The organism is Bacillus sp. Brlt_9, assembly GCF_051948935.1.
Classification (GTDB): Bacteria; Bacillota; Bacilli; order Bacillales; family Bacillaceae_G; genus Bacillus_A.
On record NZ_JAYJLO010000010.1, the window covers coordinates 115,344 to 172,177 of the forward strand.

Annotated in this window: 58 protein-coding genes and 1 pseudogene (1 of these 59 only partly in view); 18 read left to right on the forward strand and 41 right to left on the reverse strand. The window is 32.9% G+C overall.

The features are described from left to right. Positions 1–129 carry the end of a cupin domain-containing protein gene (locus tag VF726_RS26815; RefSeq protein WP_440173248.1) on the forward strand. The gene continues 504 nt to the left of window position 1, outside the view, so 129 of the gene's 633 nt are visible here — the last part of the coding sequence; the start codon falls outside the window, past its left edge; its stop codon occupies positions 127–129. A gap of 621 nt (positions 130–750) precedes the next feature. Here the strand turns inward: VF726_RS26815 and VF726_RS26820 are convergent. Further along, positions 751–2,031, reverse strand: a complete 1,281-nt coding sequence (locus tag VF726_RS26820) for an exosporium glycoprotein BclB-related protein (protein WP_440173249.1) — start codon at positions 2,029–2,031, stop codon at positions 751–753. A 463-nt stretch (positions 2,032–2,494) separates the two neighbouring features. Here VF726_RS26820 and VF726_RS26825 point away from each other — a divergent pair, with 463 nt between their 5' ends. Then, positions 2,495–2,785 (forward strand): DUF4183 domain-containing protein, encoded by a 291-nt coding sequence (locus VF726_RS26825; RefSeq protein ID WP_262743567.1) that lies wholly within the window; start codon positions 2,495–2,497, stop codon positions 2,783–2,785. 65 nt (positions 2,786–2,850) lie between these two features. Here the strand turns inward: VF726_RS26825 and VF726_RS26830 are convergent, their stop codons facing one another. Further along, positions 2,851–3,960, reverse strand: coding sequence for a DUF4183 domain-containing protein (locus VF726_RS26830; RefSeq protein ID WP_440173250.1), 1,110 nt, complete (start codon positions 3,958–3,960; stop codon positions 2,851–2,853). Between the two features lie 742 nt (positions 3,961–4,702). Next, entirely contained in the window at positions 4,703–5,317 is a 615-nt protein-coding gene (locus VF726_RS26835) for a helix-turn-helix domain-containing protein (RefSeq protein ID WP_440173251.1), read from the reverse strand. A gap of 59 nt (positions 5,318–5,376) precedes the next feature. Here VF726_RS26835 and VF726_RS26840 point away from each other — a divergent pair, with 59 nt between their 5' ends. Beyond that, entirely contained in the window at positions 5,377–5,961 is a 585-nt protein-coding gene (locus tag VF726_RS26840) for a LysE family transporter (protein ID WP_440173253.1), read from the forward strand. Positions 5,962–6,277: 316 nt separating this feature from the next. On the opposite strand, the gene VF726_RS26845 is transcribed toward VF726_RS26840, so the two are convergent. Beyond that, positions 6,278–7,015, reverse strand: a complete 738-nt coding sequence (locus VF726_RS26845; protein ID WP_440173255.1) for an N-acetylmuramoyl-L-alanine amidase — start codon at positions 7,013–7,015, stop codon at positions 6,278–6,280. A gap of 225 nt (positions 7,016–7,240) precedes the next feature. Between VF726_RS26845 and VF726_RS26850 the strand changes: the two genes are divergently transcribed. From VF726_RS26850 to VF726_RS26860, 3 genes and pseudogenes are all read left to right on the forward strand, one after another. Continuing rightward, the gene (locus VF726_RS26850; RefSeq protein ID WP_440173256.1) at positions 7,241–7,501 is read left to right on the forward strand and encodes a hypothetical protein; all 261 of its coding nucleotides are present in this window, start codon (positions 7,241–7,243) and stop codon (positions 7,499–7,501) included. Between the two features lie 381 nt (positions 7,502–7,882). Beyond that, positions 7,883–8,072, forward strand: a pseudogene (locus VF726_RS26855) (hypothetical protein). Positions 8,073–8,549: 477 nt separating this feature from the next. Then, positions 8,550–9,335: a sulfotransferase family 2 domain-containing protein gene (locus tag VF726_RS26860; protein WP_440173257.1), complete on the forward strand. Its 786-nt coding sequence runs from the start codon at positions 8,550–8,552 to the stop codon at positions 9,333–9,335. Positions 9,336–10,044: 709 nt separating this feature from the next. On the opposite strand, the gene VF726_RS26865 is transcribed toward VF726_RS26860, so the two are convergent. The 5 genes from VF726_RS26865 to VF726_RS26885 all read right to left on the reverse strand — a co-directional run bounded on the left by VF726_RS26865 (position 10,045) and on the right by VF726_RS26885 (position 16,272). Then, on the reverse strand, positions 10,045–11,841 hold the full coding sequence (locus VF726_RS26865; protein ID WP_440173258.1) for an ABC transporter ATP-binding protein: 1,797 nt from the start codon (positions 11,839–11,841) through the stop codon (positions 10,045–10,047). Beyond that, positions 11,834–13,588, reverse strand: coding sequence for an ABC transporter ATP-binding protein (locus tag VF726_RS26870; RefSeq protein WP_440173259.1), 1,755 nt, complete (start codon positions 13,586–13,588; stop codon positions 11,834–11,836). Before VF726_RS26870 ends, VF726_RS26865 begins: the two co-directional genes overlap by 8 nt. Positions 13,589–13,810: 222 nt before the next feature. After that, complete coding sequence (locus VF726_RS26875) at positions 13,811–14,407, reverse strand: DUF1349 domain-containing protein (RefSeq protein WP_440173261.1); 597 nt, start codon at positions 14,405–14,407, stop codon at positions 13,811–13,813. Between the two features lie 33 nt (positions 14,408–14,440). Then, on the reverse strand, positions 14,441–15,325 hold the full coding sequence (locus tag VF726_RS26880; RefSeq protein WP_440173262.1) for a GNAT family N-acetyltransferase: 885 nt from the start codon (positions 15,323–15,325) through the stop codon (positions 14,441–14,443). 260 nt (positions 15,326–15,585) lie between these two features. Further along, complete coding sequence (locus tag VF726_RS26885; protein WP_440173263.1) at positions 15,586–16,272, reverse strand: MOSC domain-containing protein; 687 nt, start codon at positions 16,270–16,272, stop codon at positions 15,586–15,588. A 157-nt stretch (positions 16,273–16,429) separates the two neighbouring features. Between VF726_RS26885 and VF726_RS26890 the strand changes: the two genes are divergently transcribed. Beyond that, positions 16,430–17,332, forward strand: a complete 903-nt coding sequence (locus tag VF726_RS26890; protein ID WP_440173265.1) for a LysR family transcriptional regulator — start codon at positions 16,430–16,432, stop codon at positions 17,330–17,332. Positions 17,333–17,424: 92 nt separating this feature from the next. Here VF726_RS26890 and VF726_RS26895 read toward each other — a convergent pair whose 3' ends face one another. The 3 genes from VF726_RS26895 to VF726_RS26905 all read right to left on the reverse strand — a co-directional run bounded on the left by VF726_RS26895 (position 17,425) and on the right by VF726_RS26905 (position 20,074). After that, positions 17,425–17,688: a hypothetical protein gene (locus VF726_RS26895; protein ID WP_440173266.1), complete on the reverse strand. Its 264-nt coding sequence runs from the start codon at positions 17,686–17,688 to the stop codon at positions 17,425–17,427. A 52-nt stretch (positions 17,689–17,740) separates the two neighbouring features. Then, the gene (locus VF726_RS26900) at positions 17,741–18,865 is read right to left on the reverse strand and encodes a C45 family autoproteolytic acyltransferase/hydolase (RefSeq protein ID WP_440173267.1); all 1,125 of its coding nucleotides are present in this window, start codon (positions 18,863–18,865) and stop codon (positions 17,741–17,743) included. A 165-nt stretch (positions 18,866–19,030) separates the two neighbouring features. Then, the gene (locus tag VF726_RS26905) at positions 19,031–20,074 is read right to left on the reverse strand and encodes an aspartate-semialdehyde dehydrogenase (RefSeq protein ID WP_440173268.1); all 1,044 of its coding nucleotides are present in this window, start codon (positions 20,072–20,074) and stop codon (positions 19,031–19,033) included. A gap of 129 nt (positions 20,075–20,203) precedes the next feature. Between VF726_RS26905 and VF726_RS26910 the strand changes: the two genes are divergently transcribed. Beyond that, the gene (locus tag VF726_RS26910) at positions 20,204–21,070 is read left to right on the forward strand and encodes a LysR family transcriptional regulator (RefSeq protein ID WP_440173269.1); all 867 of its coding nucleotides are present in this window, start codon (positions 20,204–20,206) and stop codon (positions 21,068–21,070) included. Positions 21,071–21,129: 59 nt separating this feature from the next. Here the strand turns inward: VF726_RS26910 and VF726_RS26915 are convergent, their stop codons facing one another. Continuing rightward, positions 21,130–21,735, reverse strand: a complete 606-nt coding sequence (locus tag VF726_RS26915; protein WP_440173270.1) for a PRK06770 family protein — start codon at positions 21,733–21,735, stop codon at positions 21,130–21,132. A 205-nt stretch (positions 21,736–21,940) separates the two neighbouring features. Here VF726_RS26915 and VF726_RS26920 point away from each other — a divergent pair, with 205 nt between their 5' ends. Continuing rightward, the gene (locus tag VF726_RS26920; protein ID WP_440173272.1) at positions 21,941–22,702 is read left to right on the forward strand and encodes an arginase family protein; all 762 of its coding nucleotides are present in this window, start codon (positions 21,941–21,943) and stop codon (positions 22,700–22,702) included. A gap of 38 nt (positions 22,703–22,740) precedes the next feature. On the opposite strand, the gene VF726_RS26925 is transcribed toward VF726_RS26920, so the two are convergent. Beyond that, entirely contained in the window at positions 22,741–23,391 is a 651-nt protein-coding gene (locus VF726_RS26925) for a chloramphenicol acetyltransferase (RefSeq protein WP_440173273.1), read from the reverse strand. A gap of 4 nt (positions 23,392–23,395) precedes the next feature. Continuing rightward, a complete protein-coding gene (locus VF726_RS26930) occupies positions 23,396–24,286 on the reverse strand; it encodes a CPBP family intramembrane glutamic endopeptidase (protein ID WP_440173274.1) in 891 nt (296 codons plus the stop codon). Positions 24,287–24,656: 370 nt separating this feature from the next. On the opposite strand from VF726_RS26930, the gene cspD reads away from it, so the two are divergent. Both cspD and VF726_RS26940 read left to right on the forward strand, forming a co-directional pair. Beyond that, a complete protein-coding gene (gene cspD / locus VF726_RS26935) occupies positions 24,657–24,860 on the forward strand; it encodes a cold-shock protein CspD (RefSeq protein WP_000176368.1) in 204 nt (67 codons plus the stop codon). 86 nt (positions 24,861–24,946) lie between these two features. Continuing rightward, positions 24,947–25,132: a cold-shock protein gene (locus VF726_RS26940; RefSeq protein ID WP_000286198.1), complete on the forward strand. Its 186-nt coding sequence runs from the start codon at positions 24,947–24,949 to the stop codon at positions 25,130–25,132. 38 nt (positions 25,133–25,170) lie between these two features. Here the strand turns inward: VF726_RS26940 and VF726_RS26945 are convergent, their stop codons facing one another. Beyond that, complete coding sequence (locus VF726_RS26945; RefSeq protein ID WP_166705298.1) at positions 25,171–25,722, reverse strand: GNAT family N-acetyltransferase; 552 nt, start codon at positions 25,720–25,722, stop codon at positions 25,171–25,173. 373 nt (positions 25,723–26,095) lie between these two features. Between VF726_RS26945 and VF726_RS26950 the strand changes: the two genes are divergently transcribed. Beyond that, positions 26,096–26,644: a hypothetical protein gene (locus VF726_RS26950; RefSeq protein ID WP_440173275.1), complete on the forward strand. Its 549-nt coding sequence runs from the start codon at positions 26,096–26,098 to the stop codon at positions 26,642–26,644. 51 nt (positions 26,645–26,695) lie between these two features. Here VF726_RS26950 and VF726_RS26955 read toward each other — a convergent pair whose 3' ends face one another. From VF726_RS26955 to VF726_RS26975, 5 genes are all read right to left on the reverse strand, one after another. After that, positions 26,696–28,096: a protoporphyrinogen oxidase gene (locus VF726_RS26955; protein WP_440173276.1), complete on the reverse strand. Its 1,401-nt coding sequence runs from the start codon at positions 28,094–28,096 to the stop codon at positions 26,696–26,698. A gap of 60 nt (positions 28,097–28,156) precedes the next feature. Further along, positions 28,157–28,885 (reverse strand): alpha/beta fold hydrolase, encoded by a 729-nt coding sequence (locus VF726_RS26960; RefSeq protein ID WP_440173277.1) that lies wholly within the window; start codon positions 28,883–28,885, stop codon positions 28,157–28,159. Positions 28,886–28,999: 114 nt separating this feature from the next. Continuing rightward, entirely contained in the window at positions 29,000–29,149 is a 150-nt protein-coding gene (locus VF726_RS26965; protein ID WP_072191050.1) for an aspartyl-phosphate phosphatase Spo0E family protein, read from the reverse strand. 166 nt (positions 29,150–29,315) lie between these two features. Then, the gene (locus tag VF726_RS26970) at positions 29,316–30,263 is read right to left on the reverse strand and encodes a hypothetical protein (RefSeq protein ID WP_440173278.1); all 948 of its coding nucleotides are present in this window, start codon (positions 30,261–30,263) and stop codon (positions 29,316–29,318) included. Positions 30,264–30,288: 25 nt separating this feature from the next. Further along, complete coding sequence (locus VF726_RS26975; RefSeq protein ID WP_270705433.1) at positions 30,289–30,849, reverse strand: helix-turn-helix domain-containing protein; 561 nt, start codon at positions 30,847–30,849, stop codon at positions 30,289–30,291. A 171-nt stretch (positions 30,850–31,020) separates the two neighbouring features. On the opposite strand from VF726_RS26975, the gene VF726_RS26980 reads away from it, so the two are divergent. Further along, entirely contained in the window at positions 31,021–31,908 is an 888-nt protein-coding gene (locus VF726_RS26980; RefSeq protein WP_440173280.1) for a DMT family transporter, read from the forward strand. 22 nt (positions 31,909–31,930) lie between these two features. On the opposite strand, the gene VF726_RS26985 is transcribed toward VF726_RS26980, so the two are convergent. The 3 genes from VF726_RS26985 to catA form a co-directional block, all read right to left on the reverse strand. After that, positions 31,931–32,443 (reverse strand): GNAT family N-acetyltransferase, encoded by a 513-nt coding sequence (locus tag VF726_RS26985; protein WP_440173282.1) that lies wholly within the window; start codon positions 32,441–32,443, stop codon positions 31,931–31,933. A 149-nt stretch (positions 32,444–32,592) separates the two neighbouring features. Next, a complete protein-coding gene (locus tag VF726_RS26990; RefSeq protein WP_440173283.1) occupies positions 32,593–33,519 on the reverse strand; it encodes a GNAT family N-acetyltransferase in 927 nt (308 codons plus the stop codon). A 220-nt stretch (positions 33,520–33,739) separates the two neighbouring features. Continuing rightward, entirely contained in the window at positions 33,740–34,390 is a 651-nt protein-coding gene (catA, locus tag VF726_RS26995) for a type A chloramphenicol O-acetyltransferase (RefSeq protein ID WP_440173284.1), read from the reverse strand. 198 nt (positions 34,391–34,588) lie between these two features. On the opposite strand from catA, the gene VF726_RS27000 reads away from it, so the two are divergent. Beyond that, positions 34,589–34,771 carry a DUF4021 domain-containing protein gene (locus VF726_RS27000; RefSeq protein ID WP_440173286.1) on the forward strand — a complete coding sequence of 61 codons (183 nt, stop codon included), beginning with the start codon at positions 34,589–34,591 and terminating at the stop codon, positions 34,769–34,771. Between the two features lie 47 nt (positions 34,772–34,818). Here VF726_RS27000 and VF726_RS27005 read toward each other — a convergent pair whose 3' ends face one another. After that, positions 34,819–37,050, reverse strand: coding sequence for an MMPL family transporter (locus tag VF726_RS27005; RefSeq protein ID WP_440173287.1), 2,232 nt, complete (start codon positions 37,048–37,050; stop codon positions 34,819–34,821). A 121-nt stretch (positions 37,051–37,171) separates the two neighbouring features. Here VF726_RS27005 and VF726_RS27010 point away from each other — a divergent pair, with 121 nt between their 5' ends. After that, entirely contained in the window at positions 37,172–37,795 is a 624-nt protein-coding gene (locus VF726_RS27010; protein ID WP_440173288.1) for a TetR/AcrR family transcriptional regulator, read from the forward strand. Positions 37,796–37,891: 96 nt separating this feature from the next. On the opposite strand, the gene VF726_RS27015 is transcribed toward VF726_RS27010, so the two are convergent. From VF726_RS27015 to VF726_RS27040, 6 genes are all read right to left on the reverse strand, one after another. Beyond that, positions 37,892–38,545, reverse strand: a complete 654-nt coding sequence (locus VF726_RS27015) for an MBL fold metallo-hydrolase (protein ID WP_440173289.1) — start codon at positions 38,543–38,545, stop codon at positions 37,892–37,894. A gap of 66 nt (positions 38,546–38,611) precedes the next feature. Then, positions 38,612–39,019 (reverse strand): GNAT family N-acetyltransferase, encoded by a 408-nt coding sequence (locus tag VF726_RS27020; RefSeq protein ID WP_440173290.1) that lies wholly within the window; start codon positions 39,017–39,019, stop codon positions 38,612–38,614. Between the two features lie 611 nt (positions 39,020–39,630). Then, a complete protein-coding gene (locus tag VF726_RS27025; RefSeq protein WP_440173292.1) occupies positions 39,631–40,101 on the reverse strand; it encodes a DMT family transporter in 471 nt (156 codons plus the stop codon). 16 nt (positions 40,102–40,117) lie between these two features. After that, positions 40,118–40,813 carry a Crp/Fnr family transcriptional regulator gene (locus VF726_RS27030; protein ID WP_440173293.1) on the reverse strand — a complete coding sequence of 232 codons (696 nt, stop codon included), beginning with the start codon at positions 40,811–40,813 and terminating at the stop codon, positions 40,118–40,120. 18 nt (positions 40,814–40,831) lie between these two features. Further along, positions 40,832–41,257, reverse strand: coding sequence for a DMT family transporter (locus VF726_RS27035; protein WP_440173295.1), 426 nt, complete (start codon positions 41,255–41,257; stop codon positions 40,832–40,834). A gap of 180 nt (positions 41,258–41,437) precedes the next feature. After that, a complete protein-coding gene (locus tag VF726_RS27040) occupies positions 41,438–41,923 on the reverse strand; it encodes a DUF2798 domain-containing protein (RefSeq protein ID WP_440173296.1) in 486 nt (161 codons plus the stop codon). A 203-nt stretch (positions 41,924–42,126) separates the two neighbouring features. Here VF726_RS27040 and VF726_RS27045 point away from each other — a divergent pair, with 203 nt between their 5' ends. Both VF726_RS27045 and VF726_RS27050 read left to right on the forward strand, forming a co-directional pair. Continuing rightward, positions 42,127–42,729 (forward strand): DUF2441 domain-containing protein, encoded by a 603-nt coding sequence (locus VF726_RS27045; RefSeq protein ID WP_440173298.1) that lies wholly within the window; start codon positions 42,127–42,129, stop codon positions 42,727–42,729. A gap of 33 nt (positions 42,730–42,762) precedes the next feature. Then, positions 42,763–43,704: a nucleoside hydrolase gene (locus tag VF726_RS27050; protein WP_440173299.1), complete on the forward strand. Its 942-nt coding sequence runs from the start codon at positions 42,763–42,765 to the stop codon at positions 43,702–43,704. A 162-nt stretch (positions 43,705–43,866) separates the two neighbouring features. Here VF726_RS27050 and VF726_RS27055 read toward each other — a convergent pair whose 3' ends face one another. The 3 genes from VF726_RS27055 to VF726_RS27065 all read right to left on the reverse strand — a co-directional run bounded on the left by VF726_RS27055 (position 43,867) and on the right by VF726_RS27065 (position 46,308). Beyond that, complete coding sequence (locus VF726_RS27055; RefSeq protein ID WP_440173300.1) at positions 43,867–44,733, reverse strand: MBL fold metallo-hydrolase; 867 nt, start codon at positions 44,731–44,733, stop codon at positions 43,867–43,869. 108 nt (positions 44,734–44,841) lie between these two features. Further along, a complete protein-coding gene (locus tag VF726_RS27060) occupies positions 44,842–45,471 on the reverse strand; it encodes an immunity protein Imm33 domain-containing protein (RefSeq protein ID WP_440173301.1) in 630 nt (209 codons plus the stop codon). Positions 45,472–45,519: 48 nt separating this feature from the next. Next, entirely contained in the window at positions 45,520–46,308 is a 789-nt protein-coding gene (locus VF726_RS27065) for a class I SAM-dependent methyltransferase (protein ID WP_440173302.1), read from the reverse strand. A gap of 136 nt (positions 46,309–46,444) precedes the next feature. Here VF726_RS27065 and VF726_RS27070 point away from each other — a divergent pair, with 136 nt between their 5' ends. Continuing rightward, a complete protein-coding gene (locus VF726_RS27070) occupies positions 46,445–47,182 on the forward strand; it encodes a ZIP family metal transporter (protein WP_000440606.1) in 738 nt (245 codons plus the stop codon). 50 nt (positions 47,183–47,232) lie between these two features. Here the strand turns inward: VF726_RS27070 and VF726_RS27075 are convergent, their stop codons facing one another. The 7 genes from VF726_RS27075 to thrS form a co-directional block, all read right to left on the reverse strand. Further along, positions 47,233–48,234 carry an ABC transporter permease subunit gene (locus tag VF726_RS27075; RefSeq protein WP_440173303.1) on the reverse strand — a complete coding sequence of 334 codons (1,002 nt, stop codon included), beginning with the start codon at positions 48,232–48,234 and terminating at the stop codon, positions 47,233–47,235. Between the two features lies 1 nt (position 48,235). Then, entirely contained in the window at positions 48,236–49,102 is an 867-nt protein-coding gene (locus VF726_RS27080; protein ID WP_440173305.1) for an ABC transporter permease subunit, read from the reverse strand. Positions 49,103–49,156: 54 nt separating this feature from the next. Further along, complete coding sequence (locus tag VF726_RS27085; RefSeq protein WP_440173307.1) at positions 49,157–50,419, reverse strand: MFS transporter; 1,263 nt, start codon at positions 50,417–50,419, stop codon at positions 49,157–49,159. Between the two features lie 239 nt (positions 50,420–50,658). Next, complete coding sequence (locus VF726_RS27090; RefSeq protein ID WP_440173308.1) at positions 50,659–51,690, reverse strand: alpha/beta hydrolase; 1,032 nt, start codon at positions 51,688–51,690, stop codon at positions 50,659–50,661. 210 nt (positions 51,691–51,900) lie between these two features. Then, complete coding sequence (locus tag VF726_RS27095; RefSeq protein WP_440173310.1) at positions 51,901–53,781, reverse strand: FtsX-like permease family protein; 1,881 nt, start codon at positions 53,779–53,781, stop codon at positions 51,901–51,903. An 11-nt stretch (positions 53,782–53,792) separates the two neighbouring features. After that, on the reverse strand, positions 53,793–54,560 hold the full coding sequence (locus VF726_RS27100; RefSeq protein WP_440173312.1) for an ABC transporter ATP-binding protein: 768 nt from the start codon (positions 54,558–54,560) through the stop codon (positions 53,793–53,795). Between the two features lie 252 nt (positions 54,561–54,812). Continuing rightward, positions 54,813–56,732 carry a threonine--tRNA ligase gene (gene thrS, locus VF726_RS27105; protein WP_440173313.1) on the reverse strand — a complete coding sequence of 640 codons (1,920 nt, stop codon included), beginning with the start codon at positions 56,730–56,732 and terminating at the stop codon, positions 54,813–54,815. Positions 56,733–56,834 lie beyond the last annotated feature (102 nt).

The window sequence follows — 56,834 nt, forward strand, 5'->3', positions numbered from 1 at the left end:
GTAATTGGTCCTCCAGCAAACTGCAATCAAAACCGTAGAATGATAGACACACCAACTCAGCCTCCTAGTCCACAACAAAATTTATATTATCAAGATTCATATTATTTCCCTCTATACTGGGGATATTAATTTATATCATGAATAAACAATAAAAAATCTCCTCGGAAAATACGTAGGAGATTTTTTATTGTTTACCCTCCATTCCTATTTTTTATCGTAACAATTAATAGAGTACATACATATAATATTTATATATTTAATTGGAGGTGATAGTACTATGAGTAATTATAACTATCGAAAAAACTACTCTCATAATAAAAATAGTAGTTCATCAACATCCTCTCAGTCTTCGAACTCTCAATCTTCCAATTCCCAATCGCAAAGAGATTTAGCTGAACAAGGCTATGTAAAGAAAAAAGGATGTAACTGTAATAAAAACAAATAGTTTATTACGAATTTGAACTATAACATTTCAGCGCTCACGATAAATACCTTACTTTTCTTGTATACCGTTTATGTAATGGATGAATTCTATTAAAAATAGAATTCATCTTTTTTATTTATAGGTAATTTTTTAACTGCATAACTTATTCCATAAACAATAAAGTGTAAATCATACATTTTAATTTTCCTTTTATACCAACTTAACAATGAAGAATTTCTTAATTGATTTATCACCTATCTTCCCATAAAATATAGCCCTTCCTAATAAAATTAGGAAAGGCTATATACAGAATACATTACCACAAGTTATTCGATATTAATACCTGCACTTACAAATCCAGCAACTGCAGCTATTGGACTTGCTGCCGTTAATGAAACATATAACAGTATTTTATCTCCAGCAGCTACTGGAATAGCTTCAGGTATGATTCCCGATGCTGTAGCACCAATCGCTATTACAGCAAATGCTGGTGCTAATAATAGAGGTGCCCCCTGTACTGTAAACGTATTACTCGCTGCAGGTGCAGTTAATATTTGTATCTGCACTTGAACAGGTGATAGTGGAGCTAATGCAGCTGTTGCACTAAAGAAACCTGCTAATGACGTAATAACCCCATCACGTGGTGCTACAAATGCATAATCACCTACACCTAATGCTAATGTGATACTAGTTCCACCTGTTAAAGCTACACCAGGCTGACTAAATCCAAATCCAAGGAGTGTCCCCGTATTAGCTATTAATGCGTTAACTAACGCAGATGGTGTTGTACCTGAAGCGAATGGAATAATAGCTCCGCCACCAGTTGCTCCTGTTGCTCCTGTTAATCCTGTTGCTCCCGTTGCTCCTGTTGGACCTGTTGGGCCAGTTGCTCCTGTTGGGCCTGTGTCTCCTGTTGGACCTGTCGCTCCTGCTACTCCTGTGTCTCCCGTTGGACCTGTTGGGCCTGCTACTCCTGTGTCTCCCGTTGGACCTGTTGGGCCTGTCGCTCCTGTTGCTCCTGTGTCTCCCGTTGGGCCTGTTACTCCTGCTCCTGTCGCTCCTGTCGGGCCTGTTGCTCCTGTTGCCCCTGTTGCTCCTGTTGCTCCTGTTGCTCCGCCTCCTGGACCTGTTGGACCTGTTGGACCTGTTGGGCCACCTCCTGGAGTAGCACCAATTAGTTGAACTAATAAGTTTAATAGAAGTTGTAAGCTTGCAGGATCAATAATTAAAGAGAAGAAGAATGGTGCAAGAGCACTGAAGAATTGTTGTAATAAAGAAAGTAATTGACCTAGGTCTGGGTTTGGAGATTGTAGTAAGTTAATAATACTTTGAATTAATTGTTTTAAGAAATTCCCTTCTGGAGAAGGTGCTAATTCATTTAGTAAATTCAATAGTTGCGTAAACAAATTGAGTAAAGCTAATCTGTTTGCATCACTTGGATTTGCAAAAAACGCTGCAATAGCCGCAATTAAAGAGTTTAGTAAAGTGATTAATCTACCTAATTGTTCGCTAGTAATCGGAACCGTTTGTGGATTGTTACAACAATCTGGAGTGAAAACAATCGGATTATTGCAGTTGTTATGACCAAAACAATTATTATGTGACATTAATTTCCTCCTTACTTATTTTATAATTGAGTATTTTCCTATTAATAAGAACTATAAAATCGTGCATAGGTTTCATTCACTTAAAATAGGAAACATGAATTATAATTAAACTTTAAAACAATATTTAATTATGTTCATGACTCACATATTAATTATATGTTTTTAATAATTGACTGCTTAGATTAAACACCTAAACTTAAGAGTTTATTTTATTTTTCCACGTTTATCTCTTAGGTCCAAAAGCACATTTTAATTTAAATATTAAAACTAAGCATTAGCATATAACCAATAACTAACAAGTAATAACACCACCTTTTCAAATAAATAACAATAATACCTTTACTTAAATTGTTTTCCCTCTATTATCATAAAGCCGTTTCTATTATCAAAAACTCTCATACAATATAGTGGACAAGTTATTGTATACTTCGTTCCAAAAAACAATTTAGGGAGTGAGAATTAATTGCCTATTATTCAACCATTTATGGCATCTAGAAGATTCACCTCTACACTAAGTGCTGGAACTGGAACTGGAGCAGCTTTCGCAATTGCTGCAACAGCTTGTTTAAATGATGCCGGTACTACTGCAACTACTTTTCCGACTTTTACGTATTACAACTTATATGTAAACGGCATTCTTCAACCTAGTGTGAACTCCAGTGTTACTACTGGACCTACTGGTGCTATTACAATTCCTGGCGGAGATGCATTAGACGGCGGAATTCCAATCACAATTGAATTTATCGTCACTTAATGTTAATTATTTTAATGTAGAACAAAAAGACAGATTCTTTTTATTAATTTAAGAATCTGTCTTTTTTAATTAATAATAATAAATTGCAAAATAATTGATGAACCTTGCGATGGTGGTTGATCATCCAATAAAGTTAGCTGACCTGTACTAACCTGATAAAATGGTTGTGGCTGAAGTATTCCATTAATAAACAAATTAATATATGAAACCTCATCAGGAGATAATATGTGAGTTGTTCCATATAGAGCTATTCCATCTGAATCTGTATATATAAGCCTCTCTCCATCTGCAAAAGTGTAAAATAATAAATTAGTTGTTGTTATGGGACCGATAACTCCAGTCGGTCCTGTTAAACCTGTCGCTCCTGTTATGCCTGTTGGCCCTGTTACTCCCGTTGCTCCTGTTACTCCTGTTGCTCCTGTTATGCCCTCTGCTCCTGTTGCTCCTGTTGCTCCCGCTGCTCCTGTTGCTCCCGCTGCTCCTGTTGCTCCCGCTGCTCCTGTTGCTCCCGCTGCTCCTGTTGCTCCTGTTGCTCCCGCTGCTCCCGCTGCTCCTGTTATGCCCTCTGCTCCTGTTGCTCCTGTTGCTCCCGCTGCTCCCGCTGCTCCTGTTATGCCCTCTGCTCCTGTTGCTCCTGTTGCTCCTGTTGCTCCCGCTGCTCCCGCTGCTCCTGTTATGCCCTCTGCTCCTGTTGCTCCTGTTGCTCCTGTTATGCCTGTTGGCCCTGTTACTCCAGTCGCTCCTGTTACTCCTGTTGCTCCCGCTGCTCCTGTTGCTCCCGCTGCTCCTGTTGCTCCTGTTGCTCCCGCTGCTCCTGTTATGCCCTCTGCTCCTGTTGCTCCTGTTGCTCCTGTTGCTCCTGTTGCTCCTGTTATGCCTGTTGCTCCTGTTACTCCAGTCGCTCCTGTTGCTCCTGTTGCTCCTGTTGCTCCTGTTGCTCCTGTTGCTCCTGTTATGCCCTCTGCTCCTGTTGCTCCTGTTATGCCCGCTGCTCCTGTTATGCCCGCTGCTCCTGTTGCTCCTGTTATGCCTGTTGGCCCTGTTACTCCAGTCGCTCCTGTTACTCCCGTTGCTCCTGTTGGAATATAAATCGGTGGAAGAACCGGAAAGGTAGGTCCAATATTTTCAGGTCCTATCATACCTTTATTCAACGATGATTTATCTTTGCGGTTCAATTTAATACCTCATTCCACATTTTTTTTATTCATTCAAATCATTATAAATCTATTATTAAAGAATAACTTATTTGCTATTTCTTTTACTTTCCAAGTGATTACTTTATTTAACTTTTTATCTTTATTATAACTACTACAAAAACTTTCACTTCCTGGCTCTACTTTTTTATTCCACAATATCAACTTCAAATTAATATTATAATTCCACTTCACCATATGTCTCTCTATCAATTATACGAATCGATTAAAAAATGATTCATTTTTTTATAAGAAACCATCTTAAAAACTTAAGTAAAAAAAGTGAAAGTTGAATCAGTAGGAGTTTGGTCCATCACCTATATATAATTAGTTAAATCAATTGGGTGTTTACGTCAAGTTCGATCCCCACTTAATTTCTTTGCTCCACCTGAATTTGAGGTAGGAATTTTACCGCTCGTTAATACGGAATAATAAATATATTACACTATATTCATAGTAGAAATTATCTATACTAAATTTTCCGTATATACATTATCAATTTACACTGCCCCCTGCCAATGTTACATTGAATAAGAAGACAGTTTCTTAAATGCAAACCATCTCAAAATGTATTTGAGAAACAAACTCCAATCCTATACGCGAGAGCAATACTATGTTGACACTCAAACGAGTGTCCTTTTTTTATGAATTTCAAAAATAAAACCATCTTTTATAGATGGTTTATCAACGCACTTTTCTTTATATTCTTTATGCAATAATGAATTTATATAACCGGATAATAGATGGTCATACTTAACCGAGTTAGCGTTCTTCCGGAATTATGATAGAAGTGTGGTCTATCCGCCTTAAAGCGCATTGCATCACCGCTATTTAATTTATATTTACAATCATTTATTTCAATTGTCAATTCCCCTTCAAACACCGTAATAAATTCTTCGGTCCCTTCTTTATGGCCTTCCGAACTTAATTTTCCTTCTGTTTCAATTTCAACCGTATAGATTTCAAAGTTCCTATCATCTTGAAAAGGAAAGGAAGGATACACTTTATATCTCCCATTGTCTTCTGATAATACTTGTACATCATTTCGTAAAACAACTTTCGTATCTGGTTGCGGATTATTGATTAAAGAAGTAAAAGACACTTTTAAACCATTAGCGATTTTCCATATCGTTGTTAATGTTGGGCTTGACTCTCCTCGTTCAATTTGTCCAATCATCGTTTTACTCACACCTGTTAATTGAGAGACCTTTTCTAAACTCATTTTCTCTTTTTCACGTATTGTTTTTAAATTTTTTGCTAAAATAAGTTGAATTTCTTCCATAAAAAACACCCCTACACTATATACAATATAACGACCGTTATGTATAATAAAAAGCACACGTTATATTGTTCTTTTCGGTCATTATAACATACACCAAATAATTAGGGGGTTTTGAAATGCCTATATTTTCTTTTTTGTTATTTGTTTTTATAAGTAGCTTCACACCCGGACCTAACAATTTTTTAGCTATGACATACGCCAATCAACATGGGTTAAAAAGAAGTATGCAATTTTGCTTCGGAGTCGCTTTCGGTTTCTTCATCCTCACTTCCTTATGTAGTTTCTTTAATATTGTACTCATCAATATCTTACCCATAATCGAATTGCCTTTAAAAATTTTAGGTGTAGCTTATATGCTATATTTAGCTTTTAAAATACTCACTAGTAAAACTAGTGCAGATCCTGATGAAAAATATAATAAAAATTTATTCACAGTGGGAATTTTCCTTCAGTTTGTTAATCCTAAAGGAATACTATTCGGACTAACTGTAGTATCAACTTTTATTCTCCCTTACTACAATTCATATTCAAGTTATCTACTTTTTTCATTATTTCTAGGTGTAGTCGGCTTAATGAGTACATTTAGTTGGAGCTTATTTGGTTCCATGTTTCAAAAACTTTTATTAAAGCATACGAAATCATTTAATATCATTATGGCCGTTTTATTAATGTTTAGCGCTATTTCAATTTTAGCCAATTAAATTCAAATTCTAAATTTCTATTTAATACTATGTGTTGCCTATAAAGCTGAGATGTCCAATAAAACTCTCTCATGCAATACTTATTAATTTTCAAGACAGGAGGAGTCTCCTTTATCTAATCTAATTCATACGAAAAAAAGCGAGTCTTTAATCAGTCCGATCCCCACCTAAATTCTTTACTTTTGCTGAATTTAGGTGGGGCCTTACTTCCTGTTAATGCGGGATAAAATTATAAAAAGAGGATTACTCATTAAAAGTAATCCTCTTTTTTTGTGCCGATTGTATTTTAAATATACTGTTCCTCAAACCAAACTCTTTACTTAACTTCATACCACCAACCTTTACGATCAAGGTAATCCGTCATTCCTTTAAGCTGCGCATCTGAAGTTGGTTCAGAGATAAAATATGTTAGACCATCCGATTGTAAGATGAAGTTGGCCGTCATTTTAAGAGATGTTAATGCTCCCATCACATCAGGTGTTTCATAAGGGGAAAAAGCTCCTGTTTGAATAATATTTTGTTTAGATGGCGGAGTTGTCCCACTAGACTGCCCAGTTAAAGCATACACAATTGAATTTGCAATCTTATCTGGATTCCATTTTGCCATATCTGCTTCATTATCGATAAATCCAAGTTCAATTAAAATTGCAGGTGCTTTTGTATTCGCTAATACATAAAGGTCTTTTCGTTCCTTAGCACCACGATTTGTCCAGCCAATATCTTTTGAAAGTTGCGCCGCTACTTTTGCTGATAAAGCTTGTTGGTCATAGTACAGAACTTCAACACCGTTAGCTTTCGTATCATATGAATTTAAGTGAAATGAAACTACTAAATCTACATCATGTGAGTTTGTTTTAGATACGATGTTATTTAAATTTTGCGCTTGTGTTGTCCCTACTTCATCAGTGTCATCATAAACTGTATGACCCAATGCTCTTAATTTAGCAGCAACTGCATCCTTAACTTGTCGATCCATAATGTGTTCTTTCCGATTTCCATAATTTGCCCCTTGTACAATACTATTGTGACCTCCATGTAAACTATATCTAGCCATTGTTCCACATCCCTTTTTTATTAATATATTCAAAGCTAGTCTTATTGTCCGGTCAAATATCCTGTACAGCTCAAGCAAACAATAATTAGGGCACTAATCTATTCTCTAAAACAAAGATTTTAAGTTACGACATTTATCTATTTAAACTATTCATTTAGAAATCTTTTTATTGTAATACAGAAAAATACGTTATAATATAAGTTACTGTTCTTTAGGAGGGGTTTAATGGCAGATAAATATAAATTTTTGATACTCATTGTTACAGCATTTTTTTCTTTCTTTTCCCTAATAAAAGATTTCCGTAACACTTCAAAAAGTTTCTTTTGGGGGAGCTTTGCAATCCTAACAAGCTTTATATTATTATTAACTCACGCTTTAGAGTTAACTCCAATACTTCTCTATTCAGCACAGATGGCTCTTGAGATTATTACAATTCCGCGTAAATTAATTCTTCCATCTGGCACTGATTCTGCGAGTTTTTGCTAACAATTCGCATATCTAAAAAATTTCAATTCTATATTTCTAATTATCTTTATAAATATAAAAATGCGGTTTCTCCTTCCTAGAGAAACCGCACTATATTAAATTTAAAACTGACTAGTATACAAATCAAAGTTATATCCTCACATTTACGATTTGTTATTTCACCATTATGTTCCTTATAAATTTTAAACACCTTATCTCTTTCTATGCTTCTTCTGCTCACCTCATATCACCAATCACCTTTTATTTTAGTAGGAAGAAACTCGTAATAATTCCTACTTATAGTAATTCCCTTTTATAAATCCTTTCATTTGAATGTACGATTATATAAAAATCTCTAAAGATTAAAATCGAGGTGAACACCATGAAAAGTTTTGCTATGGTTTGTTAGTACTCTCTACTGTCTGTTCAGTATTCCTAGTATATTATAAATTCAATTCCTCCTATATTAAATTTACATCAGGCAATGAATATTACTGATTAAATGGTATCCTAACTGTCGGGTTCCTTATAATCCTTAATTATCAACATAAAAGATATTATCACGAAAAACTACACAATTCTTTCTCTGTAAGATTTTTTATGGCTAGTTTCTTTCTCTAAATTACCTACAAAGAACTTCCAATGAGTGAAACAGTTAGCAAAAGCTAACTGTTTTCTAATTAAAATAACTATTTTGTTTAAATTCACCTTAATTCACATCATCTTTTCTTAACATTCGAATTAATAACTGTATAATATAATTAAACTATTTGCATGAGAGGTGATCACTATAAATTGGAAACAAAAATAAAATCCAAAGTATCTCTTTAACCGCATGTATAGTTATATTTATAAAGCCCTTGATGATATACCATGGTCCTTAAAATAATTTAAATTGTTAAGAGTACACATTTTTTGTGTACTCTTTTCATACCCCTATAAAATAACGCTTTCATTTCAAAGTTATATTGTTATTAAATTATCTATTCTACTCCTCTTCTCTTGTTCATATGCCGAGTTGTTTATTCATAAATTAAAAATAATTGACATAACTGAATGGAGGCTAACTATGTCTTTTGCAAATATTATTAAATACGGACGCGTTCCGCACTTTAACTCTAACTTCCCTTTGATTTTATTTTGGAGTCAGAAAAGTGGCTGTACTTCACTTGCACATTGGTTTTTTTATCAAATAAATTTATTTAAGCAAGCAATAAAATACGATTCCTTCATCCATAATTATGAAAATGAAATATACAAAAACTCCTCCGACTACTTTATTGAACTAGCTGCAGCTTTATATACAAACAGAAAAGATTCCTATAAATTAGTGAGAAACCCCTATACAAGAGCTGTAAGTTCATTCTTTTCACTAATTGCCCCCCCTCACATAGAAAACCCAGCATGGAATCCTATTCGGAATTTTTATTATGGTAATGACTTTTGTAATAAACCTATTTCATTTAAAATCTTTCTCTACTATTTAAAAGCGCAAATGAAAGATTTAGAACGAGTAGATCCACATTTAATGCAGCAATATGAACCAGCTGAGGAGGAGTTTGTTACAAAGTATATCTACCTTGAAAATTTCTCTACTGAAATTGTGCGCTTAGAACAAACATATCAATTAAAAACTTCTCCTTTACACATACTAACCAAATCATGGCATCACCAGAAGGACAGGGCGATTTTTAGAGGTGATTTTGCAGATGCTGATATTACCGATCCTTTATTCCCACGCCTCCCAACATATGATAGTTTTTATGATCATGAAACTATCCAATTAGTACAAGATATTTTTAATAAAGATTTTAGCACGTACAATTACCCATTAACTCCTTTAAAAAATAAGTGATTTTCTAATTGTAGTTTCATATATTATAGAGAAACTTAAATTCACCTATTTAAGTTTCCTCATAAAACTCTCGTAATAAGTTGGGACACTGGAAACAGTGTCTGTTTTTAATAAAATTCAAATTGCATTATTTATTAATTCATTAAAACATACAAATATAAAATGAAACACTCATTACGGTTGTCTTCATTCGCTCTATTTGTTCCACTGCCGTTGTATAATTAAAGTTCAATTATTTCACTATTAAATACAAAAACTTCGATTTCCAAACGATTAGTCTCAATTGTTGAAAAAACAATCGAAGTAATATAATAACATAAAATTATAACACACACTGATAAAGCAATACTTGGACAAGTTTATTACGGACTGTGATTTAGTTGTTAGTATCAAAAAGCTACATGAGGTTGTCGTAGGGGATCTCATAATATTTTTAAGGATCATTTAATAAAATCCGAATTTTTAAAATTAATTTTCATAGTTTACTTCATAACCATGCAACACTTTTTTGGAACAGTTTGTACATCCAAAAATTCCAAGTGAACGATTGGGTCATAAAGGTGTTTTCATAACCTTATGCATGTTTTACCTTGGATACAAGAATATGCAGTTAAAACATTTAGTGAACAACTATTTGGATAATAATGTTTACAAATATAAAAATACGGTTTCTCTTTCCTAGAGAAACCGCATCATTTTAAAGTTTTTATTAAATTTTAAACTGACTCGTATACAGGTCAAAGTAAAATCCTCTATCTTCCATAAGAGATTCATGATTTCCTCTTTCCATAATACTTCCATCTTTTATAACAAGGATTTGATCTGCTTTTTCAATCGTTTTCAGTCGATGAGCGATTACGAAACTTGTTCGACCTCTCATTAAATTGTTTAGTCCTTCTTGAATTTGTAATTCTGTTCTCGTATCAATATTAGAAGTTGCTTCGTCAAGAATTAATATATCTGCATCTGCTAAAATTGCCCGTGCAATAGCAAGAAGCTGTTTTTGCCCTTGACTTAAATTCGATCCTTCTGAAACAATTTTTGTTTCATATTGATTCGGTAAATGCTTTATAAAAGAATGTGCAGATGCTGCCTTAGCGGCATTGATTACTTCTTCATCACTAGCATCTAATCGACCATAACGGATATTATCCATAATCGTCCCAGCAAATAAGTACGTATCTTGTAAAACTACTCCTATTTTACTTCGCAACGAATTCATTTCATAATCTTTTATATTTTTTCCATCAAAATGAATTTTCCCTTTCTGTATATCGTAAAAGCGTGTTAACAAATTAATAATTGTTGTTTTACCCGATCCAGTTGGACCAACTAAAGCAATTGTCTCCCCTGGCTGCGCCTTAAGACTCACTTCTTTTAAAATATTTTTATTTTCCTCATAACCGAATGAAACATTCTCAAGCTCAACATATCCTTGTAAATTTTGTACGATGAATGCATCTTTTTTATTATGGATTTCTGGTACTTCATCCATAATTTCAAAGACACGTTCTCCACCAGCAACTGCCGATTGAATCGTATTCATTAAAGTTGCAAATTGACTGAGTGGTCTTGAGAATTGACGAGAATAATTAATAAAAGCGGCAATGACACCAACTGTTGTCATTCCATTTAAAACCATAATTGATCCCGTCCCAATTACAAGTCCCATACCTAAGTTGTTAATAAAGTTCATACTCGGAAAGATGAAAGCTGAAAATGTATCCGCCTTCGTAGCCGAAACTCTTAATTGTTCATTAATTTTATTGAAATTTTGTACGGTTTCTTTTTCTTTCCCATATAACGTTGTAACATCCGCTCCTGTTATAGCTTCCTCAATAAATCCATTTAATTCTCCTAAATCTTTTTGACGCTTCGCAAAGTTTTTACCACTATAAGTAACTAGTTTTTTTGTAACGAAAAACATAATAGGTACTGTAATTAAAGTAACAATCGCTAAAATCCAATCTAATGCGAACATCGCAATCGTTACACCTATAAATGTTAATGCAGATGAAATAATTTGCACCACACTTTGTGTCAACGCTTGATTCAAATTATCTATATCATTTGTCACACGACTCATTAAATCCCCTTGAGAACGTACATCAAAGAACCGTAGAGAAAGCGTTTGGATTTTCTCAAAAATATCTTGTCGTATTTTTTGTATCGTTTTTAATGCAACGTTAACCATGACAAATGTTTGCAACCATGTTAATAATACCGTTACACCGTAAATCGCAATAAGTAACAAACACATTCTCGCCGTACCACTTAAATCTTTCGGCACAATATATTGATCGATAATTACTCCCATTAAATATGGACCTAACAGCCCGAGTAACGTCGTAACAAATACTAAAAATATAACGAACGTAAGAGCAGCCTTTTGATAGCCCATATAGTTCCATACGCGCATTACAGTTCCTTTCGTATTTTTAGCTTTACCCACCTTAGGCGCGTTACGCCTACCTTTATTAGCAAATTGTCCTTGGAAATTACGCATGTTCTTTCCCACCTTCTTTATATAAATTACCGCCTTGGGAAAGATAGATTTCTTGATATACCTCACATTGTTCTACCAGTTCTTCATGTGTGCCATCACCCACTAATTCACCGTTATCTAAAACGAGAATTTTATCAGCATCTATTATAGATGAAATTTTAGAGGCGATTAATATTGTTGTAGTTCCTTTATATTCTGTTCTTAATGCCGATTGAATGTTAGATTCTGATTTAGCATCTACAGCAGATGTAGAATCATCTAATACAAGAATAGATGGTTTTCTCACAAGCGCCCTTGCGATTGATACACGTTGTTTTTGTCCGCCTGATAAATTCGTCGCACCTTGTGTTAAATGATATTGATAAGAATCTTCTAGCTTATTAATAAACTCAGTCGCACAAGCTGCTGAAGCTGCTACTTCTAACTCGCCCTTCGTCGCATCTTCTTTACCATAACGTAAGTTTTCTTCTATACTACCTGAAAACAACAATGCCTTTTGAGGTACAAAACCTATAGAAGCACGAAGTTTTTGTAAATCATACGCCTTAACATTTAGTCCATCAATGCATATTTCACCTTGATCAACATCGTATAAACGCGGTAGCAGTTTTGCTAAAGTAGATTTACCACTCCCTGTAGAACCAATAATCCCTACTTTTTCACCTTTACGTATGCGAAATGAAATATCTTTTAATACATATTCATTATTTTTTGTGTAACTAAAACTTACATTTTTAAAGTCAATTTGACCTTCAATTTTCTTAGGTACAAGCGCATTTGTTTCACTCGTAATATCAACGTCAGTATTTAAAACTTGCTGTACACGATCCGCAGACGGAAACGCTCGCGCGATTTGCATAAATACCATACTTATAGACATAAGTGACATTAAAATAATATTTAAATAGTTTATAAACGCTAATATAGCCCCTACTTGAAGAGTTCCATTAAATACTTTTTCTCCACCAATCCATAAGGTTGCGACAATCCCGCCGCTTACAACTAACATAATAATTGGCATCATTATGGAAATAAGCTGCACCGCTCGAATGTTTATTTTCGTTAAATTTGTATTCACTTTTCCAAACTGAGTGATTTCATATTTTTGTCTTACATACGCTTTAATAACACGTACACCAGATAAATTTTCTTGTAACTTTGTATTCACTTTATCTAATGCTTCTTGCACTTTTTTGAACGTCCCGCTTGCTCTACTTGCAATAAATATAATTGCAAGCAATAAAATCGGAACGACTACGAGTAATATAGGAAATAACTCACGTGCTGTTACAAAAACAATTATTATACTTCCCATAAATAACAGAGGACCACGAACAAGTACACGTAATGTCATCGTCATCGCCGATTGGATAGAAGTAATATCATTTGTCACAATCGTTAATAATTTCCCAGTTCCAAATGAATCACGATTTTCACTAGAAAATGTTTCTATTTTCGCAAATACATCTTTTCGTATGTCTGTAGCGAAATTAACAGCTGCTTTTGTAGAATACATCATACACCCAAGTCCTCCTACTAAACCGAGTGCTGCAGCTCCTATCATAAGAAGCCCCATTTTTATTACATAATTCAAATCCCGATTTGCTATCCCAACATCAATAATATGTTGCATAATAGTCGGTTGAATTAAGTCCATCGCAACCTCAAGTACCATAAATAACGGTCCAATAATAGCGAAGAACATGTATGGTTTTAAATACTGTAATAACTTGCGAAATGATTTCATACATAATCTCCTTTTCCCATGAAATTACCACTGAATAATTCATATCCCTCATTATTTAAGCGATATAGTTTGTAATTTCTTTCTCATCCCTATTATATTATGTAAATTAATATTTAACATTATTAAATGATAAGCATTTATGACTTTCGGGTCAATAAATGTGCTTTATATTACGCAATTAGAAAAACCGTATTCTTAAATAGAAAGAATACGGTTTTTTATCTATATTTGTTCAATTGTAAAATCTAAAAACTCAGTCTCAAATCCATTGTTTTCAGAAGGGCTACACGTGTAAAAACCTATTTTAACAGGCGCATTCCCTATATCCTCCATCAAATGAGCGATTCTTATTTGTTCCCATTGACAGCTATTTTTTACATATATTATATAATCGCCACGTTTACGAACAATTCGAAAACGAAGTTGTTGGGAAGCTAATTCTGTTGGATAGTCTTGTGTTGACCAATCAGAATATCCATTATTCGTTACGACAGCTCCTAAATGAGAAGGGCCATCTGGAATATACTCTAATGAAGTTTTCAACCAACACTTTTCCGAAATCATAACAAAAAGACCTGCTTGATCGTATTTTGAATTTGGATTCATACATAATTGGACTTCAGCTTGAAAGTCTGTCATCATTTCATTATAAAATACATGACCATTCATTACTTCAAAACCATAATGTGTTTTAAGCCAAAAATCTGTTTCTGCTTTCGAACGGACAATAAACGCCTGATTGTCATTAATTTTATAATATTTAGGGGCATTCATTATAGTGAGCTGCTCAACATGTTTAGGTATATATGATATATTCATAGTTCCTCCATAATAAAGCCTTTATACAAACATTTAAAACTCCGCTAATACAGGGAATTTATAACCTTTAAAATCTAACTCTTTATTACTTCGAACCATTAAATACTTATTAGACTGTAATTCTGTAAACTGCACATCCTCAATCCCTAATTGATCAGGAGAGAAGGAAAATTCGATTTCTGTAAATCTTTCAGCGATTTCCCCGCATATTTCATCTAAAACTGGCATTACTGGTGCAAATACTCCATAAAATTTCAACTTTTCATTATCTACTTCATACACTATTAGAGCATCTAGCTTCTCTGAATAATACAATTTCTCATTCCATTCCAAATCATACATATTCAAATAAAACGAAGGATGGAAGTTTAGTGTTGAAAAATTATTTGAAAGTCTTTGGCTACTATCAATAGTTTCATGTATTAACTTTCTATCCTCTTCCATATAATAATCTAACTTTCTAAGTAAGGAATCATTATTTTTCTTTTTATCATATGGAATAGTCATCAAATACTCCTGCACAACTTTAAACCCAAATGATGCATATAGTTCAGGATTTTCCGTAAACAATAAAGTACATTCACATTTCTTATCGATTTCTTCTATCATTTTACTCATTAATTGTGTCATGAGTCCTTGTCTACGAAAATCAGGATGTGTCATTACCGATTGAATTCCCGCTGCATTTATTCTTTCACCATTTATTAGCAATGGTAGCGAAAATACCGCAACATTTGCAATCGCTTTATCGTCATGTAAAAATGATAAAGCCTTGTATGTATCATCCCAATAACCTCTCTCTGAAAAATCATTCAATGTTTGAATTGTAATCCCAAACACTTCTTCAAATAAAGGAAATAACTGCTCTCTTTTCGGTTCTTCTAAAAGAAGTTTTTCAAAATTTTCAACATTCCCCATGTTGTCCCTCCATACGTTAATTCCATCAAATTAGATATAGTTGTAGAACCTGCTCTTAAAGTAATAGGTCTTACCAATCAATATACTATCATAAAATATAAAAAAAAAGTCTAATTAATTTTATGTTTTGACTATTCGAAAATAAGTCGAATAAAACAATATTAGGATTTTTGAATATTAATAAGTTTATTATATAAAAATAGTGCTTTCTACTTCGTTTCTACTCATAGAAATACACCATTTATAAAAAATATTTTTTATTATTTTTTTCCTTCTAGTCTCTCCTTCGTATTAATTTCTTCTCCTCTCATTCGCTTTTCAAATGTATTTCTCCAACTTGTAGAAAGCGCATGTACTTCTAAGACCCTTTTTAGCCCTTCCATATTTTGTTTTTCCTTATGCATAATACGATTAGCAGATGCTACTGTCACACCTTTCGGATCAGACTTTATTAACTTTAACGTATCAACAGGCGATACCCAACCTTCTTCTAATACACGAAAATAAAACCCTGTATATCCTGTTTCTTGAAAATATAATGGTAACTTTGGAATATTGTATTTCTTTGCTAATTTAAAACAAGGTTGTCTTGGCTGCGTTACTTGTACAATTGCTTCTCCAATTTGAAATGTATCCCCAATACAAACATCCTCTTCACGCATATCACTAATTGTTATATTTTCTCCGAATGCCCCGTATACAAGTGCTTGATTCAACTCTTTTTCCCAATATCCATAATGTTCTCCCGAATACACACAAACCGCTTTATCTACTCCGCCATGATGAACTAAATCCGCTTGACCATCTCCATTAAATTTTACAAAGGATAAAAACACCGGTTCTTTTACTTGTTTCTTATTTATGCCTGTATGAATTACCTTTCCTCCGTATGTAACCTCTTTCGGTAACCCTATATTTAAAGATAATAATTGGTATTCATTAGCCATTCTTTTTCCTCCTTTACAGGTGTCACATGAATTTCTCCCTCGATTTATTTTCACAACTATCTCTGTTATATAAAGATGATTATAAAACCTAAAAAATCATTGTTCAATCCAATTATTTATATAATAATGATAGGTATAACCTATCATTAAGCTTGAGGTGATCCAAATCGAATTACGACAACTTGAATATTTTTTAGCCGTTTCAAAAGAATTGCATTTCACAAAAGCAGCTGAGAAATTAAATATTTCACAACCTTCACTTAGTCAGCAAATACGTGCATTAGAACATGAAGTTGGAATGCCCCTTTTCGATCGCATTGGTAAAAAAATATCTTTAACTGACGCAGGACGGATTTTATTATTACATAGTAAAAAGATTTTTCATGAAGTTGAACAAGCTCGTTCCGCTATTCAAGACTTAAACGGATTACAGCAAGGTGCCTTAACAATTGGATCTTTGCTAACTGTCGTAAATTATTTACTACCATCAACTATTTTAAATTTTAATCATTTATATCCCAATATAGAACTTTCTGTATTAGGGCTTCGCACCGGAGATATTCGTGAAAAATTATTACAAAATGAACTAGACATTGGCATTACATTTCTCCCGGTGCAAGATAAAGAGATTATTTCTAGCCCTCTATACAAAAGTGAACTTACATTAGTCGTACCAACCGGTCATCAATTAGCTGAACGTAATCATGTATCTATTGCTGAATTACAGAACTACCCTTTAATTCTTTTACCTAAAAATTTCTTTTTAACCGAACTCATTACATCTCATTGTCAAAAATTCAACTTTAAACCAAAACCAATTTTAGAAATTAGTACGATGGAATCTTTAATCCAAATGGTTTCAAAAGGAATGGGAATGACAGTGTTACCAAAACCGTATATAGACTTTTTACAAAATAAAAACATTCAAGCTATTAAAATAGAAAATCCTACTCCCACAATTGAAATAGGACTTATTTACAGAAAAGATAAATATATGTGTGCTGCAACTCGAGAATTCATTAAGCAATTGAAAATAACCGTATATTCTTTACAAAATTAAACGAACAAAAGAGATTATCCTATGAAGTCGTTTCATAACGACCTAGTAGAATAATCTCTTTTCATAATAAGGTAAAATATTACCTATAAATTTTAGTGTACCTTTTTGGAAATTGGAATATATTTTGTAAAATAAGCCCCGACTAACAATAATACGATTGAAAATAACACTGTAAAAATACCATCAAAATGAAACCAATATGCTAACATATTAAAGATTGCAAGTGAAAAGAAACAAATTGAAGTTAACGCACTCTTCAATCCTGTTATTTCTGCTTTTTTTCTTTTTTGATACGCAATATACATGGAAATGGCTAAAAAAATGATAAAAACAATCGTTAACAAAACTTTTAGCATCGGTAATCCCCCCAGTATAAATAACCCCTTCAGTACTACCATCTTATCCCATTTATCTCTTTGGAATCAATTTATTATTCTCTTCTCTCCAAAAATCAGTATAAGTTTTATTTTCAAAGTTTATGTTTACCTCAGAAAAAGGAAGACTTCCCCCAACCTCCAACGGGTACCAGTCATTTAAAAGTGGTGATCCGAAACAAATATTCATTGTGCATTCATGTAAATCAAATAATACAGAATGCAAAGTTCCAAACCATTCTTCATAATTATGCACCGTGAGTCCGGCAGGATATTCTTTTTCTACTAATCCTTTTAATGACTCCATACTCACTTGTTCATTTTGATTTAAATGTTCATACAATGTGTGATATCTGTTTGTAGATTGTTCTAATCTCCTATTATTTAATTTTTGAATAGGTAAACTGGTCGCATGGTTTGTTGATACGATAAAGTCTTGGCTTATCTCATCAATTGTGTTTATTGATTTGTATCCGTCAAATATTTCAATACGTGCTGCGTCTAAAGGATCCGCTACTATTAGATTAATATTACTAGCAATCGGTATCTCTTCTATTAGTGCCTTAGCCTCCAGCACATTTTTGCATTTCTCCAATAACAATCTAATGACGGCAAAACATTGTAAACCACTTATCGCTGGCTTTCTTAAACCAGCAATATTTCCTACCGGTTGGCCACATGCTGAAAATGTAACAGATAATCCATGCTCGTTAACTCCTTCCGTTCGACCAAAATATTGAGTAGAAAAGCCACTATGTGCATATGCACCTTCAACATGAGTCGAACAAAAGCGCATATCATCTATTACTGGTGACAAATCATAGTTTCTTAATACATAAGTATGCTTTAAATCTGTCTTTTTAGGTAAAACGGCACAATGGCTACAACCTGCTTTTAATAGTGTTTGATAATAATACATCATATTTTCAGATGGAATTTTTAATACTTCACAAAACCCTTCAATCTCTTCATTAATTCCTGGACAATAATTATGTAATATATTCCTAGATTCTGTCCAATGGTGATGCGATATTAAATTTTCTTTCTGTATAAATTGCGGAATGAGATAAGGATGTTGTTTTACAAATTCCCCTTGTTGCTTACCAATTTCATAATACCTTCCTTTTAGCGATGAAAAATACCCCTTTACTTGATACATCTAATTCCCCCTTATTGAATTTATCCATATCGTACCAAATAAACTTTATTCATTCTTGATGTTTTTTACTGTCTTTCAAATCGAATGCGGCTGGAATAAAGCGAACAGTTATAAAATAAAAACTAGGAAACTGTAATCTTTAACAGTTCCCTAGTTTCCTTAATACTAAATGATTCTCTCTTCCACCATCGTTTCTGCAATTTGCACTGAGTTCCACGCCGCACCTTTTAATAAATTATCGGAAACAATCCAAAGATGGAATCCGTTTGGTGTATCAGGATCTTTTCTAATTCTACCGACAAATGTATCTATTTTCCCTTCTGCGTATAATGGCATTGGATACAACTGTTCACCAGGGTTATCCTGCAAAATAACACCTGGTGCATCAAACAATACTTCTTTAATTTCTGCAACAGTTGCTTCTTTTTCAAGTTCAATATAAACCGATTCTGAATGCCCTGATACGACTGGAACACGCACACAAGTAGCTGCCATTTTTAAATTAGGATCTTCTAAAATTTTCTTCGTTTCTTGAATCATTTTTACTTCTTCAAATGTGAAATCATTATCCGTGAATATATCTACTTGAGGTAGTACATTAAATGCAATTGGATAATGTTTTTTATCTTTTTTCGCTGGTAATATAGTACTCTCCACTTCTTCACCTGCAAGTATTGACTTAGCCTGCTCTTTTAATTCTTGAATCGCATGAATACCAGAACCCGATACAGCTTGATAAGTGGAAACGATAATTCGTTCTAATCCGAATGCTTTTCGTATTGGCTGAAGAGCTGTTACCATCTGTAATGCTGAACAATTCGGAACTGCAATAATACCTTTATGCTCCTTTAAAGTGTGCGCATTTACTTCCGGAACAACGAGTGGTACATCGCGCGCCATTCGGTATTCACTCGTATTGTCAATTACGATTGCACCACTAGACACTGCATGATTAACAAATCGTTTAGAAACTTCTCCTCCTGCACTAAAAAAGGCAATATCTACTCCTTCAAAGCTAGTTGCTTTTGCCTCTTGTATTATTATCTCTCGTCCTTTGAATTGAACTACCTTGCCAGCCGATCGTTTTGACGAAAGTAATGTAACTTCAACAATATTAAAATTAGTTTCTTTCTCTAACAGTTCAATAATTTTCTGTCCTACTGCACCTGTAGCACCAACTACAGCTACATGATAGCCCTTTTTGAACATCATTTCTCCTCCAATATAACTTAAATTAGTATTTCTATAATTTCATTTTATAAAGAATTTAATCATTTGGAAAATTGAAATACGTGATATAATCATTCACAAATCATGATAATAAAAGAGGGATTGCTTATGGAAATGAGACATGTTAAAACTTTTTGTGCCATTGTTAAGTATGGTAGCTTTTCTAAAGCTGCTCATGCGTTAGGTTATGCGCAATCTACTGTAACAGCGCATATGAAATCATTAGAAAACGATTTACACCTCCCTCTTTTTGATCGATTAGGGAAGAAAATACTTCTTACAAAAGCAGGTCATCAATTTCATCCTTATGCCCTAGAGTTACTAGCTATTTATGAAAAAGCACAAGAAATCCCTCAAAATAGTGATAATTTAGAGGGAACATTAAGTATTACATCTAACGAATCATTAGCAGTGTACCGATTACCACAATTATTACGTACTTACAAACAGGAAAATCCGAAAGTAAATATCGTACTGGAAACAAATACAAACGAACAAGCAATGAATAAGCTACGTGAAGGAGAAACAGATATTATTTTCATAATTGGGGAAAGTATGGAACATAATGATTTTATTACGCTTACTTTTTGTAATGAAGCATTTGGATGGATTTTACCTACACATTACTCAACACACTCTAATCCATATCGTTTACTAAACGATACCCAGTTTATCTTTACAGAACAAAGCTGCGGCTATAGACCGATGGTAGATCGTTTTTTACGGCAAAGCGGAAATATTCCAGCTAAAACATTTGAAACTTCCAACGTTGAAGTCATTAAACAATCTGTCATGTGCGAGTTAGGAATTTCAATTCTTCCTTACATCGTTGTACAAGAAAGTTGCGAAAAAGAGCAACTCTGTTTTCAGCCTATCGAAACACCAGTAGTTATTCAAAGCCATGCAATCTATCATAAATCTAGATGGATTTCACCCGTTTTACAATCGTTTCTTTCCTTACTAGAAAGAGACTAAAAGGTGCACACAAAAAAGAGTAACTGCCTAATAAGCACTTACTCTCTTCCAATGTTATCTTATTTATTAGTCTGTCCCCCGCCTGCAATTAATTTACTACCTGAATATGTACCTTTTTGCATAAACAGTTGATTAATTAACTCTTTTTGTTCCGCTTCTGACATTACTCCTTTACCTTCGCCTAAATTCCCGCTTTGTAGTTTCCAAATCTTATTGTGATCCGCGTCCATCTTTTCATATTTCCCCTGTTTCCATCTCTCTAAAATGTCTGCATATGTATTTCCTTGTACTAAATCATTACTCTTTACAATATCAAGTAAACTTTCAATTCGTTCTTGTGTGATAAAAATATAGCCCCACTTTTGATCAGCTTTCGTTTTTTGATGAGCCATTTCATGTAATGCTGTCTGTATGTTCTCATCTGTCCACTTGAAATTTTTATTAAAACCGCTATTCGGTAATGAATGATTGCCATTTTCTAAAAGCTTTGCATCTTCAGCTTTTACATTACTATCAGCTAGTACTTCGGCTGCCGGAGCTGCTGGTGATGCCTTTCTCGCTGCTGGTTTACTATTATTCAAATAATATAACATACCATATGTTAAACCTACTCCGATTACTGCCATACCAGCTATTATACTTATTATTTTTAATAAGGTTTTCATCTTGCTAGTTTCCTCCCACGTATCCCATTTCATATTTTCTATTCCCAGAGCCACATACATATTTCCTTATATTATATTTCTTTTCCTCATAAATCGAAAGATTATTCTGTCAAAATAACCCATCTATTTCAAATCCAACTCTAAGCATTTCGTTTTTAATTTATAAAAGTATATGCTAGCCTACCTATAAAGGAGATGAATAAATATGAGTTTATTGTATAGCGGATTAACTTTTTTAAACTTTGACGATACGTATTTATTACAAAATAAACTTCATTCTTATTCACATGAAGATATTGATTTTAGTCATTTAGAGCACGCGAACCTATATTGCGAGACCCCTTCTTTAATGCGGATAAAACAGGAGTTAAACCGTAGAAAGCAAAAAGGAGTCACTTTTATCGGTTCTGGAAATTATCACTATGTATCTTATTTACTACTAAAAGAAATAAACGAGCCATTTACCCTTATTTTATTTGATCATCACACTGACATAAACTTAAAAGAAGAAAAGGAACATACTCTTATTTCTTGCGGGTCATGGGTATCGTTCGCTCTTCAAAATAACCCGAAATTAAAGAAAGTAATTATGATTGGACCTTCTTCTTTAACAATTCATTCCAACGATTATTCATGCGTAGAAGTGTTCCCAATAGATACGTCAAACGAAGTATCTACACATACAATACTTTCGCATATTCATACAAACACTATATATGTAAGCATCGATAAAGATGTTTTAGACTCAAAAGTAACTATTACGAATTGGGATCAAGGACACATGGAACTCCCTACACTTTTAAAATGTATTCATTCTCTTATTAAGAATAAAGAAGTATATGGTATCGATATTTGTGGTGAACTACCAGTTTACCCTTCTCAGCTCTTTCTAGCTAAATATACAAATGCTATTAAAAAAAATGAAAAAGCCAACTTACAAATTTTAAATTCCATATATAATACATAAAAAAACAACGAGTACCTTATAAGGCACTCGTTGTTTTTTTATGCACGATGTTCTTTTAACCACTTCGTAATTGCATCTAACCGCGAAACATCAAAACGGCTCTTTTCACACACATTTAAACTGTTTACAATTTCTAATTCATTCGATTTTACACTTTTCGCGTCAATCAGTTTACAGTACCCGTCTGTAACGGTATTTAAATTTTCATAATAACGTTGAAACGATTTTGATATATGTAAATGTTTTTCAAAGTTTCTTCTTCTTTTTGTCTCGTCAGATTCTTTCCGTTTTCTAAGTTCTTTATCATTCGTATATAAATAAAAATATTGATCAGGAAAACCAATTTCCTTATTGATCAGCTTTTCTTTATAAAAGCTTTCTATTAAAGATAATGGCTGATCAAATATATCAAAATGGAAACACCAATTATAACTAAGTGGCTGGTAAATGTCGCCATCAAGTATTACTAATTCATATTGCTTCGACTTCTGCACTGCTATTTTCCAGCGCTCTACTTGTTTTTCAAAATACCATGTTCTATGTTCGTTTTTTGGTCTTTCAAATAATACATTCACTTCAGGTATAATGTACGCACCATAATTTTTTTCTAACTCACGACACGTGGTACTCTTACCAACCGCGCTCGCTCCCTCAAACGCTATAATCCCCATAATTTCTCCCACTTTCATTAATTTAGAACTGTTCGCTTCGCTTTTCCCTCCACAACTGTCTCCATAGAACAATGGAAGCGATAGAAAGCATGATTGTTGTTATAATACTACCCTCAATCCCGAACGAACCTCCATGAAGGAATTCCGATCCGTTTGTTATAGGTTTAAAAATTGGTGTAGAATACATTGCCATTCCACTTACCGCAAAACCAAATACGTTGTATTGTGCCCAATTCCAAATGGAATGCCATGCACATATCCCCCAAAGACTACTGTCTTTCAAAACGTAAAAAGCTGCAAATACACCAACTAATATTATATTCGATATTGAAAGAATTGTAATACCTGGATTTAGTAAATGAAGAAAACCAAATAAAAAAGAAGTAACAACAATCCCAATCCATATACGGCTTCTAACAGAAAGGACTGGAAATAACCAACCTCTAACAACGATTTCTTCTGTTGCACCTTGTATTAAAAAAGCAACTAAAGATCCTGTAATTCCAAGTATAGCTGTTGGTGTAATTTGTTGCATTTGTAATTGTGCATTTCCTGTTACTAGAAGGAGAAGGACTGGTATTGAAATGAAAATAAAACCTAATGATGCACCTCTCAAATATTTTCTAATCCACTCGTTTCTCCAAAATCCAATGGATGAAATTGATCTTTTCTCTACAAATCTAATCCATAAAAAAACAAAAAATATAGCTCCGCCAAACGTCAATATCATCTCAATATCACTATAAATTTCCTTCATTAAAAGTGTTTCTGCTTTCGGTAAAAAAAACATAAATAACATGAACAATTCACCTAAAGTTAAAAATACAATAGCAAGTATAACAGCAAATACCGGATGAACTTTTTTTCTTCCTTCTTTAGCTGCTTCAATTATTTTAAATTGAGTAAATTGCAATATTCTCTCCTCCTTAACAAATATATCAATTCTTTATATTGTTTTTCTAATAAAAATTCCCAATAAAAATGTTCTTAGTTTAGCATAAACCCAAATTAGGAATAATATATAAATAAAAGAGATGACTTTGTGCGTTTTACTATTATCACCAAGATTATTCACTGGTATTACCAGCACTTGCTATTTCACACCATTTGTTGTAAGATAGTAATTAAGGTCAATTTAACACTATATTTTCTTTGCATATTATCAAGTATCAATCAGGAACATTTTGTACTACTTATTGGTTTTTGATAATATGTGAACTTTTATTTTTCATTCAAATAAGGCCGATCATATTGTAATCTTTTAAATTTTAGGAGGCATTACCATGACATTAACAGGTAAAGTAAAATGGTTTAACAGCGAAAAAGGTTTCGGTTTCATCGAAGTTGAAGGCGGTAACGACGTATTCGTTCACTTCTCAGCTATCACTGGCGACGGCTTCAAATCTCTTGACGAAGGTCAAGAAGTTAGCTTCGAAGTTGAAGACGGTAACCGTGGACCTCAAGCTAAAAACGTTGTAAAGCTATAATTTAAACAATAAAAAGGTTGTTACCAGCACGGTTAACAACCTTTTTAATATATAACTAAAATTTTTTACATAAAAGGAGTGGTTACATGTATCGCAATCGAAAGAACGATGTAGCAGAAGTACCACCAGAACAAACCCCTGTTTGGGAATGTGAAGCAGAGGATTGTTTAGGATGGATGAGAAAGAACTTTTCATTTGAAGAAGAGCCTAAATGCCCTTTATGTAAAAGTAGCATGAAAAGCGGAGAACGTTTATTACCTAAATTAGGTTAACTTTTACTTAACCCCTCTTTTATAAGAGGGGTTTTTTGTTATAAATTTATTTCCTCTACATCCGTTCGAACTATAGAATACAGCAGTGCATCATGTTGCTTATTTCCTTGATGAATATATCCACGTAATAACCCTTCCTTATGAAATCCTATTTTAGATAACATTTTACAAGAAGTAACATTTTCAGGGTATGTAATAGCTCCAATTCTAAATAAGCCTAAATCTTGAAATCCATAATGAATAATTTCCCCGGCCGCTTCTGACGCATAACCATTCCCCCAATAACGAGGATGTAAGTCATATCCAATTTCAGATCGTTTACTCCATAGTTGTAAATTATTCAATCCAATTGTACCTACTAAAGTATTAGTTTCTTTTAATACAATCCCCCATCGTATCGCCTTTTTCTCAAAATAATTTTTTGAAAAAGATTCAATCATACGTGAAGCTTGTCCAAACTCCGTAAAAGAATTCATACCGTAATAACATGTTACCTCATCTAATGAAAAGATTTCATATATTTTTTGACAATAAGATTGTTCTATTTCAACTAAACGCAAACGTTCAGTTTCTAATATAGGAAATGCCATAGAATCATTCCTTTCTTTCTACTTATTCATTATAGCAGAAAAAATATTTATAATTAGGAAAGTCCTTAATGTCCCATTAATCAAATATTTCAAGAGAAGCTTATTCTCTTAATTCAATACGAACTAAGAGTAACCCTTCTTGCTTTTATATGATTAAAAAAATAAAGAGATAATTATAGTATTTTAATCATCTCTTTATTCTCTAATTTTAAAATTAATTTTATTATTTTCATCTCCATCACTCCGCTCATAGTAATATGTCTTATTAATTTGATTCCTTGCTTACTTTTCCCTTCTAAAACAACACCCTACTCCATACATTTATGGTAAAATATAGTTAAAATTAATTTTATTATGGAGGTGTATATTTTCTATGTATATATTCATCGGTTTATCCCTCTTACTCATATTACTCATATTTTTATTTGCAAAAAAGTTCGCTCCAAACTCATTCATGATGACTAGTTTTAAAGGAAATAGCTTTAAAACATTTTCAATCACCATTTTAATCGCCGCAACCTTTTCACTTTCCTATGGAATCTACCACGCAGCAACATACCAACCTAAACATTTAGATATCACACTACAAAATCAAAACTTTACTGTTTTCGGTAATGTTGGGGAGCTTGGATATTTCTCAGAAGAGTTACTAAAAAAAGATACAGAAGTTGAACTACATTTGGCTTCTTGGAAACAATTGCAATTAAATAATCCAGAAATAATAGTAAACTACCCTTCAGGAAAACAAGAATCATGGAAACCGAACATAACGTTACTTCCTGCTAATACATTAAAAGAGAAACACGGTATAAAAGAACTTTATCAACTCTCTTCCTATTCATTTAAAGAGTCCGGGGACATAACATTAACGATTACTGAAAATAATACAACTAATAAAAAAATCCCCATTCAAGTGAAATAAATAAAACGTCCCTCCAATATACTGGAAGGACGTTTTATTTATATATGTATTCTATTTTGACGGTTCATTTAATTTTGCAATTATTTCATTTGCAGTGTTCTTGCCATTTCCAATGCACGCACCAATTCCGACACCGTAATATGAAGCGCCAGCTAAGTATACATTCGGATAAAAATCCGACATTTTTTCTTGTAATGTTTGAACCGCTTGATTGTGTTCTAAATGATATTTCGGCATTAAATCTTTCCAATTTGTAACTTCAACTACTTCTGGTTCACCTTTAATTCCGAGACTCTTTTCAATATCATATAAAGCAACTCGTACTAATTCCTCTTCACTATAATTTTTAATCGTTTCATATACTGGATTGGTACTTTTATAAAACATTCTTACTAATAGCTTTTGTTTTCCAGATGTATGTTTCCACTTCCTGCTTGTCCATGTACAAGCATCACAATGTAAATCACTGTTTTCCGTTACGATAAATCCTGTACCGTCCGCCGGTAATTGTTCATCTAGTATGTCAAATCCTAAATAAATACTTATAAGAGATGAGTTTTTAAATGTATGAAACTGCTCATTTAACTCATTAGACTGCAACAAATTTTCTGCGATATCATGCGGAGCTGCTACAACAACATAATCAGCTTGGATTGATTCATGATTTGCAAAGGAGATTTCATAGCGATCACCTTGTTTCCTTACAGCTGTCGTTATAGCGCCTTTCGTAACTACTGTCTCAGTCAGTACTTCTTCTAAACGATCAATAATCGTAGATAGTCCACCTTTAAATGATACGAACTTTTTGTTTCCCGCTGATTGAAACTGTTTTTTATTCTCTTCAAAACCTTTAATAATACTTCCATATTTATTTTTATAATCCAGTAAATACGGTAATGTCGATGCCATAGTAAGTTCATTCAATTTACCGGAATATACACCTGAAAGCACTGGAGCGATTTGTCTTTCCACTAACTCTTTCCCTAAAAAGCTTTCTAGAAATAAAGCAAGTGAAGTATCTTTCGTAAACTCTTTATTTTTCGTTATGAAATCTTTTAAAGCAACAATTTTCCCTTTCGTTGATACTAGCGTACTGCTAAATAATGACTCGACACTCATCGGTATCCCAAATATAGTATCAGAAGGAATTGGATGTAAAGTATTATCAGAATATATGTAAGAAATACCCGTTTCGTTATATACCATTTCTTCTTCTAAATTTAAATCTTTAACAAGCGGCATAACATGTTCATTACGAGCAACGATAGAATCTGCTCCTGACTCCATAATAAAATCCTTTTCTTCTACACTATGGATCTTACCACCTAAGTGCTTTTCTTTCTCTAAAAGGATTAAATTTAAATCTATTTTATTATCCTTTTTGAATTTTTCTAAATAAAACATAGTAGAAAGTCCCGTTATACCTCCACCGATAACAACAACTGTTTTCATATGTGCTGCGCTCCTAACCGATACAATTAATAATTCCTTTCTTATTATAACCAAAAGTCCTTATATTCGACTAGCAGCTTGCGCATTCTGTAAGAAATTAGACAATATATTCGAATAGACTCCTGGTTGATCATTATGTACTAAATGACCGGCAAACGGAATAACAGCAATATGAATATTGTTATTTAATTGTTTGAACGTTGTAGCAGCTACAACTTCATCTTCTGAATCTCCCCCAGCAATACAAAGTGTAGGTACATGAAGATTAGCTACATCACCAGTTTCGTCGAATGGGTACCAATCTTTAACTTGCCACGATTCAAGCAATGCTTTCCAATCACTTTTTTCATGAATTTGATTCATATACGTTACTACTTCTTCATTTTCCATCAGTTGCTGATGACAATTCGCTTCATACTCCTGAGACTCCTCCCAATTTCCACTCTTAACCGGAAAGATACCTGAAAAAGTTAACGTTCTTACTCTATCTGGATAGTTTTTTGCAAATAATAAAGCGACTAATCCTCCTAGCGAAACACCAGCTATATGACATCTATCAATTTGTAAATGCACTAATGTATCATGTAAATCCTTTACAGAACGTAGGAAATAATTCTCCAATGCCCCCCCTGACTTTCCATGCCCTCTTAAATCAGGACGAATGACTTGATAATTTTTTTCTTGAAAAAATGCTACCTGCTCTTCGAATTCTACTAAACCTGTCATACCACCAGAGTGTAAAAGTACCATTGGTTCCCCTTCACCTGAAATATGAGTATGTAAAATCATATATAGCCCTCCTTAGAAACAGAATATTCCATCTATTATAAGTATATAGGATATACATTTGAATTCCCAAATAAAAAAGAACTATAACATTTTCACATCATGTCATAGTTCTTTCTATTTTAAAAACATAAAGTAATTAATCAGTTTGTCTAATTCTTGGCTTAATGCCAATACTTTTTCATGTTGAATTCCATAATCCGATACTAAATATAAAAGCTCTTCTTTCTTTATTTCAATGACTTTTTCCAATTTCACTAATTCCATGTCGTTTTACTTCTCTCTCCAATACTAAAATGTATGTATTTTAGTATAGCCTATTTACATAATTAGTAAAAGCAAAATACACATGTAAAAATATTACAAATATTAAAATAATATACTATCAACAAGCAATTTTAATTGAGCCCTTTATATAAATCATTAAACTTCACTACGTATTAATAATAAATCGATATTTCTCTAATGTTATATCTTTATATTTTGGAGCCCTCTTAATATGATCAAAGTAACTATATGAGAATTTAAAGACATGTCCGAAATCCCAATCAAATGCACTATAGTCTTTTAACCAGAATTGATTTTCTGTTGGTAATACATGAGCACGTTTAGATTCGATTAAAGGTAAACGATCTATAGGTGAGTGCAAGTTTATTTCAGTATTCGGCATAAGATTTTGACTAGCACGTAACACGTATACTAGCTTTAACAGTGGACGCAACGCTCGGTAGAATATATCTCTATGCCCTAAGTCATACATAATATTAATTGCATGAGAAAAAGTAAGTAGATGACCAATTAAATCATGGTGTGCTTCCGCTCTATAAATAGTATGAAATTGCGAGAGCTCCTTTAAAATAAATGTAGATAATTGTTTCGGATTTCTTAATTCATTTACTATCTCATCATTTATATGTAATTGTTTTACTTCCTTTGTTGTAAAACCAATCCATGATCTGCCTGGAATTGTTTTTCGAAACGATAATATAAGATTAGTAATCCCTTCAATCTCTTGATTATCTCCCCATTTTTGTAACTCTTTTATAGCTAATAAACTTAATGCAGCATAAATGACATTATGCCCTACCCAATGAAGTTCATCAATTGTTTGTTCCAATGATTTTATAATCATTCTTTCAGCACTTTGAAAATCTATTTCTTCTTTTTTATCGATGACTTCACCTAGATTTTGCTTGATCAACATTATTTTTGTTTGGGAATACATATTACGAGTTATTTCTTCTTCCATATAGTTATCTTTCATGAAAAAATAACTAGCAATTGCAGCTGCTCCGAAATGTGCATGCCAAATATCATTTGTTAGTCTTTTACATCGAGAAATAATTGAAAGGCCATCTCTTAAAACAGTTTTATTTTCCATCTTTTTATCCCCCATCACTTTATACTCATCCTAAAGATGGCGTCAATACAAATAAAATATGATTAGATTCATCACTTTTATTTAAAAAACGATGTTTCACATTTGGCGGAATACGTACAACATCACCTTCTTCTAAAAAATATTCTTTTCCTTCTAATTCCACATACACTTCCCCTTTCATAACAACTGCAATCTCTTCCTTATCTTCATGTGAATAGTGACTTTCCGTTGTATTTGCTTTTTTATTTAAATCCATCATTAACATTTCAATACGTGCTTTCATAAAATCCGGTGTTAATACATCATATACAATGTGATCATTATTTTCCCGATATACTTTTTTTCGATCTTTTTTCTTAGATATGAGAGTATCTGTATCGATTTCATTAATAAAAAGTGTAAATAATGGTACATTTAATGCTTTCGCAATTAATTCTAATACACTTAAAGAAGGATTCGCATATCCTCGTTCAATTTGACTAATTAATGAAGTACTAATCCCAGCATAATCAGCAAATTCACGAATCGTCATATTATTTTTCTTGCGATAACTTAATACAGTTTGTCCGAGTCTATCATGTATCATTGTAAAAACTTCCTTTCGTCCATCATATTGCATGTTTCACTACCTTTGTGCTGACATAGTAAACAAAGGCAAATAATCCTTTCCTAACGTCTCAGGGACTTATATACTAACCATTGTACATTATATCGTATTTAGTTCATTATAATAAACATTCTATTGGAGGGACAAACTATGAAATCACCTATTCTTTCATATTGCATCTTATTTTTCGGCGTATTTGCCCTATCAACTTCAGCAATTTTTGTAAAATTAGCAGATGCTCCTGCGGCTATCATTGCTTTTTATCGATTATTATTTGCGGCACTCATTCTGTTACCCTTGTTACTTTTCAATAAAAATAATCGAAACGAGCTAAAGATAGTAACAAGAAGACAATGGGGGTTCGGTTTCATATCTGGATTATTTTTAGCTGCACATTATATACTTTGGTTTGAATCATTACAATATACTTCGGTAGCAAGTTCTACAGTTATCGTAACATTACAACCTTTATTTTCAATGATTGGTGGTTACTTTCTATTTAAAGAGAGATTTACAAAAGGAGCAATTATTGGTTGCCTCATCGCTATTTCAGGAAGTATTGTCATTGGATGGCAAGACTTCCAAATTAGTGGAGAAGCTTTATACGGGGATATTTTAGCGTTTATTGCGGCCGGAATTATTACAGTTTACTTTTTCATTAGCCAACATGTTCGTAAAGATGTATCACTTATACCATATTCGGTAATTAGTTATGGAAGTAGCGCCTGTTTTCTCGGTATATTTGCTTATATGCAAAATGAATCTTTCATTCACTACTCTACAAAAACTTGGCTATGCTTTATTGGCTTAGCGTTTGTTGCAACGATTTTAGGTCAAACAATATTCAATTGGTTATTAAAATGGATGAGTGCTACTGTAATCTCTATGAGCATTTTAGGAGAAACAATTGGAACTTGTATATTAGCGTACTTTATATTAAATGAGACTATTTCTATACAACAAGCACTAGGTATTTCAATTATTTTCATTGGTTTAGCATTATTTTTATTACAGCCAAATTCTAATAAAAAAGCATGACAGTATACTGTCATGCTTTTCACTATCCATTATGTACGATTAAACCATCCGGTCTAAAACGACTCATCATAATTTCATTAATAAACTTTCCGTGAGCCTTCAAATTCCCTATCTTTACTCCCTCTTCTACAAATCCAAATTTTTCATATAGCGATTTCGCTTTCGGATTTGTTTCTAAAACACCTAGTTCCACTCGCTCTAACATTAACCAATTATCAGCCAAATCAAGCGTTTTTGTAAGAAGCGCTTTTCCAATACCCTTATTATGATATTCACTATCTACCCCTATAAACAAATCCCCCGAATGAGATCTACGTCCAGGACTTTGAGTTAACCCAACAAATCCAACAACTTCTCCATCATACTCTGCAACAAATTCAAATTGATTTGGCGCTAAATTTCGAATTCTATTTTCCATTGCATCTACACGCATGCTAGGTAAGAACACCATATAAGGTAAAACATCGTCTTGTATGCATATATGGTGAATCGCTCTAGCATCTCGTATTTCTACCGCCCTTACTTTTATCCCCATTTTTTCTTCCCTCCATATTCATAACAATATATTCATTCTAGCCTCCTGCATAAAACCCCTTCTTTCCTTTATTTCTTTATATTATTTTTACATAATTATTTCGGCATAACATTAGATTTACGAACAGCTTATCTACTATATAATACCGGTTAACTTTTTGCTTTATTATATAACGCAAGCAGCTTTTCAATTGGAATACCATTTACTTTCATACCGGTTATATCACAATTTTCTATTTCAACATTTTTCAAATTACTATTATGTATTACACTACCTTCTAACTCACAATTATCGAATATAATAGGTTCCTTCTCATCTCCAAGACTTGTATTTTTAAATTGAACTCCACCTAATGTCACCAAATTAAAATTACCACCAGAAAGATTTAAATCTGCAAATAAAGACCTTTTAAAATTAATATTTCTAAACTTAGATTGGCTTACATTACAATTACTCATATTCAAATGCATTATATTACTACCAACAAATGCACTATTTTTTAAATTCACTTGATAATATTCTGTATTAACCAGATTACAGTTTTCGTATTGGCTATTTTTCAAATCTTTATTTTTAATTAGGTTCACTTCAGCTGTCTCTACAATCATTCTTTTTACATAACAATACTCGTCTTCAGATTTAAAAATTATTTCATAGCCCATTTTTTTATAAAAATGATGATTATTAAGTTGTCTACTAGATGTTTCGAGATCCCAAATCCTTATGCTTGGATATTCCTCTTCTATTAAATTCACTACATATGATCCAATTCCTTTTCCTTGATACACAGGATCTACAAAAATACGATCAATTCGGCCATATGACTTACCTGAGATCGTAACTATAATGCCCCCGATTATTTTTCGATCCATTATCACTTTGTAACAATCCAATTCGTCGATTGAATATCTCATCATTTCTACTGAAGAATACCCTGGTGGTTGGATGTTATAGTCAATTACATCACCTTGACCGTATAGCCATCGTTTTGCTTCTTCATCAAATGTTTTTGTCATTATTTCTGTTAGCTTTTCGGCATCTAAAATTGTAGCTTTTTCTATAGATATTATTGTCATTTTATTTTTCCCTTCATTGTTACAAAATAATATGTTTTGTGAATGATACAGATATAAAATACAGAAAATTAAAACGAATCACCTTATTTACTATTAAACTACAAATCACCCTATATCTTCCACTATTTATTAATATTAATGAATAAAAAAGAGACCACGCTATATAAACATGTTCTCTTCTGTTTTTCATTTTCAATTGTGTATAATTAAAAATTAGATATTACTTAAGCCACTCGTTACAACTATTACTTAACTCCTGTAAATCCTCTATAAATCGACTTGCATGATATCCATCACAAACCGAATGATGTACTTGCAATGAAACTGGTAGTATAACCTTATTTTCTTCATTAAAATATTTCCCACAAGTTATAATAGGTAATAGATAATCAGCATCATTATTAATATTAAGATTAAATCCAGTAAAACTAGTCCAAGGTATGCTAGAAATCGGAAATACATTAGGCGGAATATTTTCTTTCGTGAAAAGACCATGAACATTAGCATAGCATCTCATATCGTCTTCATAATTTTTATAGAAAGTGCGGAAACCACTTGAATAATCCGTCCATATACTTGAAAAAGACTTATCATCTTTATGGAAGATTGTATAACTTGGTGTCATTTCCTCCCAATAGCCTAAAACTCCTTCATCGTTCAAACATGTTCGAAATTCTATATGATTATTTACTACTCTAGAAATTAAATAAATAAAAACGGGATAAAATTTTATTCCCTTTTGATGTAATTCCTCTAATAACATCGTGATATCAACATTCACAGTTATACTAAACGTACATTTCAACTTTAAATAATGTTCAAAATACTGCTCTCTATTCCAATTTTCTCTGTCAATTATATGAAACTTCATTTTAATAGCCTCCTAAAATTTTATTTTATTTTAGAAGGCTAACTTTATTGTTTGCACCACACTTCTTCACTCCTCACATTTTAAATTTATTCTCAAGTTTTATTTAATTATATAACATCTGCAAAAATCCATTCACATATTTCTTGAAATCCAACCACATACTATTAATACATCAACTGACGTTTGGAGGATTCATTCATGAATAACAAAAATGAAAATAAAAAAGAAAGTGTTACCGAAAACACTACACCTATTCAAAATAATACTACTGCAAATCTTAATATCAAAGAACAAGCAATGAACGGCTTATATGGAATGCCAGAAACTGCTATAGAAGATGCTGATCACGCTGAAACTGAAGATTTGACTTCAAAAAATTAATAAACTACATAGAAAAAAGCCAAGGAAAATATCCTTGGCTTTCTTAACTATGCATCCACCTTTTGTACTTCTTCACTCTTTCTTGAAAGCTTCCCTGGCCAAAAAGCAAAGCGGCCTAACACAACTGTGATTGCCGGTACAAGTAATGGTCTTACAATAAACGTATCTAGTAATACGCCAATTGCTGTTACAATACCAAATTGAACGAGCACTTGAATTGGAAGTGTACCTAATACAGCAAAAGTTCCGGCTAAAATTAAACCTGCGGATGTAATGACACTACCTGTTTGTATAACGCCATTTTTTACTGCATCTAAATGATTTTGTGTCTTTCTGTTTTTCCATATTTCTGAAACCATAAAGATATTATAATCTTCACCTAAAGCAACTAAAAATACGAATGCGTATAACGGTATCGCACCTTGAATGGCCGGCGCTCCCATACCATAATGAAGTAATAGCCACCCTGCTCCTAATGCCGAGAAGAACGATAATACAACAGTTACAATTAAATAAATCATCGCAACAATTGATCGTAAGTAAACAAGTAATAATAAAGCTATAATACTAATCATTACTGGGATGATAACCGCTTCATCACGTTCCGTAATTTGCTTTGTATCATATAATGACGCTGTTTCTCCGCCAATCCATAGTTGATCTTCCGCATTATTAACCCCAGCATCTTTTAATACTTTTTCTACACTGTTTTTCAATTTAGGGATTTGATCTAACGCTTCAATTGAGTATGGATTTTCAGCTAAAGAAACCTCATACATTTTCATTTGCTTATTTTCTTTACCCTCTTTTGGATCTTTCACAATTTTTACGAAAGAAAATTTCTCGAGTTCTTCTTTAATAGGAAGCTCTTTTCCTTTCGTATCAACAACAACTTTTACTGGTGCTAGTTCACCAGGTGAAAAATGATCACTAATTAACGTAAACCCTTCACGTGAAGGCATATCTTTAGGAAACGATTCTAATAAGTCATACGTGTATTGAATACGTGGTACAAATGATGCCAATCCACCTAATACAAATACAGTCAGCATAATTATTGTCCACGGTCTTCGTACTACAACATCACCAAGTTTTTTACTAAAGGCACCTTTTGATTTTTTTACTTTTACTACTTTCTTTTTCTTTCTTGCTAATTCCTCATTCATCGAAGTTGTTCTCGGTATAAATGGGAAGAATGCAGTTCTACCGAAAATTAATAAAAACGATGGCAAAATCGTTAAAGCAGCAATTCCCATTATGAATACAGCAACACTAAATGGCACTGCAAATCGATGAAAGGCACCATAATGAGCAAGTAATAATGTTCCTAATCCAAGTACAACAGTCAATGCACTCATTATAATTGCTCCGCCAGAAGCTTTAATTGCAAGTTGCAATGCCTTATATTTATTTTCTTCTTCTAACAAGTACTCCCGATATCTCGAAATTAAAAATAAACAATAATCCGTTCCAGCACCAAACAATAATACTGTCATAATTGATATAGCCTGGGCATCTACTTTAATCCATCCGTGATCAGCTAAAAAACCAAGTGTAGGACTAATAATACCGTATGCAAAGCCAACAACAAGTAAAGGTAAAATTGCTAAAATTGGTGAACGGTACAGTATAATTAATAGGACTAATACGAGTAGTACAGTTGCAATTAATAATTTCACATCTGCTTGACTAAATAAACTAACTGCATCCGTTTGAATACCTACAGGTCCAGATAATCGAACATGTAAACCAGACTCACTAATTTTTTGTTTGAATGGATCTTCATCGACCTTACTATTCACTATGTTTCTTAAATCATCAAGATTTCCTTTTAATATATCTGTTCCAGCTGACTTGTTAAAGAATACCGGTGTAACAAATGATGTACCATCTTTTGATGCACTTTTTGATAATACTTGTTCCGGGATTGTATCAAATGGTGGTAACGTTGATTGTTCCTTTAAAGGACTAGCTTTTAACTCTTTATAAACATCTTGTATGAGCTTATAATCCTGTGACTGTAATCCACCATCTCTATACCATACTACCAACAACGGATTTCCTGCATTATTAGGAAATTCTTTTTTCATTAGTGCTTCCGCTTGCTGCGACATAGCTGTTTCGGGTAAGTTTTTCGGATTTGGTTCTTTCGTACTATTAACTTGTGGTAACGTAAATGAAAGTACTAATGTAATAAGAATCCAAACCGATAAAGTTATCCACTGCGTATGCTTCCCTGCTACAAGCCTCCCTAACATATGTAACGGGTGCTTTTTCATAAAAACCCACCTTCCTTTTTTCCTCCATTATTAATTATATATACTGGTCGGTTAATTAATCAAGAATGAATAAAAATTATGTTATAATTATTTCAAGAATACATGTCAGGAGCGAATAGATTTGGAACAAAAACAACGTCCTCTCGGAAGGCCTCGCCAAAATAAAAATACAAAATCTACAAAAGAAACCATTGTGGAAGTTGCAACACGATTATTTCTTACTCAAAATTATCAAGTCGTTTCCATGGATGAAGTCGCAAAAGTTTGTGGAGTTACGAAAGCAACCGTCTACTATTACTTTTCAACAAAAGCCGATTTATTTACCGCTACTATGATCCAAATGATGGTCCGTATACGTGAGAATATGTCTCAAATACTCTCTACAAACGATACTTTAGAAGAGAGATTATTAAACTTTGCTAAAGTTTACTTACATGCCACAATGGATATTGATATGAAAAATTTTATGAAAGATGCAAAACTATCTTTATCTGAAGAACAATTAAAGGAATTAAAAAAAGCTGAAGATAGCATGTATGAAGTGTTAGAAAAAGTACTCGATAAAGCGATGCAACTTGGAGAAATCCAAAAAGGAAACCCTAAATTTGCCGCTCATGCATTCGTATCTTTATTATCAATTGGGAATTTTAAAGATGAAAATGACAATCCTATTATTGTAAGTATAGATGAATTAGCACAAAAAATCGTTTCTTTTTATTGGAACGGATTAGGTCATTCATATTAAACAGATTTCCTTTAATAAAAAGCATGTTTGAATTTTTTTCAAACATGTTTTTTTATAATTTAGCATCCATTATCAAAAAATTATTATCTTCGACTTTTACAAATTTTGAAGTTGAATCTTTATATTCCCCTTACTTAATCCCCCATGGTAACAAACTACAGATTCAATATCTAGATTTAAATACTTCTTCAAAGACTGCTGTGCTTCCATAATATTTAAAGTTGTTGGGGCGTGAATTCCTCCTAACTTTCCATTCACACTATACATCGAGTCTCCTGCAATAAGAGTTTTACTTTGTTTCAAATATAAACTAATATGACCAGGAGTATGCCCTGGAGTATGGAGAATTAGTATTCCACCGCAATACGGAAGTTCTTGCCCGTCAATCACTGTGTCACTCACTTTTCCTTTTGGTGGATTCTCTACATGTACATCTTTCAATAAAGGTAAATCCCCCTCAATATATCGTTTATCTAACTCGTGCGCATAAACTTTAATATCGCTTACACCATTCTCCAATAAATCAGGAAGGCTACCTATATGATCTATATCCTGGTGTGTCAAAATCACAACTTTTAGCTTATCAACAGATACCCCAACTCTCTTCATCTCTACTTGTATTTCTTCGAATTGTCCAGGAAAACCAGTATCTATTAAAACTGCCATTTCATCATTCCATAAAAGAATTGGGTGAATGATAAATTCTTGAAATTCGAGTTGTAACATTTCTACCCCTTTTGCAATCTCCATACAGCAATTCTCCTTTATAATGAAGTTTGAAAATATGTACGAGTAAACTGAAAATATAAAGCACCGCTATCTCATAATATGTTTTGTCATCCCAATAGAGAATGCTTCAAAACCTATAGATTCATAGTAAGATTGCAATTTTTCCACACACATAAGTTGCGGAATAACCTTGTTTTGTTCGCAGTGATGGATTAATCGTTTCACTATGTCTTTTCCAATACCAATATACTGATACTCCTGCATTACACATACACCGCAAATAACACCTGTTATTACACCATCTGATATAACACGCCCCATACCAATTAATTGTTGCTCTTTAAATGCGTATATTGCATACCAACTTTGTTTACACATTTGTTCTAATTCATTCACTGTTAATTTAAGAGAATTCCATCCTAAAGATTCATATAAAGCTAATAATTCATTAAATTTTGTAGGATGTTCACTTGTGTAGTGTATACTATTTTTCATGTAAATACTCCCTATTCTATAGTTTGTTAATGTTCCATAAAATTCCCCTTATGAAAATTGCGATTGACGTGAAAATAACTAGAACAAACTTCAATAAGAAAGATAGAATTCCTTCTCAACATAAAATAAAAAGAAGTTATCTCACTTGAGATAACTTCTTTTATATAAGACTCTCATTATATTATTAACCAAAAATTATACAACTACATACGATAAGCACAAACACAACTAATAAACCATTTGAGAAATAACCCATAGAATACTGCCCCTTTATTAAATTATGTAAAAGATTTTATCATAAAATGATTTACAACATAATAACTGAAAAAGACATTGTATTCATTAGTTATATATGTTTAGTAATATTTTATTTTCGGTCATATTCTTCTTAACTTAAACCACTTCTCATCCCCTTATACTTAAGTTCAGATAACCTCAGAACAATACATAAGAAGACCTCAACTTATTGACGTCTTCTTTTCAACTACACTAATAGCTAATTCACGTTTTTTATCGAATATATATAAACCCTTCACTAACAGAAACATGTATGAAATGCCTTCCCCACTACATAAACATCTATAATCTGATTATTAACATCCTTATAACCTTTAAATCTCATCCTCAGTTATTCTAATAGCTCTCTTATTCGAAAAGATATTTTTAAAAATTCCTACTCCAAAAATTAATAAGCCTATACCAACTAACTTATTTATTTGTAATGGGACGATCTCCATTCCGAACAATCCAAATGTATCAATGGATAATGCAACGACCAATTGAGTAATAAGACTAATTAGCACCGTATATGCTGGACCTAAGCTCTTTATTGCACCCATTATACAAATAATTAACCCGATGCCAAACAGTCCACTTACATAAAACAAATAATTTGTAGTATACACTTTAATGTTAATACTGTTTTCTGTAATGATATAAAATAGAATAGAGCTAATGAGACCTATTCCAAGGACACATGTAGTCGTTAACCACTGTCCTACATTTTCATTTACTTTTGCATTAAAAACAGATTGTACGCTAATTAGTATTCCTGCCAATGTAGCTAAACTAAATCCAATCAAAATCTTCCTCTCCCTTTCATTGCTCATATATATTATCTTTAGCGACTTCCTTCATTCTAGAAAAATCTTTAATTACAATAACTCCATTCCTCTTTTCAATTAATTTTTCATTATAAAATTTTTGTAATACCCGTATTACGTGCCTATAACTTACCCCTATAAAATCCGCAATACTCGTTACCGAAGTTGCATCCAAATCCTCTTTATACATATTTCCGTTACTATCTGTTGAAATTGAAAGTAAATAACTAGCTACACGTACTTCTACAGGATAAAGTAAATTAAGAGCAGTAAAACGAGTCGATATTTTTAATGTGTTCGCAATGTTTTCAAGCAAGAACTTCATAAATATAGGATCATGTAATAACTTGTTTCTAATAACCGTATTAGAAATAGAGATTGCTACAACATCTGAACAAGCTTCAACGACATTATGTGCTTTGCTATTTTGAATTAATTCAATATCACCAACAATGGCCAATGGATTGATAAAGCGAAGAATTAGTTTCTTCCCTTCAGGTGTAATCGTATAAACTTTTACTTTACCTTTAACAACAAAATATAAACGATGCATTTCGTCATCTATATTGCAAATAAGCTCGCCTTTTTCAAAGTGATTTAATTGAAAATATGCTGTATCTATTTCTGAAAAAATCTCGAGCGTTTTATTGGTTTTCAAATAATGCGTAATTAAACCTGATCTATCCTCCATATTCATTTCCCCTTTCATTTACATATTAAATACAACAATACCTATAATCATTACTATTGTTCCCACAATATGATATCTCTCCATCTGTATCTTTTTTATATGAAACAGTCCTTTCATTTCAATAACTGTTGCCGTTAACAATTGAGCAACCATTAGTGTGCCAGCTGTCAATGTAACTCCTAATGCATATATCGCCATAGTTTCTGCACAAATAATGAATCCACCAAATGCACCCGCTGCTAAATATACTTTTTTCACACTCTTTAAATCTGTTACTTTCTCTTCTTTCTTTAACAAAAATACAGTTGTTGCAATAATGAATCCAATTAAATGCGTAATAATACTTGTCGACCATATACCAATATGTGAACTAAGTTTCGCATTAAATGTGCCTTGAAGTGTAATAAATATGCCAGCAAATACAGCAAGTACAATGCCTTTCAAAAAATCATCTCCTCATCTTTTATTTCTGACTTAATTAAAAGCTATAATCCTATATAAACAAAAGGACAAATGTCACATCAGTATGAAAATAACTGCGAATGACCATAAAAAAACACACCTCAAAATAATTGAGATGTGTTTTTATCTTTTTATTATTATATATAATTTTAATAATTATAATTACGCTACATTAACAGGTTTATTCTTCAAAACAAACTTTCCAAATAAGAAACGCACAAGCGGCCCCATAATAATTAATTGTAATGGATACGCCATAATGAAGTTTTTAATAAAAATCGAGAAATACATTGAAACAAAAAATTCACCATGTAATCCATTATGAAAATACATCATTGCCATTCCATAAAACGACATGAAGAAAACCATTCCAATAACCATAGCTGTCGCCATCGCAATAATAATATTTACTTTTTTCGATTTATCGAATGGCAACATGAATACAATTTTTTTCGCACTAGGTCCAACGATACATATTTCAATTAATAGCGCAATAATAAATCCAATTAGTATTTCTAATGCAATCTCCTTAATATGAATTGGCCCTCCTGATCCATTCGTTAGTAAATTGTAAAACGTCATTACGATAACCATCCCAAGGCACATCATCATACCAAATTGGAGGTTTTCCTTTCTTGTTGTTGGCAAAATTCATCATCCTTTCTCTTTGAGTCTTTGTCATTATATCGATATTGGAAACCTCTTCGTAAGTGAACATTTTGTGAACAAATTTAAAACGTTTTCATATATTTTCTTTACTTTCAACTCAAATTCTCACTTTTACTTATAAAGGTTTTATATATTTCAATGTTGAATTACTAAATTTAAACATTACTACTAGGAGGAGAACCATGAATGAACAAGGATTTTTCGTATATCATATCGTAACAAGGAAAAAAATGAAGATCGGACAAAGCATTCAATTTAATAAAAATCAAACTAATACGCTATTCCACTTCTTTTTTAAAAGAAAACATTTAAATTCTAGTGGTGAAGATTCTATACAAATTTTAAAAGAACATTATACAAATGAAGAATTACATATAAAGAATGAAAATGCTACAGTAGTTATGAATTACATGGATCAAACAATTAGAGCCATTAGAGAAACGATTGTGGAAATGGTTAGGCTGCAAGAATATCCTGATTATCCATCAAGATTGTCTTGTTTATATGCTGCTAAAAGCTATGAAGATGCTTTAAAATGGAAAGCATTATTTGATTCTTACAATCGAGAAGTTTTGCAGATTGTTAAACTACGAGTAATCGGAAGTTCTTTTGAAGGTGACGGGAATCTTTTACCGAAAGAAGATGCTATTCCTTTTTCTCAAAAAATGGAACAAGCTAGAGAATATTGGAAAGGAAATGTGAATAACGAACTCCCTGAGCTACTCATTAATGGCGAAATTGAAGTAGTCGAAATTATTGATGACTTTTCCTCAATTCATGTTTAATTTCTAACTAAATCAAATAGGATGGAGATTACAATGATGAAAAAAGTGTACTTCAATCATGATGGTGGTGTAGATGATTTAATTTCACTATTTTTATTACTTCAGATGGATAATGTCAAACTTACAGGTGTTTCAGTTATCCCTGCTGATTGCTATTTGGAACCAGCAATATCTGCAAGTCGCAAAATTATTGATCGCTTCAGCAAAGAATATATTGAAGTAGCCGCATCAAATTCCCGTGCGAAAAATCCATTTCCAAAAGACTGGCGGATGCATGCATTTTATGTAGATGCTTTACCAATTTTAAATGAGGCTGGAAAAGTTATAACACCTGTAGCAGCAAAGTCTGCACATCATCACTTAATAGAAACGCTTCTACAAAATGAAGGAAAAACAACTTTATTATTTACGGGACCCCTAACTGACCTTGCTCGTGCATTATATGAAGCTCTCATAGTCGAAGATAAAATTGAACGTCTCGTTTGGATGGGTGGTACATTTCTTACCGCAGGCAATGTACATGAACCAGAGCATGACGGAACAGCTGAGTGGAATTCATTTTGGGACCCTGAAGCAGTAGCTCGTGTGTGGGAATCAAAAATTGAAATCGACTTAGTGACACTAGAAAGTACAAACCAAGTTCCATTAACTATAGACATACGTGAACGTTGGGCAAAAGAACGAAAGTATATTGGTGTAGATTTCCTTGGCCAATGCTATGCGATGGTTCCTCCCCTCGTTCACTTTTCAACGAACTCTACTTACTACTTGTGGGATGTACTAACAACTGCGCTTGTCGGAAACACTAACCTCGCAAAAACTCAAACGATTAATAGTATCGTTCATACATACGGACCAAGCCAGGGGCGTACAGTGGAATTTGATGGTGGGCGACCTGTAAATGTAGTATATGATGTAAACCACAATGGATTTTTCAACTATATAACTGAATTAGCAAAGAAAGCTTCTACTTGAACCACTATATATACGAAAAATACATAGAATGACACCCCTCCAGACAATGATTACCCATTTAGAATTTGGTTGAAACTACATATTTAACTATTGAAAAGAGTATTGAATTAAATTTCAATACTCTTTTTGTGCAATTTAATTATATTGGATTCATGTCGTGTCTTATTGATTATTCATTTCATAACCATTTACAAAAAACGTTATTGTTTCTAGTTCATCTTCATTTAATTCTCTATCTATGTCTCGTTTATACGCTTCCTTTATCTTCCCTTCATCGCCTTTATGTATTTCAGTATAAGTTCCTACTGTTTTTAACATACGAATCTCTTGTAAAAACTCCTCTCGATTTATCGCTTCCCCATGAGAGAGAATATATGTCTCAGCATCAAATTTTTCTAATTCATCTATTAATGCAAACGTTCTTTTCGTCGTATAGTTCCACTTCGAAGAAAAAATATCTGCATATATACAGTCTCCTAAAAACAATATCTTTTCTTCTTTTATGTACATAACAACTGAATCATGTGCATGATCTCCGCCCACATGTTTTAACACGCAGGTCACCTCGCCAAGGTCTAATTCAATTTGATCCTGGAACGTTAAGGTTGGAAGAATAATTTTAATATTTCTCACTTTTTCTTCAAACTCTTTTTTGATGCAATCCGCACAAAATGCAATTTCCGTACCCTCTTTTACGCGTGCGTTCAACGCTTCATCTGTCCATTCATAAGATACTATTGCCTGCATTTCTTTTTTCGTTTTAGCGTGCGAAATAGTTAATGCATTCTGTAATACAGATAATCCAAAAATATGATCCCAATGCCAATGCGTTAGTGCTACAAAATCAGGATTCAATACATTTTTTTCTTTTAACATTTCTAAAAATAATTGTGCATGTTCTTCTGAATTCCCTGCATCGATCATTAACGTTTTTTCTTGTCCAACAACCATTCCTAATATAGGTCTATCTGTTTCAGAAACTGGTGTCATATACCAAAATGAGTTTCCTATTTTTTTAATTTGTTGCATCATTTGTTCCTCCATTTACTATTACTCTCTTGAATTATTATCTGTAGAACCTTTATCAAGCACATAGGGTGAAATTATATTGCTTTCTTTAAAACGTAATAACTTTTTCTATCCATTTAAATAAGTATCCCAATCATAGTCTTCAATCTTATAAAAACTACCTTTATCATTTCTTTCATATGCACATAAAGGTGGTTCCTCAAGAAATTTCAAAATAGTATCATCTATATTCAATATGACTCCAATTGAAATAATTTGAAAGTTTTTAGGATCATTCACATAGTCATCACTTTCATAGCCACTTAATATTGACCAACCAGAGTCACCTTCTTCTCTTGAATCCTCTTTAAGCATAAAGTTAAATTCTCTTTTTTCAAGTACATCATTACTAACAATTACCTTCGTATCAAAATAAAAATCCCAATCTTCTGAAGCTGGATCGTTATATTCCGTATCACATATATTTTCAATTCCAAATGAAATTTTATCACCTATTTTTAAATCTAATCGATATGGTTCATTGCTCAGCTCCCCTTCAAACTTCTTCTCATTTCTCTCAGTGATTTCTACCCACATTCTTTCACCATTAAATCCATCTTCTTCCTCATTTTTAGTTACAAAAATTAACTTTATCAAATCTCCAATCTTTAATTTCTCCAACACTTCTGAGCTAGGAAGGTAAAATGTATATGGTGCTCCTTTATTTAATTCATAAACATTATCTAAGTACCAAGACATCTTTTTCTCTCCTTAAAGGCTTTTTACACTCATATTTTTAAAATAATACTATTTTTTCTTCCGGCAAACTACTACCATAGAATAGCAATCTTCTCCCAACTCATTGCCTTCCCAATCATTATATATATGTAATAATTCAAAACCATTCGCTACTATTAATCTTTCTAACTCCTGCGGGTACGTATAACGAAGATCTATCGTTGTTTTTATTTCCTCTACTAGAGTATCCCCCTCATAAAACCTTCTTGTTGTTATGTAGTGCTGTATTTGCTGAATTGAATCATATTTCATTTCAGTATATAAATCACATTTTCTTCCCTTTTCATCATTAACAGTTGTCCAATATTCTTCTGTAGATGGTTGCATTAATTCTTCTTTTGAAGGGAAACGTGTATCGAATATGAATATACCATTGTCAGCTAATACGTGATGAATAGATGTTAATAACTGATCTTGATCTGTATTCGTAAGAAAATGCTGGAATCCGTGCCCCACCATAAATGCTAACGGAATTGTTTCATTCATGCTTAATTGTAAACAGTCTTGTTGTAACCATTTTACCTTTTTACAATCCGTAGTTTTTGTCTTTGCTTCAGCAAGCATGCCTTCATGTATATCTACACCAATCATTTGATATCCATTTTCTATAAATGGAATTGTAACCCTTCCTGTTCCGCAGGCAATATCTAGAATCCATTCATTTTGTATATTTAGTTTTTTTGCCCATGATAGTAAAAACGGAAAATCTGATAAACTTTTATTTTCTATATCATATCGCTTTGGATTTTCATATTCAGATAGACTCCAATTTGTTTGCAAAATTATTCCTCGTTTCATATTTACACTTAAATTTAATATATAAATTATAACGAATTATTAGTTTTTTCTCTATAATCAAACACAATTAGTTGGACTAATCTAACTTTCCTTTTCGTAAGCTAAAAATAAGGTGGAAGAATCGGAGTGTGATACGATGGAACGATTATGGATTCCTATGATAGTTACATTTTTTTCATTTGGTGGCTTATTATTAGGCGGTGCTGTTGGCATTGCTACGCGCCAGCTAATTGAAGAAAAAATGCATCGTTTATATGCATTATGTGGCGGAATTTTACTTGGGCTTTTATCCCTTGAAATTATTCCTGAAACATTTTCAAGCTATGAAATGATTGGACCTATACTTGGTATAGCTATCGGTATTTTAATTATGAGCTTATTAGATAACTATTGTCACCATCCAATGATACATAAAAAAGATCAACAGGCATGGCAAACCTTCCTTTTTCTCTCTTTTGCTATATTTATTCATAATATACCGAGTGGATTTGCACTCGGTACAGCTTTTATTAATCATGCTGACTCTGCCATACCTTTTTTAATAGCAATCGTCGTTCACCATATTCCTGAAGGCTTAGCATTAATTATCCCCTTTCTCTTTACAAAGCATAAATATGTTTCCTTTTTATTAACAACCTTATTACTTTCTCTTATTCTCGGTACTGGCACAGTTTTTGGCATTTTGATGGAAGGAAAAGCTCTACATTTACAAGGACTCATTATGGGAAGTGCTATCGGTTCACTTGGATATGTCACAATTCATGAAATGCTTTGGAAAGCTAAGAAACAGCTCTCTTTCCTTACATTTCTAATATGGGCAACTAGTGGATTTTTACTAATAACAGTGTTCACTTTATTCGCTGGTCATCACTAAATCAAACGAAAAAAGATAGCTGAAAACAATTTATCTTCAGCTACCTCTCTTTATTTTTGTATTTCTTTATAGAATGAAAAATCATTCACAGTATGTTGTACTTGTTTCTCTTCCTTCATTTCTTTATCCCTGCTCTTAGGTATTCTTACATTTCCTAGTTTAATCGCATCTTGCATACTATTACTAACTAGATTTCCTGCGAGAATTGTCATACTATAAAAAGCAATCGGTATAAGTACAATCCATGTATGTGTAGTTAAATGGCGGAAGTTTTGACCAATTAGACCAGTCCATTCTTTTGTTACACTATCTGCCTCTAAACCAGAGATTATTGTTCCACCAAAAAATAACTCCAACAAGCCAAGATGTAAAAGAAGTAATAAAGTACTCACAAATTGTTGAGCGACAAGTAAAAAAAATGATGGCAATACGTGTGGCCATACGTGATTTTTCATTCTATGCCATTTACTTCCCCCAAGCACAGTTGCTGCCATCATAAATTCTTCTCCTTTTATCCGACGGACTTCCTGCGCTGTATATAACATAATTGTTGGTACCGCTAAACATGTAAGGATAACCATTTGAAATATTACCCTTAAATAAAACGGTTCTGGTACTGTCCCATTTTCAAAAACTAAAACTTCCTTTAATACAAATAAAGAAACCATTACCATAGGTACAATACTGAACGGATCAAAAAAAGATGATATAACTGGAAAAGACCGTTTGCTATACATACCAAGAAGCAAGCCTATACCCCCTCCAACTATAACTCGTAAAATCGCTATAATTATACTCGCTCCAACTGTCCATTTCGCGCCTTCTATTATTAATTGAAAAAGATCGCGTCCTTTCTCATCACTTCCGAACCAAAATTTACTCGACGGTGAAAACGGAGCAGCCTCTAGTTCTCCTTTTTCGTTATACATCATCGTTAGTTCGCGAATATTCCCATCGAAAAGCAACGTATTCCCAATACTAATTATCATAAGTACACTTAAAAAAACAACACCAAACCAAAACCTTACATCTCTTTTTACAACTACCCACATATTACACACGCTCCTTTATAACATTTTTTAAAAGCGTATGTAATATACGAAATAGTATAAAAAGCGGTACGTATAATATTACCAGACTCACTGTAAATATTTCTAATTTAGAATTTTCTTTTACAAAAACAAACATTCCGTATGTATTGAAAATCCATTCAATAATATATAAATTTGAAAGCATAAATAAAATATTTGTTTTCGCATAATAAATTGTCGTCAATAAAACATTTCTTGAAATATGATGTGTCAAAATATGCCGTAAGCTTAATCCTTTACTCTTGGCAAACAAACTATATTCTTTCTCTAATTCTTCTTTAAATCGTAATAACAATAGTTTAATAAACAATAATGTTGTTGGTATTGTAAGACATATAATCGGTAACAAACGTATTTTTTCTTCCCCTAATCCAGCCAGTTTGACCGGCATAAATCCTGTTTTTTGAAAAAGAATTACGACAAGAAGTTGTGATAATAATATAAGTAATATATCCGGTATACTCTCCAGCGTAAGAAAAACCCCGTTCCATATTTTTTGTTTCATATGAGAACGCTGCAATACCCAAACGACAAGTATATACGCTATAAGCAAAGATAGTAAAAACGCTGATAGAAATACAATCATCGTTTCCATGTAATGAATCCATATTTGCGGAAATAATTTTCTTGAGTCCCGAAATCCATATGTAATTTCACCTGGTTGAAGTAACTTCTCTCCAAGAAATACAATCGTGTTCCAAAAACCGATTAAATCAATTTGCAATCCCTTAAATAAACGCGGTAGCGCACCTAGGCAGATTATACATAAAATTGCAGCTACTAGTTGTAAACAAGTAATCCCACACCATTTAGCAATTCGCATCAACATAACGATTTCACCTCACCATCCGATAGAATATTCAGAAATCAAAAACCAGATATATTACATTTCTTCAGCTATACCTTGCACCTGCTTCTTTCCACTAGGTAAAATAGCTTGATATAAACACGTAACAAAAAATAATAAACCAAATAAAATAATATATAACGTATCTGCACGAATCCATTTCGGGAACAACATCGCTATCGCACCGAGAGATAACAGCTGAAATCCTGTCGTTAATGGACTAAGTAAACTTTGAACACGTCCCATGAATGATTCTTCTACAATTTCATACATCCAGCCCATGATTGCAACATTAATAAACGGTAAAAAGAAAGTCGCAAAAGCGATACATACATAAAAAGACCATACGTAGTTTACAAAGTAACACATACCGAAGAAGACACCTGATCCCGCCATACCAAATACAATAATAGGTTTGGGTGCATATTTCTTACCTACACTTGTTGCTATAATACTTCCAATTAGTAATGAAATCCCTCCAACTACACCACCGACCATCGCTAAACTTTCATACGTTGCTGGTGCTAATTTGTATTTTAATATGTAAGTTGTGGATACGCTTAAAATACCGTTTAATAATCCAAAAACGATAAATCCTAAAAGTAATTTTTTTAAAGTTTCATTTTGGTATATATACTTAATCCCTCCTTGAAACTCTGTCATTAACATCTTCAAATTAACTTCTTTCCATTTTGTTCTACCATTAGGCAAACGAACTTTTTCTGGAATGGAAATCGTTTGAATCAAAATACCACTCATAATAAAGGTGAGCGTATTTACTAAAATGCTCCCGTAAATTCCAAAAGTCCAGTACACCATCGTTGCAATTCCTACACCAAACAAAGCATACAAACTATTCACCATTTGATTCACACCTGCTGCTGCACCATATTGGTCTGATTCAACTATTCCCTGTATCATCGACTGTTCGGATGGAGAGAAAAATTGTATACACGCATTTTCCAAAAATAAAAATATAAAGACAAGTATAATCATCCCGTAATAAAGCGAAATTAGGATTCCGATATTACAGAGCGAACAACATATGTTACTTACCGTACAAATACGTTGTCTATCAAAACGATCCACTACTGTCCCTACTAATAGAAAAAAGATTAATGCAGGTAATGCCATCATAATTTGTGTCATCGTTGCGTAAACTGGTTGTTTGCCGTATTGATCTAACAAATAAAACATTAAAGAAACTCCAGCAATCATAGAACCGAGTCGCTCTAAAATATTTGCTAGAAAAAAGCGTGCATACACTTTGTTGCGAAATAACTGTAGCATTTCTTTCATACTTCTAACCCTTTCTCTCGACAAAATTTTATTGTTCTAGTCATTTCTTGGAAGTTATATTATATTTTTCGACTATTATCCAATCTTTTCCTTCTGTATAGAGAACATTATAAAAAGACTCTTTTATATAAGAGTCTTTTTATTTCACTTCGCTTCACATAATGATATGTAGCTAAAATCTTTTATGTCTCGCTAACTATTTTATTGTTCTAAAGTTCGGATACACTTTATTTATTTATTTATTTTACGAATGTATCGCTCATCCACTCATAAAACTTTTCCTTCTCTTCAAATTGCGGATAATGAGCTGATTTCTCAAAAATAATAAATTCTTTTTTCTCTGCTTCAATCGTATCAAAATATGTTTTCGCTGCATGCAATGAAGTGTTATAGTCATATTTCCCCATGAGGAAATAAAGCGGTAGCTTCATTTTAGTCACCTTAGTAGGCAATGGATTCTTTAAATCCTTTTCTAATAAGACAGATTGAGAATGTGATAATCCAACGTTGTAACGAATTACGTCTAACAAGTTATATTCATTGCTAAGTAACACCCCAATGTTATCACCATCTGGATTTTCAATGAGTCTTGATGTTCCACCATATTTCGCAACATAATTTCTCGGAGTGTATGTATCACCATTTTTAATTTTTTCAGTCAATCCATTTAAATAGGAAACTTCCTCTTCATTGCCTGCATTTTTCGCTTGTTCTATGACAAACTTTAAACTATCCATCTCACTTTCTAATGTATCACTCATTTGCCCAATGCCAACATATGCTTCATATTTTTCAGGGGCTTTATCGGCAGCTTGCATTCCGATATATGTACCGTAAGAATGACCAACCAATATTACTTTTTCTTTACCTAAACGTTTTGAAACATAATCTGTCATAGCTAATAAATCCTCTACAAGAAGATCTGATGTAAGATTTGAATAGTCCTCAAAGAAATGGTACGATTTCCCGCTTCCTCTTTGATCATAATTAACTACGGTGAATTTCTCTTCCAATAATTTTTGATACTTTTGAGCATATGGTATTTCTGAAGAACCAGGTCCACCATGTACAAAAATAATAACTGGATTGTTCTTATCTTTGCCGCGTATCATAATTTCATGACTACTTCCATTTATCTCTATTTGTTCTAATGTACTTATACTGTTTTTCCCTTTTATTTGCGAAGTCCATGTAGGAAATACTAGTGCTACGATTAATGTTAGTGTAGTTATGACTCCAATAAATGTTATTAATTTTTTTATCTTCTTCATAGGATATATCCTTTCTTATAAATTTGTAAAAATAACAATTTAATTCTATAAAACTACATTATTAATATCCCATACACTTCTTAACATTCCGCTATATAAACTCTTAATATTTTCTTAATTTTCAATACATCAATCGTAGAAAAACTTAATCACAGGTATTACAAATATTGAAAAAAGCCCTTGTTTTCAAACAAGGGCTCTTTTCATAAACTATTTAGCTACTTCTTCTTTCGGCATTACCATTCCTTTATACAATTGGACAGTAATCCAGTAATAAATGAAATAAATGACTAAGAAAATCCCAATTGGCACCCACACTTTTACAAACGGGTCAACTAATATGAAGCTAAATAAGTTAAGCCCTACTAAAACGTGGGAAATTCCAATAATCGCCGGGAAAATGAATAAATATGAAATTTCTTTATATATACTTTTCGTTAACATACTGCGTCTCACACCGATTTTTCGTAACATTTCGTAACGGCGTACATCACGAGAAGCGCCCGTCAATATTTTGAACATAAGCGAACTCGCCATCATTGCTAAAAAGGCAATTCCGAGGAAAAATCCCATAAACATTGTTCCGCTCATGAAACTGCTCGTTAACTGATAAATTGTCATTTTCGTAAATATATCTACTTTTGTACCTGTTGTTTTTTCAATTTGTTCTTTTTGTCTCTTATCTATTTCAATCAACAACGGTTTATACTTTTTCATATCATCTACTTTTACTAATGTTACAGTGTGTTCTGTTCCTTGAATTCCTTTATAATGCGCTTCATCTGCAATTCTTACAGGTTTTCCGTTGAATTGATTATGTGTAATTTGTATCTCTCTTACAATCGCATCTTCCCAATCTTTTGGCATACGAGGGAATTTTGCTGATTCAGGAGCCTCTAAAGTAGAATATACAGGTTCCGTTAAAGGTTCAGCCACCCGTTTACGCGCAGGCTCTTTTAAAGTTTTCGTATCAAAACGTTCGGAAATTAGTGGTGGTTTCGCTGTTAAATCGTTACGTAAGTAATAAACCGCTTCCCCATCTACTTTATACTTATACTTGCTTTCTTCAACAATTTCCATTTCTTTTAATGCGGTTGTATCTTGTTCATTTGGATCATGAATTACGACATCATATACACGAGAAAGCTCTGTCATAATACCTACATTTTTTTGGAAAGCCATCCCTGCAGTCATCGCACCTGCTCCTAATGCAATTAACATCGCTACAGTGCCTAATACTCTCGATAAACTATTTACTCGAAAGCGTAGCTGTGCGTATGTAAAACTATTTAAGCCCGTTTCATTTCGTTTTTTATTTCCTTTAATTTTCATCACAAAAAATGGGAGCAATGAACTAAAGATAAAATATGTTCCAAGTGTTGTGACGATTGTCGCTATGATAAAACCGAGTTCAGCAAACATTTTTATATTTACGATAAAATAGTAGCCTGTACTTACTAGTAATACACCAAGTACGGTCATTATAATAATGCGAGTTTTACTTTTCTTCACTTCATCTAGTGTTTCATCTTCACGAATTAGCTCTAGTTCTGTTTTTCTTAATAAACGGATGCTATTCATTAAACCAGTAATAAAAAATAGTATTACGAAGAAAATAGCTGTAACTATGATTGCTGGTATATAAACAGATGAATAACTACCTTTTGCTGAAATTTCCATACCATTCATTAAAAAGTTTCCTGCTACACTTGCAAGTAACATCCCTACTAAAATCCCGATAATAATACTAACAATACCCATACCGAATGTTTCAATAAATAATAACTGTGCTACTTTTTTCTTTTTCGCTCCGAGCATCATGTACATACCGAGTTCTTTTCTTCTTAATGTGAGTAAGAAAGAATTGGCATATATAATATAAAATACAGTTATGAAAGATAATAGTATTGCACCTACCCAGAATACGAGTCTAATACTACTAATAAGACTATTATCCTTCGTAAATTCACTATTCATCGCCATCGTTTGGAACATGTAAAAAATACTAATGCTAATAACGAGACCAATAAGTAAAACCATATAATCTTTTAACATCTTTTTCATACTATGACGTGATAATTTGAATAACATAGTCTCGCCCCCTACTTAGACTCAGCAGCTGAGCCCATATGAGCGAGCACACCTAATATATCTTGATAGAAATCTTCTCGCGTTCCTTGACACTTTAATTCTTTATATAAAAGACCGTCTTGAATAAATAATATACGCTCACAATAACTCGCACTAAATGCATCGTGTGTAACCATCAAAATACTTACATTATGATTTTCATGTAGATCTTGCATCGCTTCTAATAAACTTTTTGCATTTTTACTATCAAGCGCTCCTGTCGGTTCATCTGCTAATACGATTGCTGGATTATGTACTAAAGCTCGAGCTGCCGCTGTTCTTTGCTTTTGCCCACCAGAAACAGCAGTTGGATATTTTGTTAAAATTTCAGTAATCCCTAATTTCTTCGCAACTTCATCCACCTTTCCAGTAATTTCACTTGAAGGTACGCCTTGCAGAGAAAGTGGTAAAGCGATATTTTCATAAATTGATAAGTTTTCAAGTAAGTTAAAATCTTGAAAGATGAATCCTAATTTTTGAGATCGAAAATCTGACAATGCATTCCCCTTCATAGAAGTAATATTTGTACCAGCTATTGTCACACTTCCACCTGTCGCTTGATCCAATGTACTAATCACATTAAGTAAAGTCGTTTTTCCAGACCCAGAAGGACCCATAATCCCGACAAATTCCCCTTCCTTAATATTTAATGATACGCCCCTTAATGCTTTTGACTGATTCTCATTTCTTTTCCCATACGTTTTTTCTACACTCTCTACAGTAACTACATTTGTTGACATCTCTTTCACTCCATCCCTTTTGTATAAATTAAATTTCTCACATATTTCTTATCTTTTTCTCATGCAAATTCTTAAGAATTTTTTAATTATTCATTCAAGAAGAGTTACACCCGTAACATGAACCTATTTCCTACTTCATATTCTCATTTTTCTAAAACTCGTTCCCTCGATTTCGCTTACATTTACCTTACATTTTTGTAAGATAAAAAAGAAAACACACCATTATAAATTGGTGTGTTTTCTTTTTAAACTCTATTTCCGATTATTTATTTCCTCTTTCATACTTTCCACAAATACACCTAATTCAACAACTTCTGATTTCTCTTCCCCATATTTACGCACATTTACAGCTACGTTCTCCATTTCCTTATCCCCAATAACAAGAACATAAGGAATTTTTTGCATTTGTGCTTCTCTTATTTTATATCCTAATTTTTCATCTCGCATATCTCTTTCAACACGAACACCAGCTTGTTCTAATTTATCTACAACTTCATCTGCATATTGTACATGAACTGCATTCGAAACTGGAATTACTTTTACTTGAACTGGTGCCACCCATGCCGGGAACGCGCCTCCAAAGTGCTCAATTAATATTGCTAAGAAACGATCTAAAGATCCTAATACTGCTCGGTGAATGACAACCGGTCTTTTCTTTTCATTCTTTTCATCTATATAATTTAAATCAAACTTCTCTGGCATTTGAAAATCTAGTTGGATTGTTCCGCATTGATGACTTCTATTTAAAGCGTCTTTAATGTGGAAGTCAATTTTCGGTCCGTAAAATGCACCGTCACCTTCATTTAGTCTATATTTATAATTCAATGAATGTAATACATTTTCTAATGACGCCTCTGCTTGCTCCCATAACTTATCATCACCCATTGAATCTTCTGGACGAGTAGAAAGCTCTACTTCATATTCGAATCCGAAAGTTTTATAAACGTAATCAATTTGCGCCATTACGGATTTAATTTCATCTTCAATTTGTTCTGGTGTTACAAATAAATGAGCATCATCTTGGCAGAAAGTACGAACTCTTAATAATCCGTTTAATGCTCCGCTAAATTCATGTCGGTGTACTTGGCCGAACTCACACATACGAATTGGCAATTCGCGATACGAGTGTAATCTATTTTTAAACATTAACATATGTCCTGGGCAGTTCATTGGTTTTAATGCGAAGCTTTTATTATCTACTTCAGAAAAATACATGTTGTCTTTGTAATGTCCCCAGTGTCCTGATTTCTCCCATAATTCTTGGTTCATCATAAACGGAGTACGTACTTCTTGATACTTATACTCTTTTTGAATTTCTCTTAAAAATGCTTCTAATTCATTTCGGATAATCTGTCCTTTCGGTAAATAAAATGGCATTCCCGGAGCCTCTTCTGAAAACATAAATAACTCTAGCTCACTACCTAATTTACGATGATTTCTTTTTGCTGCTTCCTCAACGAAATGTAAATACTCTTCTAATTCTTTTTGAGAAGAGAACGCAACACCATATATACGCTGAAGCACTTGATTGTTACTATCCCCTCGCCAATATGCACCAGAAACGTGAGTTAATTGGAAAGCTTTCAAATAGCCTGTTGACGGTAAATGTGGTCCTCTACATAAATCTACAAATTCACCTTGTTTATATAGTGTTACACTTTCCCCACTAGGAATTGCTTCTAACAAATCTAATTTCAGGTGATCATTCATTTCTTGAAACAGTTTTGCTGCCTCTGCTCTTGAGACTTCAATTCGTTCTATTTTTACATTTTCATTTATAATCTTTTTCATTTCTTTTTCGATTTTCGGTAAATCTTCTACGTTTACACTATTCGGGAGATCCATATCATAATAAAATCCATTTTCAATAACAGGCCCTACACCAAGGTTTACATTACCATACATTCTCTTTACAGCTTGCGCTAAAATATGTGCCGCAGAATGTCTAGCAATTTCTACCCCTTCATTAGAATCTATAGTAATGATTTCTACTTCCGCATTGCCTTCAATAATTCGGCGTAAATCATATAACTGATCATTTACTTTCCCTGCGACTGCTTTCTTTTTCAAACTACTGCTAATGGATCCAGCAATTTCTTCTAAAGTAATTCCTTTTACAAATTCTTTCACGCTACCATCCGGAAATTTCATTTCAATCATCTGTTCTTTCATTTTTCATCTCTCCATTTCATAATAAAAAGCACACTCATCCCTAAAATAGGGACGAGTGTGCTTTTACCCGTGGTTCCACCCAGATTCCCATTGTAAATTTAC

What these genes read in the sequence shown, in the direction of transcription:
- VF726_RS26820 (WP_440173249.1), bottom strand. Translation starts at nt 2,031, where the DNA reads ATGTCACATAATAATTGTTTTGGTCATAACAACTGCAATAATCCGATT.
- VF726_RS26840 (WP_440173253.1), top strand. Translation starts at nt 5,377, where the DNA reads ATGCCTATATTTTCTTTTTTGTTATTTGTTTTTATAAGTAGCTTCACA.
- VF726_RS26845 (WP_440173255.1), bottom strand. Translation starts at nt 7,015, where the DNA reads ATGGCTAGATATAGTTTACATGGAGGTCACAATAGTATTGTACAAGGG.
- VF726_RS26850 (WP_440173256.1), top strand. Translation starts at nt 7,241, where the DNA reads ATGGCAGATAAATATAAATTTTTGATACTCATTGTTACAGCATTTTTT.
- VF726_RS26860 (WP_440173257.1), top strand. Translation starts at nt 8,550, where the DNA reads ATGTCTTTTGCAAATATTATTAAATACGGACGCGTTCCGCACTTTAAC.
- VF726_RS26865 (WP_440173258.1), bottom strand. Translation starts at nt 11,841, where the DNA reads ATGCGTAATTTCCAAGGACAATTTGCTAATAAAGGTAGGCGTAACGCG.
- VF726_RS26870 (WP_440173259.1), bottom strand. Translation starts at nt 13,588, where the DNA reads ATGAAATCATTTCGCAAGTTATTACAGTATTTAAAACCATACATGTTC.
- VF726_RS26875 (WP_440173261.1), bottom strand. Translation starts at nt 14,407, where the DNA reads ATGAATATATCATATATACCTAAACATGTTGAGCAGCTCACTATAATG.
- VF726_RS26880 (WP_440173262.1), bottom strand. Translation starts at nt 15,325, where the DNA reads ATGGGGAATGTTGAAAATTTTGAAAAACTTCTTTTAGAAGAACCGAAA.
- VF726_RS26885 (WP_440173263.1), bottom strand. Translation starts at nt 16,272, where the DNA reads ATGGCTAATGAATACCAATTATTATCTTTAAATATAGGGTTACCGAAA.
- VF726_RS26895 (WP_440173266.1), bottom strand. Translation starts at nt 17,688, where the DNA reads ATGCTAAAAGTTTTGTTAACGATTGTTTTTATCATTTTTTTAGCCATT.
- VF726_RS26900 (WP_440173267.1), bottom strand. Translation starts at nt 18,865, where the DNA reads ATGTATCAAGTAAAGGGGTATTTTTCATCGCTAAAAGGAAGGTATTAT.
- VF726_RS26905 (WP_440173268.1), bottom strand. Translation starts at nt 20,074, where the DNA reads ATGTTCAAAAAGGGCTATCATGTAGCTGTAGTTGGTGCTACAGGTGCA.
- VF726_RS26910 (WP_440173269.1), top strand. Translation starts at nt 20,204, where the DNA reads ATGGAAATGAGACATGTTAAAACTTTTTGTGCCATTGTTAAGTATGGT.
- VF726_RS26915 (WP_440173270.1), bottom strand. Translation starts at nt 21,735, where the DNA reads ATGAAAACCTTATTAAAAATAATAAGTATAATAGCTGGTATGGCAGTA.
- VF726_RS26920 (WP_440173272.1), top strand. Translation starts at nt 21,941, where the DNA reads ATGAGTTTATTGTATAGCGGATTAACTTTTTTAAACTTTGACGATACG.
- VF726_RS26925 (WP_440173273.1), bottom strand. Translation starts at nt 23,391, where the DNA reads ATGAAAGTGGGAGAAATTATGGGGATTATAGCGTTTGAGGGAGCGAGC.
- cspD (WP_000176368.1), top strand. Translation starts at nt 24,657, where the DNA reads ATGACATTAACAGGTAAAGTAAAATGGTTTAACAGCGAAAAAGGTTTC.
- VF726_RS26940 (WP_000286198.1), top strand. Translation starts at nt 24,947, where the DNA reads ATGTATCGCAATCGAAAGAACGATGTAGCAGAAGTACCACCAGAACAA.
- VF726_RS26945 (WP_166705298.1), bottom strand. Translation starts at nt 25,722, where the DNA reads ATGGCATTTCCTATATTAGAAACTGAACGTTTGCGTTTAGTTGAAATA.
- VF726_RS26950 (WP_440173275.1), top strand. Translation starts at nt 26,096, where the DNA reads ATGTATATATTCATCGGTTTATCCCTCTTACTCATATTACTCATATTT.
- VF726_RS26955 (WP_440173276.1), bottom strand. Translation starts at nt 28,096, where the DNA reads ATGAAAACAGTTGTTGTTATCGGTGGAGGTATAACGGGACTTTCTACT.
- VF726_RS26960 (WP_440173277.1), bottom strand. Translation starts at nt 28,885, where the DNA reads ATGATTTTACATACTCATATTTCAGGTGAAGGGGAACCAATGGTACTT.
- VF726_RS26965 (WP_072191050.1), bottom strand. Translation starts at nt 29,149, where the DNA reads ATGGAATTAGTGAAATTGGAAAAAGTCATTGAAATAAAGAAAGAAGAG.
- VF726_RS26970 (WP_440173278.1), bottom strand. Translation starts at nt 30,263, where the DNA reads ATGGAAAATAAAACTGTTTTAAGAGATGGCCTTTCAATTATTTCTCGA.
- VF726_RS26975 (WP_270705433.1), bottom strand. Translation starts at nt 30,849, where the DNA reads ATGATACATGATAGACTCGGACAAACTGTATTAAGTTATCGCAAGAAA.
- VF726_RS26980 (WP_440173280.1), top strand. Translation starts at nt 31,021, where the DNA reads ATGAAATCACCTATTCTTTCATATTGCATCTTATTTTTCGGCGTATTT.
- VF726_RS26985 (WP_440173282.1), bottom strand. Translation starts at nt 32,443, where the DNA reads ATGGGGATAAAAGTAAGGGCGGTAGAAATACGAGATGCTAGAGCGATT.
- VF726_RS26990 (WP_440173283.1), bottom strand. Translation starts at nt 33,519, where the DNA reads ATGACAATAATATCTATAGAAAAAGCTACAATTTTAGATGCCGAAAAG.
- catA (WP_440173284.1), bottom strand. Translation starts at nt 34,390, where the DNA reads ATGAAGTTTCATATAATTGACAGAGAAAATTGGAATAGAGAGCAGTAT.
- VF726_RS27000 (WP_440173286.1), top strand. Translation starts at nt 34,589, where the DNA reads ATGAATAACAAAAATGAAAATAAAAAAGAAAGTGTTACCGAAAACACT.
- VF726_RS27005 (WP_440173287.1), bottom strand. Translation starts at nt 37,050, where the DNA reads ATGAAAAAGCACCCGTTACATATGTTAGGGAGGCTTGTAGCAGGGAAG.
- VF726_RS27015 (WP_440173289.1), bottom strand. Translation starts at nt 38,545, where the DNA reads ATGGAGATTGCAAAAGGGGTAGAAATGTTACAACTCGAATTTCAAGAA.
- VF726_RS27020 (WP_440173290.1), bottom strand. Translation starts at nt 39,019, where the DNA reads ATGAAAAATAGTATACACTACACAAGTGAACATCCTACAAAATTTAAT.
- VF726_RS27030 (WP_440173293.1), bottom strand. Translation starts at nt 40,813, where the DNA reads ATGGAGGATAGATCAGGTTTAATTACGCATTATTTGAAAACCAATAAA.
- VF726_RS27045 (WP_440173298.1), top strand. Translation starts at nt 42,127, where the DNA reads ATGAATGAACAAGGATTTTTCGTATATCATATCGTAACAAGGAAAAAA.
- VF726_RS27050 (WP_440173299.1), top strand. Translation starts at nt 42,763, where the DNA reads ATGATGAAAAAAGTGTACTTCAATCATGATGGTGGTGTAGATGATTTA.
- VF726_RS27055 (WP_440173300.1), bottom strand. Translation starts at nt 44,733, where the DNA reads ATGCAACAAATTAAAAAAATAGGAAACTCATTTTGGTATATGACACCA.
- VF726_RS27060 (WP_440173301.1), bottom strand. Translation starts at nt 45,471, where the DNA reads ATGTCTTGGTACTTAGATAATGTTTATGAATTAAATAAAGGAGCACCA.
- VF726_RS27065 (WP_440173302.1), bottom strand. Translation starts at nt 46,308, where the DNA reads ATGAAACGAGGAATAATTTTGCAAACAAATTGGAGTCTATCTGAATAT.
- VF726_RS27070 (WP_000440606.1), top strand. Translation starts at nt 46,445, where the DNA reads ATGGAACGATTATGGATTCCTATGATAGTTACATTTTTTTCATTTGGT.
- VF726_RS27075 (WP_440173303.1), bottom strand. Translation starts at nt 48,234, where the DNA reads ATGTGGGTAGTTGTAAAAAGAGATGTAAGGTTTTGGTTTGGTGTTGTT.
- VF726_RS27080 (WP_440173305.1), bottom strand. Translation starts at nt 49,102, where the DNA reads ATGTTGATGCGAATTGCTAAATGGTGTGGGATTACTTGTTTACAACTA.
- VF726_RS27085 (WP_440173307.1), bottom strand. Translation starts at nt 50,419, where the DNA reads ATGAAAGAAATGCTACAGTTATTTCGCAACAAAGTGTATGCACGCTTT.
- VF726_RS27090 (WP_440173308.1), bottom strand. Translation starts at nt 51,690, where the DNA reads ATGAAGAAGATAAAAAAATTAATAACATTTATTGGAGTCATAACTACA.
- VF726_RS27095 (WP_440173310.1), bottom strand. Translation starts at nt 53,781, where the DNA reads ATGTTATTCAAATTATCACGTCATAGTATGAAAAAGATGTTAAAAGAT.
- VF726_RS27100 (WP_440173312.1), bottom strand. Translation starts at nt 54,560, where the DNA reads ATGTCAACAAATGTAGTTACTGTAGAGAGTGTAGAAAAAACGTATGGG.
- thrS (WP_440173313.1), bottom strand. Translation starts at nt 56,732, where the DNA reads ATGAAAGAACAGATGATTGAAATGAAATTTCCGGATGGTAGCGTGAAA.